This is a genomic window from Clostridium sp. Marseille-P7770 (assembly GCF_902143525.1).
In the GTDB taxonomy this organism is placed as follows: domain Bacteria; phylum Bacillota; class Clostridia; order Lachnospirales; family Lachnospiraceae; genus Pilosibacter.
On record NZ_CABFVC010000003.1, the window covers coordinates 570,078 to 627,239 of the forward strand.

General features: G+C 49.2%; 60 protein-coding genes and 4 tRNA genes (2 of these 64 running past the window's edge). 7 read left to right on the plus strand and 57 right to left on the minus strand.

The window, feature by feature from the left end:
• The 3 genes from FN001_RS09775 to FN001_RS09785 form a co-directional block, all read right to left on the minus strand.
• Positions 1-525, minus strand: partial view of a C69 family dipeptidase gene (locus FN001_RS09775; protein WP_142411681.1) — the 5' portion only. The gene continues 972 nt to the left of window position 1, outside the view; only the first 525 of its 1,497 coding nucleotides appear in the window; the start codon lies at positions 523-525; its stop codon lies beyond the left edge, outside the window.
• Positions 526-778: 253 nt separating this feature from the next.
• Complete coding sequence (locus tag FN001_RS09780; RefSeq protein ID WP_142411682.1) at positions 779-4,543, minus strand: phosphoribosylformylglycinamidine synthase; 3,765 nt, start codon at positions 4,541-4,543, stop codon at positions 779-781.
• 223 nt (positions 4,544-4,766) lie between these two features.
• Positions 4,767-5,381, minus strand: a complete 615-nt coding sequence (locus FN001_RS09785) for a sigma-70 domain-containing protein (RefSeq protein WP_118298438.1) — start codon at positions 5,379-5,381, stop codon at positions 4,767-4,769.
• Between the two features lie 562 nt (positions 5,382-5,943).
• Here FN001_RS09785 and FN001_RS09790 point away from each other — a divergent pair.
• Entirely contained in the window at positions 5,944-6,819 is an 876-nt protein-coding gene (locus FN001_RS09790; RefSeq protein ID WP_142411683.1) for a LysR family transcriptional regulator, read from the plus strand.
• 61 nt (positions 6,820-6,880) lie between these two features.
• On the opposite strand, the gene FN001_RS09795 is transcribed toward FN001_RS09790, so the two are convergent.
• The 13 genes from FN001_RS09795 to FN001_RS09855 all read right to left on the minus strand — a co-directional run bounded on the left by FN001_RS09795 (position 6,881) and on the right by FN001_RS09855 (position 22,898).
• Positions 6,881-9,244 (minus strand): ATP-dependent DNA helicase, encoded by a 2,364-nt coding sequence (locus tag FN001_RS09795; protein WP_142411684.1) that lies wholly within the window; start codon positions 9,242-9,244, stop codon positions 6,881-6,883.
• 308 nt (positions 9,245-9,552) lie between these two features.
• Positions 9,553-9,795, minus strand: coding sequence for an HPr family phosphocarrier protein (locus FN001_RS09800; protein WP_486463503.1), 243 nt, complete (start codon positions 9,793-9,795; stop codon positions 9,553-9,555).
• Between the two features lie 383 nt (positions 9,796-10,178).
• Positions 10,179-11,564, minus strand: coding sequence for an NCS2 family permease (locus FN001_RS09805; RefSeq protein ID WP_118322084.1), 1,386 nt, complete (start codon positions 11,562-11,564; stop codon positions 10,179-10,181).
• Between the two features lie 189 nt (positions 11,565-11,753).
• Entirely contained in the window at positions 11,754-12,779 is a 1,026-nt protein-coding gene (locus FN001_RS09810; RefSeq protein ID WP_142411685.1) for an alpha/beta hydrolase, read from the minus strand.
• Positions 12,780-12,817: 38 nt separating this feature from the next.
• A complete protein-coding gene (locus FN001_RS09815) occupies positions 12,818-14,695 on the minus strand; it encodes a DUF6320 domain-containing protein (protein WP_142411686.1) in 1,878 nt (625 codons plus the stop codon).
• Positions 14,696-14,762: 67 nt separating this feature from the next.
• Positions 14,763-14,833, minus strand: a tRNA-Trp gene (locus tag FN001_RS09820).
• 190 nt (positions 14,834-15,023) lie between these two features.
• Positions 15,024-16,397, minus strand: coding sequence for a DNA repair protein RadA (gene radA / locus FN001_RS09825; RefSeq protein WP_142411687.1), 1,374 nt, complete (start codon positions 16,395-16,397; stop codon positions 15,024-15,026).
• 102 nt (positions 16,398-16,499) lie between these two features.
• A complete protein-coding gene (locus FN001_RS09830) occupies positions 16,500-16,913 on the minus strand; it encodes an endosialidase (protein ID WP_142411688.1) in 414 nt (137 codons plus the stop codon).
• A 109-nt stretch (positions 16,914-17,022) separates the two neighbouring features.
• Positions 17,023-19,512, minus strand: coding sequence for an ATP-dependent Clp protease ATP-binding subunit (locus FN001_RS09835; RefSeq protein WP_142411689.1), 2,490 nt, complete (start codon positions 19,510-19,512; stop codon positions 17,023-17,025).
• 165 nt (positions 19,513-19,677) lie between these two features.
• A complete protein-coding gene (locus tag FN001_RS09840) occupies positions 19,678-20,724 on the minus strand; it encodes an ATP--guanido phosphotransferase (protein WP_142411690.1) in 1,047 nt (348 codons plus the stop codon).
• Complete coding sequence (locus FN001_RS09845; RefSeq protein WP_118529727.1) at positions 20,717-21,292, minus strand: UvrB/UvrC motif-containing protein; 576 nt, start codon at positions 21,290-21,292, stop codon at positions 20,717-20,719. Before FN001_RS09845 ends, FN001_RS09840 begins: the two co-directional genes overlap by 8 nt.
• 13 nt (positions 21,293-21,305) lie before the next feature.
• A complete protein-coding gene (locus FN001_RS09850) occupies positions 21,306-21,683 on the minus strand; it encodes a GntR family transcriptional regulator (protein ID WP_118298427.1) in 378 nt (125 codons plus the stop codon).
• Between the two features lie 156 nt (positions 21,684-21,839).
• Entirely contained in the window at positions 21,840-22,898 is a 1,059-nt protein-coding gene (locus FN001_RS09855) for an N-acetylmuramoyl-L-alanine amidase family protein (protein ID WP_142411691.1), read from the minus strand.
• A gap of 396 nt (positions 22,899-23,294) precedes the next feature.
• On the opposite strand from FN001_RS09855, the gene FN001_RS09860 reads away from it, so the two are divergent.
• Positions 23,295-23,504 carry a hypothetical protein gene (locus FN001_RS09860; RefSeq protein WP_142411692.1) on the plus strand — a complete coding sequence of 70 codons (210 nt, stop codon included), beginning with the start codon at positions 23,295-23,297 and terminating at the stop codon, positions 23,502-23,504.
• On the opposite strand, the gene FN001_RS09865 is transcribed toward FN001_RS09860, so the two are convergent.
• The 9 genes from FN001_RS09865 to FN001_RS09900 all read right to left on the minus strand — a co-directional run bounded on the left by FN001_RS09865 (position 23,489) and on the right by FN001_RS09900 (position 31,273).
• Positions 23,489-24,676 carry a pyridoxal phosphate-dependent aminotransferase gene (locus tag FN001_RS09865; RefSeq protein ID WP_142411745.1) on the minus strand — a complete coding sequence of 396 codons (1,188 nt, stop codon included), beginning with the start codon at positions 24,674-24,676 and terminating at the stop codon, positions 23,489-23,491. The two genes, FN001_RS09860 and FN001_RS09865, sit on opposite strands and share 16 nt — an antisense overlap.
• A gap of 279 nt (positions 24,677-24,955) precedes the next feature.
• Positions 24,956-25,039, minus strand: a tRNA-Leu gene (locus tag FN001_RS09870).
• A 172-nt stretch (positions 25,040-25,211) separates the two neighbouring features.
• Positions 25,212-26,474 carry a nickel-dependent putative hexonate epimerase gene (locus FN001_RS09875; protein WP_142411693.1) on the minus strand — a complete coding sequence of 421 codons (1,263 nt, stop codon included), beginning with the start codon at positions 26,472-26,474 and terminating at the stop codon, positions 25,212-25,214.
• Positions 26,475-26,667: 193 nt separating this feature from the next.
• Complete coding sequence (locus tag FN001_RS09880; protein ID WP_142411694.1) at positions 26,668-27,048, minus strand: DUF1667 domain-containing protein; 381 nt, start codon at positions 27,046-27,048, stop codon at positions 26,668-26,670.
• Positions 27,045-28,277, minus strand: a complete 1,233-nt coding sequence (locus FN001_RS09885) for an NAD(P)/FAD-dependent oxidoreductase (protein WP_142411695.1) — start codon at positions 28,275-28,277, stop codon at positions 27,045-27,047. The genes FN001_RS09880 and FN001_RS09885 overlap by 4 nt, the downstream gene beginning before the upstream one ends.
• Position 28,278: 1 nt before the next feature.
• Positions 28,279-29,751, minus strand: a complete 1,473-nt coding sequence (locus FN001_RS09890) for an NAD(P)/FAD-dependent oxidoreductase (protein ID WP_486463504.1) — start codon at positions 29,749-29,751, stop codon at positions 28,279-28,281.
• A 100-nt stretch (positions 29,752-29,851) separates the two neighbouring features.
• Entirely contained in the window at positions 29,852-30,001 is a 150-nt protein-coding gene (locus tag FN001_RS18095) for a hypothetical protein (RefSeq protein WP_185911889.1), read from the minus strand.
• A 24-nt stretch (positions 30,002-30,025) separates the two neighbouring features.
• A complete protein-coding gene (locus tag FN001_RS09895; RefSeq protein ID WP_486463505.1) occupies positions 30,026-30,712 on the minus strand; it encodes a FadR/GntR family transcriptional regulator in 687 nt (228 codons plus the stop codon).
• 477 nt (positions 30,713-31,189) lie between these two features.
• Positions 31,190-31,273: transfer RNA gene (locus FN001_RS09900), tRNA-Leu, on the minus strand.
• Between the two features lie 192 nt (positions 31,274-31,465).
• On the opposite strand from FN001_RS09900, the gene FN001_RS09905 reads away from it, so the two are divergent.
• A tRNA-Leu gene (locus FN001_RS09905) sits at positions 31,466-31,549 on the plus strand.
• A gap of 561 nt (positions 31,550-32,110) precedes the next feature.
• On the opposite strand, the gene rplT is transcribed toward FN001_RS09905, so the two are convergent.
• The 8 genes from rplT to FN001_RS09945 form a co-directional block, all read right to left on the minus strand.
• A complete protein-coding gene (rplT, locus tag FN001_RS09910; protein WP_118298422.1) occupies positions 32,111-32,467 on the minus strand; it encodes a 50S ribosomal protein L20 in 357 nt (118 codons plus the stop codon).
• Positions 32,468-32,505: 38 nt separating this feature from the next.
• Positions 32,506-32,703, minus strand: a complete 198-nt coding sequence (rpmI, locus tag FN001_RS09915; RefSeq protein WP_021906099.1) for a 50S ribosomal protein L35 — start codon at positions 32,701-32,703, stop codon at positions 32,506-32,508.
• 27 nt (positions 32,704-32,730) lie between these two features.
• Positions 32,731-33,225 (minus strand): translation initiation factor IF-3, encoded by a 495-nt coding sequence (gene infC, locus FN001_RS09920; RefSeq protein WP_118298421.1) that lies wholly within the window; start codon positions 33,223-33,225, stop codon positions 32,731-32,733.
• Between the two features lie 367 nt (positions 33,226-33,592).
• Positions 33,593-33,907 (minus strand): DUF1540 domain-containing protein, encoded by a 315-nt coding sequence (locus FN001_RS09925; protein WP_118322093.1) that lies wholly within the window; start codon positions 33,905-33,907, stop codon positions 33,593-33,595.
• Positions 33,908-34,022: 115 nt separating this feature from the next.
• Positions 34,023-34,481, minus strand: a complete 459-nt coding sequence (locus FN001_RS09930; protein ID WP_118529723.1) for a DUF6560 family protein — start codon at positions 34,479-34,481, stop codon at positions 34,023-34,025.
• Positions 34,482-34,564: 83 nt separating this feature from the next.
• Positions 34,565-35,179, minus strand: a complete 615-nt coding sequence (locus tag FN001_RS09935; RefSeq protein WP_142411697.1) for a YcxB family protein — start codon at positions 35,177-35,179, stop codon at positions 34,565-34,567.
• A 10-nt stretch (positions 35,180-35,189) separates the two neighbouring features.
• Positions 35,190-35,759 (minus strand): hypothetical protein, encoded by a 570-nt coding sequence (locus tag FN001_RS09940; RefSeq protein ID WP_142411698.1) that lies wholly within the window; start codon positions 35,757-35,759, stop codon positions 35,190-35,192.
• A 39-nt stretch (positions 35,760-35,798) separates the two neighbouring features.
• Entirely contained in the window at positions 35,799-36,719 is a 921-nt protein-coding gene (locus tag FN001_RS09945) for an AEC family transporter (protein WP_142411699.1), read from the minus strand.
• A gap of 225 nt (positions 36,720-36,944) precedes the next feature.
• Here FN001_RS09945 and FN001_RS09950 point away from each other — a divergent pair, with 225 nt between their 5' ends.
• From FN001_RS09950 to FN001_RS09960, 3 genes are all read left to right on the plus strand, one after another.
• Complete coding sequence (locus FN001_RS09950) at positions 36,945-37,154, plus strand: hypothetical protein (protein WP_118529719.1); 210 nt, start codon at positions 36,945-36,947, stop codon at positions 37,152-37,154.
• On the plus strand, positions 37,102-37,416 hold the full coding sequence (locus FN001_RS09955) for a DUF3837 family protein (protein WP_118529718.1): 315 nt from the start codon (positions 37,102-37,104) through the stop codon (positions 37,414-37,416). The genes FN001_RS09950 and FN001_RS09955 overlap by 53 nt, the downstream gene beginning before the upstream one ends.
• A gap of 73 nt (positions 37,417-37,489) precedes the next feature.
• Positions 37,490-37,705: a hypothetical protein gene (locus tag FN001_RS09960; protein ID WP_142411700.1), complete on the plus strand. Its 216-nt coding sequence runs from the start codon at positions 37,490-37,492 to the stop codon at positions 37,703-37,705.
• Positions 37,706-37,840: 135 nt separating this feature from the next.
• Here the strand turns inward: FN001_RS09960 and FN001_RS09965 are convergent, their stop codons facing one another.
• The 5 genes from FN001_RS09965 to FN001_RS09985 form a co-directional block, all read right to left on the minus strand.
• Complete coding sequence (locus FN001_RS09965) at positions 37,841-38,113, minus strand: hypothetical protein (protein ID WP_142411701.1); 273 nt, start codon at positions 38,111-38,113, stop codon at positions 37,841-37,843.
• Between the two features lie 416 nt (positions 38,114-38,529).
• Complete coding sequence (locus FN001_RS09970; RefSeq protein WP_142411702.1) at positions 38,530-39,270, minus strand: M15 family metallopeptidase; 741 nt, start codon at positions 39,268-39,270, stop codon at positions 38,530-38,532.
• Positions 39,271-39,741: 471 nt separating this feature from the next.
• The gene (locus FN001_RS09975; RefSeq protein ID WP_118322109.1) at positions 39,742-40,227 is read right to left on the minus strand and encodes a phage holin family protein; all 486 of its coding nucleotides are present in this window, start codon (positions 40,225-40,227) and stop codon (positions 39,742-39,744) included.
• 46 nt (positions 40,228-40,273) lie between these two features.
• Positions 40,274-40,702, minus strand: coding sequence for a putative ABC transporter permease (locus tag FN001_RS09980; protein ID WP_486463506.1), 429 nt, complete (start codon positions 40,700-40,702; stop codon positions 40,274-40,276).
• Positions 40,656-41,414: a DUF4376 domain-containing protein gene (locus FN001_RS09985; RefSeq protein ID WP_142411703.1), complete on the minus strand. Its 759-nt coding sequence runs from the start codon at positions 41,412-41,414 to the stop codon at positions 40,656-40,658. Before FN001_RS09985 ends, FN001_RS09980 begins: the two co-directional genes overlap by 47 nt.
• Positions 41,415-41,577: 163 nt before the next feature.
• Here FN001_RS09985 and FN001_RS09990 point away from each other — a divergent pair, with 163 nt between their 5' ends.
• Positions 41,578-42,099, plus strand: a complete 522-nt coding sequence (locus tag FN001_RS09990) for a hypothetical protein (protein WP_142411704.1) — start codon at positions 41,578-41,580, stop codon at positions 42,097-42,099.
• Here the strand turns inward: FN001_RS09990 and FN001_RS09995 are convergent.
• The 19 genes from FN001_RS09995 to FN001_RS10090 form a co-directional block, all read right to left on the minus strand.
• Positions 42,096-43,322 (minus strand): phage tail-collar fiber domain-containing protein, encoded by a 1,227-nt coding sequence (locus FN001_RS09995; protein ID WP_142411705.1) that lies wholly within the window; start codon positions 43,320-43,322, stop codon positions 42,096-42,098. The genes FN001_RS09990 and FN001_RS09995 overlap by 4 nt on opposite strands.
• 2 nt (positions 43,323-43,324) lie before the next feature.
• Entirely contained in the window at positions 43,325-44,017 is a 693-nt protein-coding gene (locus FN001_RS10000; protein WP_118514368.1) for a hypothetical protein, read from the minus strand.
• Positions 44,014-45,192 (minus strand): baseplate J/gp47 family protein, encoded by a 1,179-nt coding sequence (locus tag FN001_RS10005; protein WP_142411706.1) that lies wholly within the window; start codon positions 45,190-45,192, stop codon positions 44,014-44,016. The genes FN001_RS10000 and FN001_RS10005 overlap by 4 nt, the downstream gene beginning before the upstream one ends.
• Positions 45,185-45,547: a contractile injection system sheath initiator gene (locus FN001_RS10010; protein ID WP_142411707.1), complete on the minus strand. Its 363-nt coding sequence runs from the start codon at positions 45,545-45,547 to the stop codon at positions 45,185-45,187. The genes FN001_RS10005 and FN001_RS10010 overlap by 8 nt, the downstream gene beginning before the upstream one ends.
• A 4-nt stretch (positions 45,548-45,551) precedes the next feature.
• Positions 45,552-45,950 carry a Gp138 family membrane-puncturing spike protein gene (locus FN001_RS10015; protein ID WP_142411708.1) on the minus strand — a complete coding sequence of 133 codons (399 nt, stop codon included), beginning with the start codon at positions 45,948-45,950 and terminating at the stop codon, positions 45,552-45,554.
• 8 nt (positions 45,951-45,958) lie between these two features.
• On the minus strand, positions 45,959-46,810 hold the full coding sequence (locus FN001_RS10020; RefSeq protein ID WP_142411709.1) for a phage protein: 852 nt from the start codon (positions 46,808-46,810) through the stop codon (positions 45,959-45,961).
• Positions 46,810-47,169, minus strand: coding sequence for a phage baseplate plug family protein (locus tag FN001_RS10025; protein ID WP_118514376.1), 360 nt, complete (start codon positions 47,167-47,169; stop codon positions 46,810-46,812). The genes FN001_RS10020 and FN001_RS10025 overlap by 1 nt, the downstream gene beginning before the upstream one ends.
• 12 nt (positions 47,170-47,181) lie before the next feature.
• On the minus strand, positions 47,182-47,748 hold the full coding sequence (locus FN001_RS10030; protein WP_118529703.1) for a phage baseplate protein: 567 nt from the start codon (positions 47,746-47,748) through the stop codon (positions 47,182-47,184).
• 9 nt (positions 47,749-47,757) lie between these two features.
• Positions 47,758-50,151 carry a hypothetical protein gene (locus tag FN001_RS10035; protein WP_142411710.1) on the minus strand — a complete coding sequence of 798 codons (2,394 nt, stop codon included), beginning with the start codon at positions 50,149-50,151 and terminating at the stop codon, positions 47,758-47,760.
• 217 nt (positions 50,152-50,368) lie between these two features.
• Positions 50,369-50,641 (minus strand): hypothetical protein, encoded by a 273-nt coding sequence (locus tag FN001_RS10045; protein WP_142411711.1) that lies wholly within the window; start codon positions 50,639-50,641, stop codon positions 50,369-50,371.
• 60 nt (positions 50,642-50,701) lie between these two features.
• On the minus strand, positions 50,702-51,103 hold the full coding sequence (locus FN001_RS10050) for a phage structural protein (protein ID WP_142411712.1): 402 nt from the start codon (positions 51,101-51,103) through the stop codon (positions 50,702-50,704).
• A 16-nt stretch (positions 51,104-51,119) separates the two neighbouring features.
• Complete coding sequence (locus FN001_RS10055; protein ID WP_118514388.1) at positions 51,120-52,184, minus strand: DUF3383 family protein; 1,065 nt, start codon at positions 52,182-52,184, stop codon at positions 51,120-51,122.
• Positions 52,174-52,701, minus strand: coding sequence for a phage neck terminator protein (locus tag FN001_RS10060; protein WP_142411713.1), 528 nt, complete (start codon positions 52,699-52,701; stop codon positions 52,174-52,176). The genes FN001_RS10055 and FN001_RS10060 overlap by 11 nt, the downstream gene beginning before the upstream one ends.
• Positions 52,698-53,066 (minus strand): hypothetical protein, encoded by a 369-nt coding sequence (locus tag FN001_RS10065; RefSeq protein WP_118514392.1) that lies wholly within the window; start codon positions 53,064-53,066, stop codon positions 52,698-52,700. Before FN001_RS10065 ends, FN001_RS10060 begins: the two co-directional genes overlap by 4 nt.
• Before the next feature lie 8 nt (positions 53,067-53,074).
• Entirely contained in the window at positions 53,075-53,821 is a 747-nt protein-coding gene (locus tag FN001_RS10070; protein WP_142411714.1) for a hypothetical protein, read from the minus strand.
• On the minus strand, positions 53,821-54,465 hold the full coding sequence (locus FN001_RS10075; protein WP_243121983.1) for a head-tail connector protein: 645 nt from the start codon (positions 54,463-54,465) through the stop codon (positions 53,821-53,823). Before FN001_RS10075 ends, FN001_RS10070 begins: the two co-directional genes overlap by 1 nt.
• A gap of 103 nt (positions 54,466-54,568) precedes the next feature.
• A complete protein-coding gene (locus FN001_RS10080) occupies positions 54,569-54,976 on the minus strand; it encodes a hypothetical protein (protein WP_142411716.1) in 408 nt (135 codons plus the stop codon).
• An 11-nt stretch (positions 54,977-54,987) separates the two neighbouring features.
• The gene (locus FN001_RS10085; protein WP_243121984.1) at positions 54,988-56,631 is read right to left on the minus strand and encodes a phage major capsid protein; all 1,644 of its coding nucleotides are present in this window, start codon (positions 56,629-56,631) and stop codon (positions 54,988-54,990) included.
• 12 nt (positions 56,632-56,643) lie between these two features.
• Positions 56,644-57,162 carry the 3' portion of an HK97 family phage prohead protease gene (locus tag FN001_RS10090; RefSeq protein ID WP_142411717.1) on the minus strand. The gene runs 153 nt beyond the window's last position, so only the last 519 of its 672 coding nucleotides appear in the window; the start codon falls outside the window, past its right edge; its stop codon occupies positions 56,644-56,646.

Here is a 57,162-nt window from a genome sequence, read left to right on the forward strand (position 1 = left end):
GAGCCACCAGATTTCACCCGCATCCTGAAAAGCGATGCCGTTCATCTCATAAGTCCCGTACTTCTCCAGGAGACTTCCGAGGCGGATCACGCCCTCTCTCGCACTGCTGATGTACGGAAGTGTGATGTATACAAGGTCTTCCTCACCGATCCCGCCGGCAGTTTCCTCTTTTCCGTCCTCCGCCGGCTGATATTTTACAAGCGGATCTGCGCCGAGCACGCGGGCGTTCGATGTGATCGTCTCCGTCGCTGTCATTCCCACGTTCTTCTCATTGACGCCGCTCGCCGCCCAGATCCCCTTTCCTTTGATCGCATTCGGGACTGCCGTAAATTTCATCGGGTCGCCCGGAAGCTCGATCTCCACATGGGAAAGGACTGACTTGTATACCTTCGGCTGCTCCTCCGGATGGATCACCACGAATTTCTTCGCCGTGAAATGTCCGGAACCGGAGTCATCGTTTCGCGCGATCATCGTTGAACCGTCATATGATGCGTTTTTTCCTACCAGGATTGTTGTGCATGCCATATCAGATACCCCCAAAATTCAATTTTGTCATCATGGTTTCGCGGCTGCCTCCTGAACTTTCCGCAGGAAACTGTCCTGCGAAGCAGTCTTCATTCGGCCATTCTGTCCGCCAGCCACGGATATCTTCAGTTTAGTACGCACTCTGGTTTCTGTCAACTAACTAAGTCACCGCGGTGATGCGGCAGGAAACAGCAACACAGCAAATGCCCCGGAGTACGCATCCCCCGGGGCATTCAAAGTATCAGTATTTCAATTATTTAAAGTACTTCACACCGCTCTCAAACAGCTTCAGATCCTGTTCTCCGGTGATGTTCTTTGCAACAAAGTCGCCGCGTCTCTCTGCGTGACCCATCTTGCCGTATACACGTCCATCCGGACTTGTGATACCTTCGATCGCCATGAAGGAGCCGTTCGGGTTCCAGTACTCATCCATCGTCGGATTGCCGTTAAGATCCACATACTGGGTCGCAACCTGTCCGTTTGCAAAGAGCTTGTCGATCCACTCCTTCGGAGCTACGAAACGTCCCTCACCGTGGGATACCGGGTTCGTGTAGATACCGCCGAGCTTTGCCTCAGCAAGCCACGGGGACTTGTTGGAGACAACCTTTAAGTTCACCATCTTGGAAACATGACGTCCGATCGTGTTGTAGGTCAGGGTCGGAGAATCCGGCTTCTGCTCTACGATCTTTCCTTCCGGAACGAGTCCGAGCTTGATGAGTGCCTGGAAGCCGTTGCAGATACCGAGCATGAGTCCGTCACGCTCATTTAAGAGCTTCATGATCTCGTCCTTTAATACCTCGTTGCGGAACGCGGTAGCAAAGAACTTCGCGGAACCTTCCGGCTCATCGCCTGCGGAGAATCCGCCCGGGAACATGACGATCTGCGCCTGCCCGATGGATTTTCTGTAAGTCTCGACAGAATCACGGATATCCTCGGCGCTCATGTTCTTAAATACCTTCGTGATGACATTCGCTCCGGCGCGCTCAAATGCCTTTGCACTGTCATACTCACAGTTTGTACCCGGGAATACCGGAATGAATACGGTCGGAGTTCCGATCTTGTGGTCACAGATCACGATGTTGTCTGCCTTAAATACTTCGTTCTTAACTTCTTCCTTCTTCACGCCGCTCTCGGTCGGGAATACATCCTCAAGAGTCGCATCCCATGTCTTTAATGCCTCATCGAGCGTGATGGAGACATTGCCGTACTCGAAGGCTGCCTTGTCGGTAACCTCACCGATCACACGGTAGCTCATCTGAAGCTCGCCGACCTTATCAGCCGGAACCTCGCATACGATGTCGCCCCATGCCGGTGCGAAGAAATCTCTCGGATCCACGTCATGCTCGATCTTTACGCCTAAGTGGTTGCCGAATGCCATCTTGCTGACAGCCTCTGCGATACCGTTCGCCTCAGCGGCATAAGCGGAGATCACGCGGCCTGCCTTGATGTCCTCATGAAGTTTATCATAACCATCCATGATCTGCGCGTAATCCGGAAGATCATAGGAATCTTTCTTGATTTCAAATACAACGATCTTGTTTCCGGCTTTCTTGAATTCCGGAGAGATCATGTTCTTTGCGTTCGCCACGTCAACTGCGAAGGAGACGAGTGTCGGCGGAACGTCGATCTCCTTTCCGCTCTCCTCATCGAAGGTTCCGGACATGCTGTCCTTTCCGCCGATGGACGGAAGCCCGAAGCCGAGCTGTGCGTTGTAAGCACCGAGAAGTGCTGCGAACGGCTGGCTCCATCTTGTCGGCTCGCTGCTCATTCTGCGGAAGTACTCCTGGAATGTGAAGCGGATCTTCTTATAATCGCCGCCTGCTGCCGCGATCTTCGCAACGGATGTGAGGACCGCATAGATCGCGCCGTGGTACGGGCTCCAGCTGGAGAGATACGGATCGAAGCCGTAGCTCATCATGGTCACAGCGTCGCACTTTCCTTCGAGGACCGGAAGCTTTGCAACCATGGTCTGGATCTCGGTCTGCTGATATTTACCGCCATACGGCATCATAACGGTAGATGCGCCGATGGAGGAGTCGAACATCTCAACGAGACCTTTCTGGGAGCATACATTTAAGGAGCCGAGCATCTTCAGCCATTTTTCCTTAACATCTCCCACTTCTTTCTTTTCAAACGGGGTTCCCTCGTGGTTCGGAACTTCCAGGGTCACGTCTGTCTCCTGGTGAGCACCGTTCGTATCAAGGAACGCACGGCTTAAATCAACGATGGTCTTTCCGCGCCATGTGAGAACGAGTCTCGGGCTCTCGGTAACTGTCGCAACCGTTACCGCCTCAAGGTTCTCTTCCTCTGCGTAGCCTAAGAATGCGTCAACATCTTTCGGGTCAACGACAACTGCCATTCTCTCCTGGGACTCGGAAATCGCAAGTTCTGTTCCGTCAAGACCTGCATACTTCTTCGGAACCTTGTCAAGGTCGATCAGAAGTCCGTCTGCGAGCTCACCGATTGCTACGGAAACTCCGCCTGCGCCGAAGTCGTTGCACTTCTTGATCAGTCTGGAAACTTCCGGACGGCGGAACATTCTCTGGATCTTTCTCTCAGTCGGGGCATTACCTTTCTGGACCTCAGCGCCGCAGACCTCGATGGATGCCTCTGTGTGCACCTTGGAAGAACCTGTCGCACCACCGATACCGTCACGTCCGGTACGTCCGCCAAGTAAGATGATCACATCGCCCGGATCGGATGTCTCACGGATGACGTTCTTTCTCGGAGCTGCTGCCATAACGGCACCGATCTCCATTCTCTTTGCAACATATCCCGGATGGTAAAGCTCTTTTACATAACCGGTCGCAAGTCCGATCTGGTTTCCGTAGGAGCTGTATCCATGGGCAGCCTCTGTGACAATCTTTCTCTGCGGGAGTTTTCCCTTTAATGTCTCATTTAACGGTTTTGTCGGATCTGCCGCACCTGTGATGCGCATTGCCTGGTATACATAAGTACGTCCGGAAAGCGGATCACGGATCGCACCACCGAGGCATGTCGCAGCGCCGCCGAACGGCTCGATCTCGGTCGGATGGTTGTGAGTCTCATTCTTGAAGTTTACAAGCCACTCTTCTGTCTTTCCGTCGATCTCGACCGGAACAACGATGGAGCAGGCATTGATCTCATCAGAAACCTCGAGATCTTCAAGTTTGCCCTCTTTGCGGAGCTTTTTCATGCCCATGATCGCAAGGTCCATCAGGCAGACAAACTTGTCGTCGCGGCCTTTGTAGATCTCTTTATGATCCGCAAGATACTGGTTATAAGTGTCCTCGATCGGCTTTTTGTAGTCGCCGTCTGTGAATGTCACATTTTTCAGCTCTGTGGAGAATGTCGTATGACGGCAGTGATCGGACCAGTATGTATCGAGCACACGGATCTCTGTCACAGACGGATCTCTCTTCTCCTCGTTCTTATAGTAATTCTGGATGTGAAGGAAATCCTTGAAGGTCATTGCGAGATTTAAGGAGCTGTAGAGTTCCTTTAAAGCCGCCTCATCCATATCTTTAAAACCGTCAAAGATCGCAACATCCTCCGGCACATCAAACACGGTCACAAGTGTCTCCGGGATCTCCTCGGACGCCTCTCTGGAGTCCACCGGGTTGATACAGAAGGACTTGATCGCAGCGATCTCCTCAGCGGAAAGCTTTCCGGAGATCACATAAGTCATTGCGGAGCGGATCACCGGCTCCTCATTCTCATTTAATAACTTTACACACTGCTCCGCAGAATCAGCTCTCTGGTCGAACTGCCCCGGCAGATACTCGACGGAGAATACCACGTCGTCCGCGCCATGCGGGAATGTCTCCTCGAACACCTCATCGACCGGCGGCTCGGAAAAAATCGTTCCGAGTGCCTCTTTATATACATCCTCAGAAATATTTTCAATATCGTAGCGGACCAGTACACGAACGCCCGTTACCTCTGTAATGTCAAGGTAGCTCTCGATCTCCTCGCGAAGCTCTCTCGCCTTGATTGCATATTCCGGTTTCTTCTCAACAAACACGCGCTTTACGCTCATAGTCTCTCCTCCTGGAAAACGGCTTTGTCCGATGGTTGTTATTTTTCATGACTGCAGCGCCACCTCGTGCGGAGCAATCCATTTTCCATTATCATAGCACAGATTTGTGTGATTAGTAAAGTTAATATATCTAATTTATTTTATTACTTATGCTTATCAGTTGTCACATCCAGCATACTCCCACAGCGATGAACTCTTTTCCATCCTGTATCACCGCAAATTATTAACTCTGCAGATCCTGATTGATCTTGCTCATGCTGAGCGCATCCATTGTCACCTTCATGATCTCCCGGACCTCGTCCTCCGTCATCTTCATGCGCTCCGCAAGCTCCGAAAGCTTCGCCTCACGCCCAAGCTCCTCCGCCATGGACTTTGAAACCTCCTGGAGAACATTGACGCGCGCCAGCATCTCCTCCTCGATATCCGTCTCCTTCTTCTGGTCGTTGATGATCTCCTCCATGCGGACACGAATCCGGCTCTCTAAAAGCTTCTCAAAGCTCCCCTCAAAGCCTTCATCCGCCAGCATCATCAGCTCCATACTCGCCTCCTGGATCAGATCCGCCATCGGGACGCCCTTATTGATATAATCCTGAACAAAAAACAGCGCATTTTTCAGATTACCCTCGATCAGACGCTCCCTCGCCGCCTTATTCCCACTCCGGATCTCCCCGAGCAGCTTCTCATTCTCCTCCTCACTGCACGGCGGGATCGCCGCGATCTCTTCCATATATACACGGTAAATATCTTCCGGATTCAGCTCCTCATTCGCATTGTTGAACTCGTCATCAACATTCCCACTCTCATTCTCATTACTGCCATATCTCATTTTCTCTGCCATGATCTTCTCTCCGTTCTTCTATTGATAAAAATATAAACATATCAAAAATTCCATGTTCCCTGTAAGCATACCATATTTTTTCCCTGACTTCCATAGTAAAGAAAAAACCGTTCACGCCAGGCTGATATAATTTAATTCTCTCCTAGAATTTTCAATCTATATTGCCGTGCAAAAACATTCCACGCACATACACTGAAATACCATCATTTTCTCTTTACGCCTAAGTTCCCGCCGTCACCAATTTCCTACAGCCTCCCATCTAACACCAGCAATACCGCCGCCGGCGGTGAGCGTCCGGACAGGAGTGCATGATCCGGGGATCTGGCTTCCTCTTAGCTCGCGGGTGACTGCGTTGGAGAACAGCGGACACTTGTTTGAGCGAAGCGAGTTGTGTCCGCTGTTCTCCGCCCTTAGCAGTCTCCCGCAAGCTTAGAGGAACCGTCCCCGCATCCCCAGCACTCCTGGCCGGATGCTCACCGCCCGCCAACCAATTTTTGTTTTCCCCCTTTTCAAATCCCCCATTCTATGATAAAATAACCTTGTTTCATTAGGAGGACTAATAATGGATATCAACTACGAATTATATAAAGTATTTTACTACGTCGCAAAAACCCTGAGCTTCTCCGAGGCCTCCAAATGCCTCTACATCTCCCAGTCCGCGGTCAGCCAGTCCGTCAAGGTCCTGGAGAAAAAGCTCGGCCAGACCCTCTTCATCCGAAGCACAAAACGCGTCCAGCTCACCCCGGAAGGCGATATCTTATTTAAACATATCGAACCGGCGATGAACCTGATCCACAAAGGCGAGACCCAGCTCTTAGAGGCAAACACCTTAAACGGCGGCCAGCTCCGTATCGCCGCCAGCGACACGATCTGCCGCTATTTCCTGGTCCCGTACTTAAATAAATTCCACAAGCTCTACCCGAACGTCCACATCAAAGTGACAAACTCCACCTCGATCGAGTGCGCCCACATTTTAGAGAACGGCCAGGTAGATTTCATCATCACAAACTACCCGAACTCCGGTCTCTTAAACACCCACAGCGTCCGTGCCATCCGCGAATTCCGCGATGTCTTCGTCGCAAGCGCCGAGCACTTCCCGCTGCAGGATAAGACCTTCACACTCGCCGAGCTTCTCGATTATCCGATCATGATGCTCGACCGCAAGAGTACAACCAGCGAGTTTTTACACTCCATGTTCCAGAAATCCCATCTCGACCTGGTCCCGGAGATCGAGCTCAGCAGCAACGACCTTCTGATCGACCTCGCAAGGATCGGCCTCGGGATCGCCTTCGTCCCGGATTTCTGTATCCCGGAGGACGAAAAACAGCTCTTTATCCTAAAGCTCTCCGAGACTCTCCCGGTCCGCCAGCTCGTCGTTGTCCACAACGAGAACCTTCCGGTCTCCCAGGCTGCAAAGCAGTTTATGGATATGCTGTAGGATTAAGCCAAAAAGAGTCATGTCCCGCGCAACTACATGCCGGACATGGCTCTTTTTTCTTTTACTTTCTGCTCTCCCAGAAATCCTCCATGCACTGTCCCACGTTTCCCCGGTTCACCATCTGAAAATGTTCCCACTCTCTCGGAAACAGTTCCAGATATTCTCTCTTTAAGAACCGGTCATCGAGGAGCAGGATGATCCCCTCATCCTCCGTGGTCCGGATCACGCGCCCTGCCGCCTGCAGAACCTTATTCATCCCCGGATACTGGTAGGCAAAATCAAAGCCCGCCTCCTCTTTCTCCTCGAAATATCCGCGCAGGACTTCCTGCTCCACACAGACCATCGGAAGCCCCGTTCCGACGATCACAGCGCCGATGAGACGTTCCTCCTTCAGATCAATTCCTTCCGAGAACACGCCGCCCATCACGCAGAAGGCCGCCAGCGAATGATTCCGTTTCTTCTCAAATTCTTCCAGAAATTCCTGTCGTTCCTGCTCCTTCATTCCCTGTCCCTGCACCAGAAGATCTGCCGGAAAATCCAGCTCCTCCACAGCCTGTTCGACCTGCTCCATATACTGGTAGGAAGGAAAGAACACCATATAATTTCCGTTCTTCGACCGGACAACCTCCCGGATATACTCCGCAACCTTCCGGTATTCACTCGCACTCCGCCTCGAATACCGGCTGCTGACATCCGTCGCCACCATGAGAAGCCGCTTCTCTTCCGCAAACGGGGAGTTCGCATAGACCGCGTAATCATCCTCATTTCCGGAGAGCAATGTCTTGTAATACCGGATCGGCAGCATCGTCGCCGAGAACAGGATCGTGCTGTTCCCCTGTGCCATGCAGAGTGAAAGATTCGAGGACGGATCCACGCAGAACAGCCGCACTTTAAAGGAAGAAACGCCCATATTTTCCGCGTAGATCCGGTAATGATCGTCCAGAAGCTCATAGACATTCAGGAAATCCCGGAGTCCAAAATAAAAGTCAAGGACCTCGTCCCGCCCTTCAAAATCCGGGAAATCCTCCAGAAATGTCTCCATATCCGAAAAGACCGCCATCGCCGCTGCCGCCAGGGATGTCACATCCGATAAGAGCTGCCATGTCTCGCATTCCCGCTTCATCACAAGCATCACCTGATTGCATTTCTCGAGATCCTTCGTAAGCTTCGGAGCTTTGCCCTTTGTCAGGCGCTTTACCGTGAGAATATCTTCCTTTTTTAACTCAGCACTGTACATCTCCCGCGCCCGCGAGACGAGATTATGCGCCTCGTCCACAAGGAACAGATATTCCCCCGTCTGCCCGTCCGCAAAATACCTTTTCAGGCGCACATTCGGGTCAAACACGTAGTTGTAATCGCAGATGATCCCGTCCGTCCAGCTTGAAATATCAAGGCAGTATTCAAACGGGCATACCTTATATTTTTCGGCATATTCCAGGATTTTCTCCCTCGTCATCTCCTGTTCCAGATGCAGGATGTCAAAGACAGCCTCGTTCACCCGGTCAAAATGTCCCTTCGCATACGGGCATGCATCCGGATTGCACTCGCAGTTTTCCAGCGGGCAGAGCTTTTCCTTCGCTGTGATCGTCACAGAAGTAAAGATCAGTCCCTTTCCCCGGAGGATCCGGAGTGCTTCCTCAGCGACCGTCCTCGTTACCGTCTTTGCGGTCAGATAAAACAGCTTATCGCCTTTTCCCTCCCCGATCGCGCGGACCGCAGGGAACACCGTGGAGAGCGTCTTTCCGATCCCGGTCGGTGCCTGGATGAACAGCCGCTTTTTCCGGCTGATCGTGCGGTAGACAGACACCACAAGGTCTCTCTGTCCCTCCCGGTACGGGTATGGGAATTCCAGATTCCGGATCGATGCGTCGCGGGTCAGCTCATGGTGGTAGAGATATCTCGCCCATTTAAAATATTCATGGACCACGCCCGAAAACCACTGTTCCAACTCTTCCTTTGAGCGGTCGGTCTGAAACCGCCGGATCTCCTCCGTCTCCAGATTGCAGTAGGTGAGCTGCAGGCGGATCCCGTCCAGATCCTTGTCGCAGCAGTAGAAATAACCGTAGCACATTGCCTGGGCGAGGTGGACTTCGATCGGTGCTTCCAGTCTCGCAACATCCGTATACATGCCCTTGATCTCGTCGATCACCGTGATCCCGTTTTCCGTGAAGATCCCGTCCGCCCGGCCTTCCACCGAAAGAACGATCTCCTGCTCGTCATCCGTGACTTCATGTTTCAGCGGGACCTCCGCCCGGTATCCGGATCCCATCCGTTTCTGGATCTTCCTGTGGATCCGTCCCCCGGCCAGCATCGCATCCTTCTGGGCGTTCCCGGACCTTCGGTTGTCGATATCTCCGGAGCGCAGAACAAACTCCACCAGATTCCGGACCGAGATCCGGATCGATCTTTTATTTTCCTCGCTCATCACATGCGCTCCCTTTCATTTTCGTAAATCAAATATGCACATCTCCTACGCCGTCCGCAGAAAATACCAGAACTGCAGGCTCTGAATCGCTGCTGATGTTTCCATATTTCATGTCTTTTGCAAGTATAACATTCCAGAACAAAACTGTAAACACTGCGGATCGCAGCTGTTCTCCACAGGACGCTCGCCGGGTGCAGCTGCCTGCAGCATACTCCGTTCTGGCACAAATGAGCTTTCCAACGCACAAAAAAAGCAGCCAGCCATACATTTTTGTACAGCCGCTGCCTCTTCGTTTTTTCTTCGATCCGTTACGCTACCGCGTGCATCGGATTCTTTCTCTCGAGGAACTCCTCGAACGGTGTGTTCTCGCCGTCGAACTCAACGGTGAGGATCTTTGTAAGATCAAGACTCAGTACTCCGAGAAGAGACTTCGCATCAATGATCATACGGTTATAAAATACATTCACATCAAAATCACAGCCGCTGGCAATGCTCACAAACTCCTTTGCCTCGTCTGCAGACGCAAATTTTACTTTTTTCTGTTTCATCATATTTCTCAAACTCCTTTTTGTTAAACCCACAGATGTCAAATACCTGATTCCATAAACCCTTTTTGCGAAACGTGAACAGCAATGGCTTCGAACATTCCAATATATGAAATGGTTCGAAAATGTTTCCATACTGCCTACGATTATACATTTATACCATATCCGGAGTTGAGCGTCAATCGACAGATGTCACCATCTTTTTGTTAAGTTTATGACAATTTTTGTCATTTGTCACAGAAAAGGCAGGTAGTTGTCTGATGTCTTAATCTGCAGGAACTCCTTATCAGCAAGTTTCTGCAAATGCATAGTAACCGAAAGCCGAATACATAAATGGCGTTTTTTATCCATCTATATATCCGGCTTTTTGTGAGTTGTCTATGATGTTATTACATCAGAATGTACTTTAAGATAAAGAGCACGGCCAGGATGTACATGACCGGAGTGATCTTCTCCTTCTTTCCTGCGAAGAGGTTCATTACAACATAAGAGATAACTCCCATGGAGATTCCCTCGGAGATGCTGTAGAAGAACGGCATCGCGATGATGCAGAGGAATGCAGGGATTCCGTCTGCCGGATCCTTGAAATCGATCTCAGATACGGAGCCGATCATGTAGAAACCTACGGTGATCAGAGCCGGAGCTGTCGCGAAGGACGGGATCGCTAAAAAGATCGGGGACAGGAGCAGGGATAACAGGAATAGAACCGCTGTTGTCAGGGATGTAAGTCCTGTTCTTCCGCCCTCAGTTACGCCGGAAGCACTCTCCACGAACGTTGTGACTGTGGAAGTACCAAGACATGCGCCGCAGGTTGTTCCGACTGCATCCGCAAGGAGCGCGCCCTTGATCCTCGGGAGCTTTCCGTCAGCGTCCAGCATGTCTGCCTTCGCAGATACACCGATGAGCGTTCCGAGTGTATCAAAGAGGTCAACAAAGAGGAACGCGAACACGATCACGATGAACTCCAGGACCGGTACGCCCTTTAAGCTGAACTTGAACATGATCGGTGCCAGGCTCGGGATCGAAATTCCGTTTGAGAAATCCGGGAGCAGGTTGTAGAAACCGAGATCCGGATTCGGAACATACACGCCGGCAAACTGGCAGATGATACCGAGGATCCAGGTGATCAGGATTCCCCAGAGGATATTTCCCTTCACATTCTTCACGATCAGGATTCCTGTGATCAGGACTCCGAAGATTGCAAGAAGAACCGTGATCCCGGCATCGCTCATGGATGCTGTGAGTCCGTCCGCAAGTGTGCTGTTATATCCGCTGATGGAGAACAGGCTGACGAGCGTGGAGCTTCCGATCACGATCTTCGCGTTCTGGAGACCGAGGAATGTGATAAAAAGTCCGATTCCGACGCTGACCGCTTTCTTTAAGTTGAACGGAATCGCGTTGAAGATCGCTTCCCTGATGTTAAAGCAGGAAAGGATAATGAAGATGATACCTTCTGCGAGAACTGCCGCAAGGGCAACTTCCCAGGAATACCCCATTCCGAGAACGACCGTGTAGGCAAAGTACGCGTTCAGACCCATTCCAGGTGCCAGAGCGAATGGGTAGTTCGCAAAGAGTGCCATACAGAGTGTTCCGATGAAGGATGCCACCGCTGTCGCCGTGAAGACCGCGCCGTGATCCATTCCCGCCGCTGCGAGGATGTTCGGGTTTACCGCCAGGATATACGCCATCGTCATAAATGACGTCACACCGGCCATGATCTCGGTCTTAACAGTCGTGTTGTTTTCCTTGAGATGGAAAAATTTTTCGAGACTCATTTGTTTCCCTCCAATTTGTTTTATCAGTTTTTGTTATAAAACCGTTAATTTTTATTATACGAGGTGCAGAAAAAAAACGCAAGGAAAAGAGCCGGATTTTATAAGTCAGCATTTTCCGGCAGTTCGCATTTCATGTCATAAAAAGGCCGCTCTCCCCTTTCGGTTAAGCGACCTTCCCTGTAAATATCATTATTTCAATTCTCTCTTCAAAAAAGCCAGCAAATTCAGTTTCGCCCGCTCCTCCGTATCTTTCCGCCTCGTCTTTACCTTCTTTACGACCTTTCCTTCCTGATCCCTGTGGATCCGGTAAACGATCCGCAGGTACTCTCCGACCTCTTCCCAAGCCTCGCGGCTCTCCGGGATCAGGTCGAGTCCCATCTGGAAGACGTGGAACATGCCGTCGTAGACGGAACAGCGGACTTTTACGCCCTCTGCTCTCGCTTTCTTCGCAGCTTCCCGCGTGTCATCAAGAAGGACCTCATAGGAGCCCACCTGCATGAGCATCGGAGGAAAGCCCTCAAAATTTCCAAACAGTGGGGACAGATACGGGTCCTTCGGATCAGCATCCCCGATATAGCTGCACTGGTAGAGCATATTTTCTTTCGAATTTCCAAACAATGGGTCGATCGTATAATTCTCCTCATACGAAGCCCCGCTGAGCGTCACATCCGTCCAAGGGGACATCGTGATGATCCCAGCCGGGAGCGGAAGCGCATGATCCTTTGCGTAGAGACAGAGCGCGAGGGCAAGTCCGCCTCCCGCGGAATCTCCGGCAACCACGATCTGTTCCGGATCGTATTTTTTTTCATTTAAAAGCCATTTGTAGGCATAGACTGCATCCTCGAGTGCCGCCGGAAACGGATGCTCCGGTGCGACCCGGTAGTCAGGAGTCAGGACATCCGCCCCGAACCCCAGTTCCGAATATTTACCCGCAAACCGCCGGTAAATGTTCTTCATCGGACCGATATATCCGCCGCCGTGGAGCTGCAGGATCACCCGCCCAGTGACCGCCTGCTTCGGCTTTAAATATTCCATCACAAATTTCCCTGTCGGGATCAGTTCATAGATATAATCATTCGGGCACCGCCATGCCGGTTCCACCGGATTCTTTCGGAATTCTCCGGTCTGGATCGGCTTTTTTAAAGATGTCTCCATGACATCTCTCATCATATCCCTGGTCAGATTCCCGATCATGCTGACTTCTTTTCGGCTCATGTTTCATTCCTTTCCTGTCTGTTCCTTTTCCTCATCTATCACACATGAAATCTCCGCCGCAATTCCCGTTTCACACTCCTGTCCCCGAGCAGCACCGTGGCAAGAAGCGCTGCCACCGAGATCACCACAGAAAGCACTGTGAGCAGCGGATGCCTCGTCCAGCCGATCTTCCAGAAGATCAGCGGGATAAAGCTTAAAACCGTGATCGCGATCTGGTACATAAAATAGCTCTGCCAGTTCAGTCGGTTCACGAGCATCATGAGCAGGATCGCCGCCACTTCAAATAAGACAACGCACGGGATCGCATAGTCCACCGACCAGCCATGCAGTCCCGTCAGCGTGTCGATCAGAAGCAGGATCGCCTGGATCCCCAGACACTGCCTGACAAGGATCCCGGAAAGACTTGCATGGCGCATCACGGAAAATTTTAATGTCATCGCCACATAGGCAGCGGCGCCCGCGGTCAGGAGTGACCATTTAAACGGGATCTGCCGGTAGGTTGCAAGATTTACAATCCCCGCAAGGACCGAAACGAATACCAGCGAAAGATAAAACATCCGGACAGCCTTTTTGATCTTTCTGCGGTCCTGTGCGATCACCGGATACCGTCCTTTATCATGTTCCCGGTCTGTGATCCCGTTACTCTCCTGCTCCACCGGGATCCCCTGATCTTCCAGGAAACAGAAAAACACTTCCGGCAGACGATTCTCTGCCATTGCACTCGTAAACGCCAGGCAGAGCTTTCCATCGTAAGCTACCGCCCCGCATTTCATCCGCTGCTTCGGAGATGCACCGACGAGAAGTTCAAAATCCTCAACATCCTCTCTCAGATCTTCCCGGATCTTTGCAGGGCCGATGTTGGAAAAGGTCATCGTATGGGCGCGGCTTGTGCGAAGGAAGATCAGTTCCATCGCCAGATGCTTGATAAACAGAGGGATCGCCCTCACATACCACTTTTTCTCGTTGGATACATTGTAGGAGATCGTCTCCTCCAGTCGCTCCTTCACGATCTGTTCGTCCATCTGACGACTGACGTTTGTGAGGACCTCCCGGAAGTTCTCCGGCGCCCTGCCTTTCGGCCAGGAGATATTGACTACCGCAAAAAAATTTGCGAGCGTCTCCGAGTCAAAAAAGCTCCGCAGATTGACCGGAAGATTGAGCGCTGCCGGTTTTTTCAGGTTCTTCCCGTCCGTCTCTGTCCGGATGACAGACCATAGATGTGCTGCTGCCAGGTATTTTGTGATACTGACCCCGTATTTCCGGCACTGCGCTTTTAGATCCGCGACCTGCAGTGTTCCTTTTAAGACCCCCATCTGGTCAAACGGAAGAAATTCCCCACTTACCTGAAGTGCCGGTTCGCTCTCATAGTGGCGTTTCGGTAATTTTCTGTAATAGCGGAGATAATCATCCTCTTTTAATGGAGAAAATTCTTTTTCTTCCGTGATAACCGGAAGATTTTTCTTTAACTCCAGATAATGCTCCGTCAGCCGCGAGGCAAACCGGAGAGCTCCGAGTCCGTCTGTCAGCCCGTGGAAAACCTCAAAATTGATGCGGTTTCCGAAGTAGCTGACACGAAACGGAAATCTCGCCGCACGATGTGGATCGATAAACCGGCACGGTGCGCTCTGCTCTTTCTCGATCACAGGATCCCGGTCGTTCGTCTCAAAATAGTACCAGAAAAATCCCTTTCGAAGCTTCACCCGGAAATTTTCAAATTCCGGGAGTGTCAGGAGCAAGGCTCTGTGGAGAAGTTCCTGATCCACCGCCTCCTTCAGATTCGCCGAGATCCGGAATACACTGCTCAGATCTTCTCCGGACACCGCCGCAAAAAGTTTTGCCGTGTTGTCCAGTCTCCGCCATGCGGCGCCCTGGATGCGCCGGCGTTTCTTTGTGAATTGCTCCGATAAATTCTTCATTCAGATCCCGCACCTCTTTCAGGATAAAAAAATAACCGGAAAAATAATTTTTCCGGTACATCAGAAGCAGGGGAAGAGGGGCTCGAACCCCCATCTACGGTTTTGGAGACCGCTGCTCTACCATTGAACTATTCCCCTATATTTTGTTGCGCATCACTTAATGCTCCATTATAATAGCATGAAATGTTTTAATTGTCAACACTAATTTGAAAATTTCTTATATTTTTGTATCCGGCACTCCGAGCGAAAAAAGTCAGCTGCCTTATGCCAACCTGCAGACCGATCCTTTTCCGCTCAAAGCATTACCGCATCCTCCGTACTTTTCCGATCAGATCAGCTGGATCGCCTCTCTCACATTCTCCACCCCGATCAGTCTGATCCGTTTCTCATCCTTCAACTTCTCCAGATTTGATTTCGGGAGCAGACAGCTTGTAAAGCCCATCTTGATCGCCTCCGACACACGCTGGGCCGCCTGGGAGACTCCGCGGACTTCGCCGGAAAGACCGACTTCCCCGAAGATCAGCATCCCCGGATCCACCTCCCGGTTCTTAAAGCTCGACACAAGCGCCATCACAACGGCGAGATCCAGCGCCGGTTCGTTCATCTTCATTCCGCCCGCGATATTCACATAGGCGTCATACCGGCTCATCGCATACCCGCATCGCTTTTCCAGGATCGCGAGTAAAATGTTGATCCGGTTGTAATCGACGCCGTTCGCCGTCCGTCTTGCCATTCCGAAATTCGTCGCTGTCACGAGCGCCTGGACCTCCAGGAGGATCGGTCGCGTTCCCTCCAATGAACAGGCTACCACCGCCCCAGACGCTTCCTTCGGACGCCCGGAGATCAGCATCTCCGACGGATTTAGCACCTCAGAAAGTCCTTTTTCTTCCATCTCAAACACACCGATCTCGTTCGTGGACCCGAAACGGTTTTTTACCGCCCTGAGGACCCGGTATGCGTCATTCCGGTCTCCCTCAAAGTAGAGGACCGTATCCACCATATGTTCCAGCACACGCGGTCCCGCGACAACGCCCTCTTTCGTCACATGGCCGACGATAAAGATCGTGATCCCGTATCCCTTTGCGATCTGCATCAGGAGATTTGTCGATTCCCGGACCTGGCTCACGCTTCCAGGTGCCGACGAGATATCTTCCCGGAACATTGTCTGGATCGAGTCGATGATCACCACATCCGGCTTTGCGCGCTCGATCGCGCTGTGGATCGTGTCGAGATTTGTCTCGCATAAAAACAGAAGATCTCCCGAAATCTCCCCGATGCGGTTCGCACGCATCTTGATCTGCTTTAACGATTCCTCTCCGGAAATATAGAGGACCCGTTTTCCGGCCTCTGCAAGGTTTCTGCAGACCTGTAAAAGCAGCGTCGATTTCCCGATTCCCGGATCTCCTCCGACCAGCACAAGGCTTCCCTTTACGATCCCGCTTCCAAGAACTCTGTCAAGCTCTCCAAAGCCCGTAGGCGTCCTGTCCTGCTCCTCCAAAGAAATCTCCGAGATGTGGACCGGGACCGCCGTCTTTCCGGCTCCGACCGCATTGATCTGTCCGGCCGGCGCTTTTTTCGTCTGGGCAACCGGTTCCTCGACAAATGTATTCCATTCCTTGCACACCGGACATTGTCCGAGCCATTTTGCGGACTCATAGCCGCACTCTTTACAGAAAAAAGCTGTATTTCTTGCTTTTGCCACGATATTCTCCCTGTACAGGAAACGCTCCGAAGTGTATCCCCGGAGCGCTCTGTGATACTGCCGTCCATATCCTGTCCGGACAGTGATTTCTGATTTTCCTATTTACTTGCGAACGATCTTGACCTCTATTTCTCTGCCCTCATTAAGTTCAACAGAAAGGCTCAGTTTACCGCTCATATTTGTCTTCATACCGCCGACGCCAACGCCGTCCTCGAAAACCTCATACTCGCAGTCATCCTCTAACTGTACTGTGATCTGGGCATCCTCAAATCCTTCGACTTTGAATGTCACTGTTGTATCGGTCACTGCAAAATCCTTTACAGCAGTTCCCGGAACAGACTCATAAACGAACATTCCGTTTCTCTCTAACTTTGTGATTTCCTTAAACGTCTTAACTTTATAAAGATCACCTTCGTGCTCGAAGTCTTCTACTTTAGATTTTGCTGCGAGGCTGTAGTTTCCGAAACTTAATGTCCCGTTTGCCTCTGTACGGATCAGTTCGTTGATTACTGACATAATGCTTACTCTCCTTTTGTGTATTTCAACAGAGGGATTTCTCCCCTTCACTGTTGTAAATGCTGCAGGGATCTGATTACCGGACCAGGTCATCACTGCATCGTCGTGCCTATGATTTTACCACACTGGCGGAAGTTTTTCCAGCAGTTTGTGGATGTCTTGCAGAAAATTTCAGTTCTCCGTCCTTACAGGTGATCTTCACGGAATCTCCCTCCCGGACTTTTCCTTCCAGGACGAGCTCCGCGAGCTTATCTTCAATGAGATTCTGGATCGTGCGCTTCAACGGTCTCGCGCCATATTTCTCATCGTATCCTTTCTCGACAAGGTATTCCTTCACGTCATCACCGGCATTTAAGCGGATAGACATCTGGCTCTTTGTCCGCTTTTCGAGGATATTTAAGAGGATCGTCACGATCTCCTTCATGTGATCCTTCGTCAGCGGGTGGAACACGATCGTATCATCGATCCTGTTTAAGAATTCCGGCTTGAACATCCGTTTCACCTCGTCCATGACTCCGGTCTTCATGCGCTGATAGCGCACTTTCTCATCGTCCTGGGACATGAATCCAAGCTGCTTCGGCGCGATGATGTTCTCAGCACCGGCATTGGATGTCATGATGATGACCGTATTCTTGAAATCAATCTTATGGCCCTGGGAATCCGTGATATGACCGTCATCCAGCACCTGCAGAAGGATATTGAACACATCCGGATGGGCTTTCTCCACCTCATCAAAAAGGATCACGGAATACGGATTTCTGCGGACTTTTTCGCTTAACTGTCCGCCTCCCTCGTATCCGACATATCCTGGCGGGGATCCGATCATCTTGGAAACACTGTGTTTCTCCATATACTCCGACATATCAACGCGGATCAAGGCATTTTCCGTTCCGAACATTGCCTCCGCAAGTGCTTTGCAGAGCTCCGTCTTTCCGACTCCGGTCGGTCCGAGGAATAAGAAGGAGCCGATCGGGCGCTTCGGGTCTTTCAATCCGACTCTTCCGCGACGGATCGCCTTCGCGACGGCAACAACCGCCTCATCCTGTCCGACCACGCGCTCATGGAGAATGGATTCCAGTTTTAAGAGACGTTCTGTCTCTCCCTCTGCGAGCTTGCTCACCGGGATCTTTGTCCATCCGGAGATCACATCCGCAATGTCGTTCTCGTCCACAGTCAGCTGCCTGCTCTCCTTCTCACTCTCCCACTTTTCCTTCATCTTGCGGATCTTCTCCCGCTTCGAAGCCTGTTTCTTCTTGATCTCACCGGCGAGCTCGTATGCCTCGCTGCGAATCGCGTCCTCTTTCTCTTTCTCGAGCTTTCTGATGTCCTCCTCGAGTGTCTTGATGCCCTTCGGCTCCACATAGACCGTGAGTCTCGTCTTGGAGGCCGCCTCATCGACTACATCGATCGCCTTGTCCGGCAGGAACCGGTCATTGATGTAGCGGGCAGAAAGGCGGACTGCTGCCTTTAACGCCGCATCTGTGATCGTCACATGATGATGCTCCTCATATTTCGGGCGGAGTCCCTTTAAGATCTGGACCGCCTCGTCCTCCGTCGGCTCCTCCACAGTCACCGGCTGGAACCTGCGCTCCAGAGCCGCGTCTTTTTCGCTATATTTTCGGTATTCCTCGATCGTCGTCGCGCCGATCAGCTGGATCTCACCGCGGGCAAGGGACGGTTTTAAGATATTCGACGCATCCAGTGCGCCTTCCGCTCCGCCTGCACCGATGATCGTGTGGATCTCATCGATAAAGAGCAGGACATTCTCCGCCTCGGTCACCTCACTGATCACATTTTTGATCCGCTCCTCGAACTCGCCGCGGTATTTGGATCCCGCAACCATTCCGGAGAGATCCAGGATCACCACGCGTTTTCCGCGGATCGTGTCCGGAACATCACCGGAAGCGATGAGCTGCGCGAGACCTTCGATCACGGCTGTCTTTCCGACGCCCGGTTCTCCGATCAGACACGGGTTATTCTTCGTTCTTCTGCTCAGGATCTGGATCACGCGGCGGATCTCCTTCTCCCTGCCGATGACCGGATCCAGTTTTCCCTCTTTTGCGAGAACCGTGAGATCGCGGCTGTACGCGTCAAGCGTCGGAGTCGCACTCTGTCCGCCCCGCGGCTGGCGTCCCTGAGCCAGTTCCTCTTTTCCTGCGTTTCCATCCTCTCCCATCGCGGATAAAAGATCGATATAGACCTTCTGGATGTTGATATTCAGTGTATTTAACAGGCGGACCGCCACACAGTCCGATTCTTTCAGTAACGCCATCAGGATGTGTTCCGTCCCGATTAACGGCGCATGGAACCTCACCGCCTCTTTATAGCTGTTTTCCAGCACATGTCTCGCGCTCGGCGTGTAGCCATCGCGTTCTTTGGTGGCTGTGTTCTGATAGGAAGAGACAAGCTGCTCCACAAGAGCGAGCAGTCTGTCGAGCTTCACCTCATTGGCCTCGAGGACCATGGCAGCGGTTCCGCTTCCCTCCTCAATGAGCCCCACCAGGATGTGCTCCGTCCCGATCACATGGGACCCCATATCCTCCGCCGCTTCACCGGCAAGAACGAGCGCCTCCTGGGCTTTTTCCGTATATTGTGCCATCTGTTTTCTTTCCTCCTGATCGATCAGAAATATCCGCAGACCCCGCACCGACCGGTGTCCTGGTTTTTTCGGTCATTTCTGATTTTCTGCAGCCGTTCAGTGCCCTTACAGGCGCAGGCACAAACCTGCTGAACAGTTGCGATTTTCTATCTTTTCTTCCGGAGATCATGCCTCCGGCTCTATAATTTCCGGCAGCCGTTTTCTCAAAAATTCCGCTCTCGCAGCATCCAGCTCATCTTTATCGAGCGGACGGTCTGCCAGACTCAGAAGATTTGCAGGCTGGATCCCGATCATCAGTCCGTAAACGGAACATGGCTCCTTCACCGTCAGGATCCCGTCTGTGATCCCAGTCATGATCTGGGACAGAAATTCCATTCCGTCCTTTCTCGTCAGGCGTCTCGCATATTTTAAGACTCCGTACGATTTATAGCATTCATCCGCTGCCTGCACCGGCTTTCTCTGGCGGTATTCCCGGCGCATCCGGCGTTCCTGGGCATCCAGCTCCAGCGCCGCCTTTCGCACGATATCAATGATCTCCTGTTCTGTCTGACCCAGAGTCTTCTGGTTCGAGATCTGGTACAGGGAACCGAAGTTTTCCACGCCTTCGCCGTAAACGCCGCGGACCTGGGTCCCAAAACGGCCCATATCCGCTACCAGGCTGCTGAAATTTTTGTTTTTCGACAGCATCGGCAGATGAAGGACCACTGCTGCCCGGAGTCCCGTCCCCACATTTGTCGGGAACGAGGTCAGATATCCGTATTTTTCATCAAACGCATAGTCAAACCGTTCTCCGATGTAATCATCGATCCGGTCCGCCTTTTCGTAAAGCCGGTCCAGAGTCAGCCCCGTCTGCAGCATCTGGATCCGCACATGGTCATCCCCGTTTAAGAGGATCGCCGTGGACTCATCCTCCGACAGGATCATCCCCGTCGGATCTTTTTTCTTCATCACGCTGCGATTTAAAGCCCGCCGCTCTAAAAGTGCAGTCTTTTCCAGATCTCCCATTCGTTCCAGGTGTGTAAACCGGTACTGCATCCGGTCCATGGAGGCGATACCGGTGAGTCCGCCGAGAAGTTTCTCTGAAAGCTCCACACTCTGTTCCTTTGTGAGACGCCCGGGGAACGGGTACTCTTTCAGGTTTCGAACCAGACGGATCCGGCTGTAGATCACATTTGTGCCTGTCTTTCCAGGCATCTCATACCATTTATCCATTCTGTTTCTCCTCTTTTAACGCCCGGATCTCATCTCTGAGCTTCGCGGCCTCCTCGTACTCTTCCCGGCGCACCGCGTCTTTTAATCTCGCTTCCATCAGGCGGATCTTTTCCTCTTTTGAAAGTTCCGGGATATTCACCGGATCCTCTCCCGGTCCGGCAGCTTCTCCGATCACCGCCGGATCCGGCTGAAATCCTGCCGGATGTTTTCCGACATGTTTTTCGCTACCCTGAAGATGGCGGATGTGGTCGCTGATCAGCGGATCAAAAACACTGTAGCAGTCCGGGCATCCAAACCGGCTGTCCTTTACAAATTCCTCATACGTTGTTCCGCAGGTCGGGCATACGACGCCGGAATATTTTTCATCCTCTTCCTCCGTCTCCTGGGTTCCAAGGAGTCCTGAGAGAAGTTTTCCCAACGGGAACTCTCCCTCAAAGAGTGCGGAAAACTGTCCGAGGTCCGCATGGGCGGCACACTGGGTACAGAGGTTGTGCTCGGTCTTCACGCCGTTGATGACTTCCACGTATTTTACGGTCGCTTCCCGTTTTTTGCAATGTTCACAAAGCATGAATGTTCCTCCTTTATGCCTGTCCGCCGAACTCATCATAGATCTGGTCCACAAGGTTGTGGATCTCGTCTCTGCCGACGTTTTTGCAGATCCCGCGCGCCACGATCAGCGCAAGATCATTTTTCATCTCCTCCATCGTCCGCAATTTATCCATATCCAGGGCGATCACGGCCCCGCGTCTGCGGTCCAGACGCAGGAAGCCTTCCTGTTTCAATACAGCATATGCCTTATTGACTGTATGCATGTTAATTCCGATCTCATCTGCAAGCTGTCTGACCGACGGAAGGCTGTCCCCGTCGTGAAGCACATCCATCGCAATGCCGCAGATGATCTGGTTGCAGAGCTGGGTGTAGAGCGCCTCCTCACTGTCAAAATCAATCTTCAATACCATTCTATCACCGTCTTTGTTTTAGATTTTTGATACCGGGACCGCGCAAACAGCCCCGGTATCACTGTATTCCATTTGTTATATGTGTATAGTAACAGATTGTATGGAATCCGTCAAGCGGAATCATGATTTCGGCGTACATATGTTCTTTTCAGCTTTTTATTCCAGGTCCAGCCTTCCCTCCGCCGACCGGTTCACCGCGATCCGCTCGATCGTCCAGGCGATATCCGTGGACTTACCTTTCAGTTTTTCCCAGGCATCCGGATCCTGGTATACACGAAACAGTGCTCCGAAGATCACGTCATATTCTCTTCTCGCACCTTCCGGAAGTCCCGTCGCCTCCGAGATCTCGTCAAAGCGGTATCGCGCAGCTTTCGGGAACTGGTCTTTTTTCATCTCATCCCCGGAATTTTCATAGATATATGCCCCGAATCCGTCCTTCACCGCATCCGGCTTTGAAAAACGCAGTTCCTTTTTCTTCTCGTCGAGGGAATAAAAACAGGAATACAGCGGGTTTCCTCTCTTATCTTTAAAACCCCTGTATTCCCCGCCGGACGGGTCATACACAAACCTCCAGCCGTCATCGCGGAATTTCTTTCTCCACCCATCCGGGAACGCATTGATAAATCCGGCAATCATGTTTTCTTCCTCCGGGCTCACATCTTTTTTCGTCCCATCCGCGTTCACTGCCCGGATATCCCCGGCCGGATCCGGCTGTCCGTCATAGTCAATATAGGAAAATCCGGCATATTCATTTACGCGCATGCTCCCGTCCGGACGAAACGCATAAGTCTTTCCCCGGATCGTGCGAACAGCCTCCTGATTCATCGTTCCGTCCGCATCGAACCAGTACCACTTTCCCTTATCCTGAAACCACTGGATCATCGCATTTCCCGAAGGATCATAATAGTACCAGTTTCCGCCGCCCGGACCGTCGTACTGCCAGCCCTCCGAGAGGGAACCATCCGTATTAAAGTGGTAACGGATGTTTCCGACCGTTCTCCATCCCGTCTCCATGATCCCGTTTTGATCAAAATGATACCACTCACCGTCAAGATCCTCCCAGGTGCCGCGCGCCGCTCTTCCGTCCGAATATGTGAACGTATACCCGGCATCCGTGAGTGTCCACGTCCCGTCCGCAGCGAATGACATCATGGCATGTATGGCAGTCAGTGCGAGGGCTGCGGCCGTCAACGCATATTTTTTATTCTTCTTCACAGACAGTCCTCCTTTCCACGTTTTCCGCTGTTTTCTGTTCGTTATGATCCGCAGCCAGTCATTTACAGAGTCTGACTTGTCGGCACAGATCTGCCGGCCATCTACTTTCTGACAGCCGGGCTGCCAAGCGTCCTGTCCGCCGCTTCTGTTAAATCTCCGTTCTCATCCATATCAGGAGCAGACGGATCCTTACTATTATCGGTTGAATCTGTGTGTAAAATCATTTATACTGAATAAAGGATTGTTTCATCCAAAGTCAGCACTTTCACGGACTCGGCCCCGTCAGAACAATACTGACCGCGGTTGATTTCTGGTCTGCAATCCTTTCGCCGTCCATCGAGGACAGGCGAATCCTTACTATTATTGACAAAGGAACTCACACGAAAGGATTTTTATATGAAACGATTTTTTGCCTGGATGGGAATCCTCATCATCGCCGCGGTATTTCTCTCCCTCATCGTCCTGACATTCACCGGAGGTTCCGAAAATGTCATCATGGCACTTCTCTTCTGCGTCATCGTCATCCCGGTGATGCTCTACGGCTACGCGCTGATCTTAAAATATCTCCGCGGCAGGAACAAAAAAGACGATCAGCAGAATCCGTAATCCTTCGCCATCTTTTCCAGACGGTCAGCAGCCATTTTCAATGTCTCTTTCCCTCTGGAAAAATGCAGGCGGATATAGTTGTTCACCGGCTCCTTAAAGAAACTGGAGCCCGGCACTGCCGCCACACCATACTTCTTTATCATCCATTCACAGAACTCCAGATCTGTCCATCCGGAAAATTCCGGTCTCTCAAGGAATCCAGAAATATCCACAAGAACAAAATAGCTGCCCTGCGGAGTTGTGTGCGGGAGTCCCATCTGCTCCAGTCTTCCGCAGAGATAATCTCTCTTTTCTGTATAAAGGTCTTTCAGCCATTCATAATACTCCGGTCCAAATTTTAAGCCTGTGACTGCTGCTTCCTGAAGAGGTGCCGCAGCGCCCACCGTGAGGAAGTCATGAACCTTCTTTGCCGCCTCGATCACGCGCTCCGGTCCGATCAGATAGCCCAGTCTCCATCCGGTCATGGAATACGTCTTTGAAAGCGAGCTGCAGGTGATCGTCCGCTCGTACATCCCCGGGAGTGCCGCCATGGAAATATGACGGTTTCCATCATAAATAATATACTCGTACACCTCATCGGTGATCACAAATGCATCATACCGCTTCGCAAGCTCTGCAATCTCCTCCATCTCTCCCATAGTAAATACTTTTCCGCACGGATTCGACGGATTACAGAGGATCAGCGCCTTTGCTCCGTCCCGAAACGCCTGCTCCAGGACCGCTCTGTCGTAATGGAAATCCGGCGGCACAAGCGGAATATAGATCGGGTCTGCCCCGGAGAGGATCGCGTCTGCCCCATAGTTTTCATAGAACGGGCTGAAAACCGCAACCTTGTCTCCCGGATTGCACACCGTCATCATCGCTGCCATCATGGCCTCCGTTCCTCCACAGGTCACAACGATCTCCTTATCCGGATCGATCGGACGATTCCATTTCTTTGTATACATGTCTGCCAGAGCATCGCGGAAATTTTTCGCTCCGAATGTGATGGAATACTGGTGAGGGCCATGTTCCGCCGCCACCTTCAATGCCTCCAGGATCTCCTTCGGCGGATCAAAATCCGGGAATCCCTGGCTCAGATTGATGCTGCCCGGCGTCATATCGTTAATTCTCGTCATTCTCCGGATGACGGAGTCCGTAAATGTCTGTACTCTTCTGCTTAATTCCAGCATAGGAAAAACCTCTCTTCTGATGTATTTTGTCATTTATGATACCGCTGCCTCCTGAACAATTACGCACTTGCGGTCCCTGCGGTCTTTTATCCTAGTATCATCTTACCACAACTGATCCGCGTGGCATATTTCTTTTTATTTACAATTTTATAAAAAGAACGGAATCCTACCTTAGTCAGAGATTCCGTTCTTATATTGTTTTCATCTTTATCTATCAGCGAAACTTTATCTCCCCCCTGTAACGCAAAAAGACTCAAGTCTTTCGACTTGAGTCTTTCGTGCGGAAGATGGGACTTGAACCCACACGATGTAACCACCACAAGATCCTTAGTCTTGCTCGTCTGCCAGTTCCGACACTTCCGCGTATCGGGTGTTTCAAGATTTCGTATCTCTCACCGACGCATATTAATATACCACACCTTTTCATGTTTGGCAAGTACTTTTTTAAACTTTTTTTATTTTTTAAATAGCATGTTTTATTTGTACAATTTGTATAGCCTGATAGCTATCAATTAACTTTATCCATAGGTTTTTCTCACGCTTCTCCCTTTACTCTCCACAGGCCAACTGCTGGGGCTTTGATGAAATAATACTCTTCCCCATTGTCCTCATACCAGCCCGTTTCCTTTCCCTTCGGCTGGTATTTTTCCATCATCGGTCCGATATCAGTCCATTCATAGCCCACGGATCTCATGATCTCCTCCGGCATAAGTTTTGGGTCTGCCGCGTAGGTGATCTTAAATCTACCGTCCGATGAGCCGTGGATCAAGTGTGCCGCCGCCATCTCGATTCCGTTGAACTCCCCGTTTTCATAGGCATTCTGTATCTTTTTCGTGCCACTGTAACCGTATTTTCTGATGCAGGAATCTACCTCCTCATTCTCCCCAAAGGATCTTATCCCAGGTGCCAGGATCAGAAGTTCTCCTCCATCTGCGATTGCCATCCTTGTCCGGTAGACCGCTTTATTTCCAACCCAGGTACTGCCGAATTCCACCGGATCCAGCCACGCGACAATCTTTTTCGCTCGCTTCGAAAGCCAGGTGATGTTCTTCTTTTCTGCAAGTCTGCATGCCGCAGAAAATGTCTCCCGCTCCTCGCCGATATAGAGACCGTAGAGATCAGAATCCTGATGTTTCTCACAGGTCACCGTTAGCATAAAGGTAATCTTCAGCTTATCCAGGAAATTTTTCTGCACATAATCGAAAAGCCGCCGTACTGGCGTGTTCTCCCGTCCCATGATCGTCTCAATTCCGCAGATTGCACTGATCATATGGGACTGGTTGATCATATCTCTGCCGCCGACACCCACCAACAGGTTTTTCGTATAGTTAGCCATCCCCACAACTTCATGCGGAACCACCTGTCCCACCGATACAATCCGGTCAAACTCTCCCGAAAGAAGCTTTCTGTTTAACTCAGCCGTAATCGCTCTCCTGTATTTTCCTCCGGTCGCTTCAGAAACAACATCTTCCGGCACAATACAAATATCTTCCGTGTCATTTTTCCAGTTGTGGCTGAGAAAACATGCATCCGGGATTGCTCCAAAAAATGTACTTCTCTCTTCTCTCGTCATCTGCCGGTGTGTCCCCACTGCCGGCATGATCCGGACTTCGCATTGCCCGGACAATTTTTCATACAGATATGCGGTAATCTTTCCCGCATAAGAATAGCATCTCGTAATGTCCGGCGGCAGGATCAGGATTTTCTCTCCCGGTTTAACCCGGCTGATCCACGTTTCCAGTATTCTCTTCCACTTATCATCCGGTAATGCTGCTTCTGAATTTTCTGCATAGATCATTATCTTTCCTCCCATTCATATCGTGTCCCCATCTCATTCGTTTTTCCCTGCACGTACATTCTAGTCATTTCCACAGCCTTGCCTATTTTGCACGGAACACAAACAGCGCAGAGAATCTCTTTTATCAATTCCCTGCGCCCTTTTATTTCAATCTTCCTTTTTTCCTGCTGCGATTCGGGGCTTCAGTCCTTCCTTACATTTTGTTCCGATTCTCTGCTCTCTCCACATTCTTTGTCACAATCAAGTCACTCCCAAGTCCGAGAATATTCTCTGACGCGATGTCCCCCGCGTAAACCGGTGCATCCAGAACGATCCGGCGCACTTCTTCCATAACATTGAAAATCTTTTCTTTCGGCACTGCGCGGTTTAATCGAACACTGGCAAGCGGAAGTACGCCGTTTTTCACGGTGACAGAGCTTGCAATGGTCCGCTTCGGTTCTTCCACTTCCTGCGCCGCATACTGCGCCCCTTTCGGGCACAGATTTCCACTCACAGATTCACATTTTCCATCTGTGATCTGTGCCTCAAGGTCACAGCCATTCGGACATATGATACAGGTCATTTTTCTTATCATAAAATGCGCACCTCCACTTCCTGTTCTCCAGCAAACGCCTCTTCCTTTACCGGTATCTGGATCATCTCCGCCGGAAGCGCTTTCTTCATATATTTTTTTGCAAGGATTTTATCGCCCTGGCAAACTGCAACTGTACAATTCTCAGCTTTCTTCCCGACACGCATGGAAATTGTCACATCTCTTGTTCCACTTATTTTCATCGGAACCGTATGGTTGATTCCCGGTGCTGCTTTTACCGGGATTTTGCATTCCGGCAGTTTTCCATGCTTTACATATTCCACTGCTCCATCAGCCAGTTTTTCTGCCTCCATGGACACAAAATCGACAAGATCATGAACATGTAAAACATTTCCGGCTGCAAAGAATCCTTCCTGTTCTGTCTGGAAATATTCATCTACCACCGCACCTTTAGTTCGGGGATCCAGATGAATTCCCGCATCAATGGAAATCTCATTTTCCGGGATCAAGCCTACAGAAAGGATTACTGTGTCGCAAGTATAATCCTTCTCTGTTCCGGGAATTGGTTTCATATGTTCGTCTACCTTCGCCACTGTAACTCCCGTGACACGTTCATTCCCATGAATATTTGTAATCGTATGACTCAGATACAGTGGAATTTCATAGTCATTCAGACACTGCTCAATATTCCTGGGGAGCCCGCTTGGAATCGGCTGAATCTCAAAAACAGCCTGCACATGAGCCCCTTCGAGTGTCAATCTTCTTGCCATGATCATTCCGATATCGCCAGATCCTAAAATTACCACTTCTTTTCCGATCATACGATTATAAAGATTGATATACGCCTGAGCAACACCTGCTGTAAATACACCAGCAGGACGCTCTCCCGGAATCCCCAAAGCACCTCTTGTCCGTTCCCTGCAGCCCATGGTCAAAATTATAGCTTTGGCCTGGATTTTTTTTAAACCCTCAGGAGATGCCAAGGTCACAATCTTATCCGAAGACACAGAAAGAACGGTTGTATCTGTCATGTAAGGAATTTCAAGTTTTTTTACTTCATCTATAAATTTCTGCGCATATTCAGGTCCGCTCATGGTCTCTCCAAATCTTGTCAGACCAAATCCATCATGAATACACTGACGCAGAATACCGCCCATGGTCTTCTCCCGCTCTACGATCAGGATATTTTTGATTCCTTTTTTATATAGTTCTACTGCTGCTGCAAGTCCAGCCGGACCTCCGCCCACAATCACCACATCACACATCTCCATCTCACCGCTCCTCCTTTCTCACTTCACCGGTAAACATCCAGGAATTCTGTCTCGCATAACGAATATCCGTATCTTTTACGCCAAGCTCATCCTCGATCATCTTTTCAATCCGCATTTGACAGTAACCGCCCTGGCAGCGCCCCATCATAGATCTTGTCCGATATTTAATGCCTGCCATCGTGTGCACACCAAGTGGGTTATGAATTGCCTGCAAAATTTCTGCCTTCGTCACTTTTTCACAACGGCAGATCACTTCTCCGTAATTCGGATCCATTCCGATCAGTTTTGCCTTCGTTTCATCGTCCTGTTCATCAAATCGAAGGATCCCTTTTCGTTTCGGATCAAACTGTGGATTCTCCTCGAATGTTTCATATTCCTGCATCATTCGAACTACCATGCGGCCAATCGGAACTGCCGCTGTAAGTCCCGGAGACTCGATTCCAACAAGATTTACCGCATGCGGGGCCAGCTCCGGACGTATCTCAATTTTAAAATCCTGAATGATTCCGTTTTTGTCCACCCACTTCGGAAGAATCCCAGAATAATTCCGAATGTAATCTGCTTTCCTGATATATGGCCAGATCTCTGATGCGCTCTCTGCAAGATAATCCATATTTTTCTGAGGAACGCCGTAATATGTGAAATTGTCCGTCATCTCTGCATTCGGTCCTATGATCACATTACCGTCTGTAGTATTGGTAACATGGATTCCCATATATGTATTGCTCGGAACCGGATAAATCGGCATCGGAAGAAGTTCTCCCGTTCTGCGGTCAAGAATAATATAATCGCCTTTCGATCCGATCACACGATATCCTTTAATCCCAAGCATATCAGAAATTTTTCCGCACCCAAGGCCGGCGCTGTTGATCACCCAGTGTGCTTCAAAAGTCCCCTGTTTTGTATTCACCACGTAAGAAAGATCTCCCATTTCATCCGTTCTGCGGTCAATCCCCGTTACTTCACAATCAAAGAAATATTCTGCTCCATTCTGGACCGCATTCTCTGCAAGAGCAATCGTATAATTAAAAGGATCCACAATTCCCGAGTTTTTCGAATACATGGCAAACTCTCCCACTGCAGTCGGAACAAGTTGATGAAGTTCTTCTTTGTTTAAAAGATACAGCTCGGATGCACCGTTCCTTTTTCCCTGAACAATTGTTCGTTTTAGTGTTTCCAGATCTTCCGGTGTCTTTCCCACCAGCACTTTTCCGCATCGTTTGAAACTGAACGCCAGATCCTTTGAGAGTTTATCCATTCCCTGATTTCCTTCTACGCAAAGCTTCGCCTTCAATGTTCCCACATCATACGCAAAGCCACCGTGCACTACTCCCGAATTTCTTCCGCTGGTCTCATAACAGACATCCAGATTTTTTTCCAGAACGCCAATGCGCAAACGATACCTCGTCAGTTCTCTCGCAATTGCACTTCCCACAACACCTCCGCCGATAACAAGTACATCAAATCGTCCCATGATTTTTCCTCCTTTTTCGATATTTTATACATCTTTTCGTGTTTTTAGCATTTTTGTTTTAAATTCGTCCTACCTTTTATATTTGAATCTTATCATACTATCATTCTTTTTTCAAGTATCCGATTAATTTTTCTTTTGGCATTTCTGCAGCCTTTTGCAGACTACTTCCAATTTTCGCACTGTTATCATTTCCAACCGCCAACAAAAAAGCTACCTCAGAATTCATCCTATAAATTCCAGGCAGCTTCATCTCATCACTTCTATTTTTGTCGTTTTATACTCTTTCCAGCTCTTCCTCATAGCGGTTCGTATTATAAAGCAAATGGAATCGCATTTCCATCTCCGCTTCATAAGGCTTGTGTTCACGGATATATCGAAAAATCTTCCGATGGGACAGCCGTGTCTGATCATACTCCGTCTGTCCGACTTCTCTTGCAAAAACAGCAACACCTTTCCCGATTACCGGCAAAAGATTTTCCATTACAATATTATGGGTGCACTCGGCAATCTTTGTGTGAAATTTTGTATCCAGATTCGAATAGTCTCCTCGTTTTTCCATCACCAGCTCCATTTCCCTTAAGATTGCAGCAAGCTCCTCAATATCCGCTTCTTTGGCACACTGAGCTGCCAGTCCTGCAATCTGAGGCTCCAGCATAATTCTCACCTGCAAGAGATCCCTCGTCAGCTTCACATGGTCCTCGATCATCGAAAATCCCAGAGGATCATCAGAAATTCCCTGTTTTTCCGAGACAAAAGTCCCGGCTCCCTGTCGAATTTCCAATATATTTCTGGATGCCAGAATCTTCAGTGCCTCCCTCACGGTATTACGCCCGGCCCCTGTTTTCTCACAGAGTTCTTTTTCCGTAGGCAGCTTATCTCCCGCCCGGTATGGCGTCTTCTGAATCATATTCATAATCTCATCTGCGATTTGTTCCACCAGCGTTCGTGCCTGCACTCCCATATATCATCATCTCCTGTTCCTTCATTCACCTCTTCCATTATACATAATCCATTCATTCTTTCCAAGTCCAAATACTTGTCCGTAAATTATCTTTAAAGATATTTTGGTTCATCGATTTATCATTCTCAGCTATGTTCAGTCTGCTTTTCCCTTTTACCTTCTCCAGAAAAAAATTTTTCTACTATAGTAAAGCAAGAGCGAAATCCCACTCAAATCCGGGATTCCGCTCTTATATCACATTCATTTATCAGCATGATCGGACTCTAATTGACGATATATTATATCCACATCAAAATCAGGTGCCGAAGTTTTTCTTCGTTTTTCGAATACCACAGACGCCTGGAAAATCAGGCAATGAACTTTTTAGAAATAAAGTTTTTGTTGATGTGTATAATCTTACCACTCTCGGTTGAAAAAGGAAAGAAGATTTTCCGCCACAACGCAAAAAGACCCAAGTCTCACGACTTGAGTCTTTCGTGCGGAAGATGGGACTTGAACCCACACGATGTAACCACCACAAGATCCTTAGTCTTGCTCGTCTGCCAGTTCCGACACTTCCGCGTATCGGGTGTTTCAAGATTTTGTATCTCTCACCGACGCATATAAATATACCACAGGTTATCATATTTGGCAAGTACTTTTTTGAATTTTTTAAAAAAAATATTTTTTTAGCAATATTCAAAAAACTGTTGACAAATCCATTTCCTTATACTATAATATATCTTGTCAATGAGATACGTCATCTGGCGAGATGCAGAAGTGGCGGAATTGGCAGACGCGCACGGTTCAGGTCCGTGTGATAGCAATATCATGAGGGTTCAAGTCCCTTCTTCTGCACGAAGGCTTAAGTCGAAAGACTTAAGCCTTTTTTGTTTAGTAGAATGTTCCGATGGTACTTCCCATCACCAATTCGCCCGTTCAGTGCAATACGCATCTCGATCATCCCTCCCCTCTATTCCTTTCACTGCCATCCCATCACCGATAAAGCTCCAGACTTGGATCGTCGCCTCTGGGAAACCATTTGAAAGCTGCAAACATTCCCACCGCCAGCCCAGCGAAGCGCCGGTGAGGCTCCGGGCATGGACCGCCTGATCCCGGGAGCTGGTTTCCTCTTAGCCCGCAGGAGAATGCGTTGGAGAGCGGCGGACACTTGTCTGAGCGCAGCGAGTTGTGTCCGCAGCTCTCCGTCCTTAGCATTCTTCTGTGGGGTTAGAGGAACCCTACCGGAATCCCGAAGCGTCCAGGCTCGGAGCCTCACCGGCGCGTACCTTCCGACACTATGAACCAACCCACTTCTCTCTTTCAAACCAACACCCAGCAGCAGACACCCCACCAAGCACAAAAAACCTCCCCGACAGATCACTCCATCAGGAAGGTTTTCTCTTATCTCACCGACAATTAAGCCAGTTTTGTTTTTGCTAACTCAGCAAGCTTTGCAAAGCCCTCTGCGTCGTTGATAGCCATATCGGATAATACCTTACGGTTCATAACAACACCAGCCTGCTTTAAGCCGAACATGAACTTGCTGTAGGAAAGACCGTTGATTCTAGCTGCAGCGTTGATACGAGCGATCCAGAGCTGTCTGAACTGTCTCTTTCTCTCTTTTCTGCCAGCGTAGGAGCTTGTTAAAGCTCTCATTACGGACTGTTTTGCTACTCTATACTGTTTAGAACGAGCTCCTCTGTAACCTTTGGCTAACTTGAGCACTCTGTTATGTCTCTTCTTGGCATTTAAGCCACCTTTAATTCTTGCCATTGCTTAATTTCCTCCTTAATCTTAATTCCGAAAACAAATTATAAATACGGTAAAATCTTCTTCATTACCTTGCTGTTTGTGATATCGGTAACGATGTCTTTTCTAAGATTTCTCTTACGCTTTGTGGATTTCTTAGTTAAGATATGGGACTTATAAGCTTTATTTCTCACTAACTGACCAGTTCCGGTCTTTTTGAAACGTTTTGCAGCTGCTCTGCTTGTTTTCATTTTAGGCATTGTTGTTTCCTCCTTAAAATTGTTCCCTTATCGTTTTGCAGTTAAAAACATTACCAGGCTTCTTCCCTCTACTTTGGAAGGCTTATCGACAACAGCGATATCGGAAAGTTTCTCAGCGAAATCATCCAGAATATACTTCGTCTGGTTCATATGAGCCATCTCACGACCGCGGAAACGAAGCGTAATTTTTACCTTGTTGCCTTTTTCGATGAACTTTCTCGCAGATCCGATCTTTGTATTCAGATCGTTTGTATCGATATTCGGGGAAAGACGAACTTCCTTCACCTCAACCGTTTTCTGCTTCTTTTTCGCTTCCTTCTCCTTACGGATCATCTCATACTTGTATTTGCCGTAATCAATGATCTTACATACCGGCGGCTTCGCTGCCGGAGCAATCTTTACAAGATCCAGTTCTGCATCTCTCGCCATTTTGTAAGCGTCTTTTGCAGACATGATTCCAAGCTGCTCACCATTTTCTCCAATTAAACGAACTTCCTTATCACGGATCTGCTCGTTAATCATTAACTCGCTAATAGCCGTACACCTCCAACTCTCATACTCTACATATGTCGATAGAAAAGAAAAAGCAGATAGGTAACTATCCGCTCGTAACTGCATTGGTTTGGCATGCTGCTGCATGATAAAAACCGATGTCTATGAACCCGGGTCACTTACTCGTGCCAGGGTGAGGCGGATACCTGCTTTCCTGTCAGTTGTTCTCACAACTTATGTAAGTTTACTATAGGAATCCCGTTTTGTCAATCCCTTTCTTTAAAAAAATCATCAGACGTCGCGCTCTCCGTATCAGGTCGATAAGCCGCGTGAAAAAGCCGGAACGCACAGAACGCAGCCGGATTCCATGTCCGCTGCGTCCCGTCACTTCCTTTTTTTATTTTTCCCTGAAGCTCGCACACTCTGTCTGTCCGACCGCCATAGCCCCGTCACCGGCGATCGTGATCCGCTCTGCCCGGCATGTGCGGTCATCATTGTAAAGGCAGTTCATCACATCACAGTCGACCTGCAGCTTCGATTCCGGTGTCTTAAAGAGGTTCTTAAAAAGACCTCCGCGATTTTCCTCAAAACTCCCGCAGCAGGTATCACAGCAGTTTCTCGCCTGTGCGCCCTCCACGAGGATCGTATTTTTACAGCAGCATTTTTCCGCGTTGTGAACACATGTTGTCACTGTACAGTCCAGTTTTGTCATAACATGACCTCCTTTTCTTTTCAGAGATCATTATGAACAAAAAGGTCCCGGATTATTCACCACGGAACCTTTTTCTGGCATATCTGCACCACGCAGTCGTTATTTTTTGCCTGTTTTACGCCTCTTCCACCGGATATTTCAGTCTCTTCAGGCGTTCCATCAGCGTGCTGCTGTCCTTCATGAGCGGATAGATCGTAACGATCGGCTTGTCATTCTTATCGATCAGTTCATAACTCACGATCGAACCCGTCTTTTTCTTCTTATACACGACCGCTTTTTTCAGATCCGTAAATGGGACCACTTTTTTCCTTCCGATCACAGGATTCACCCGGATCGTCTTTCCATCGATCGTAGTCTTCCATAAAAGCCCCCAAAGAGCAAACAGGAGACCAGCGATCCCGCAGATAACATAGAATGCCTTGATAAACGGTTTTCCATCCGCTGCCGGATTCATAAAAAAGCTCCCCATTGTCAATACATCCACGATCCCCATGAACGGCACCACCAACGTATACTTCAGTTTGAGTGTCGGCAGTTTCTCGATCTGCATCTTCTCTTCTTTCTTGATCTTCATCCCCACAATCCTCTCCGTTTTATTTTTCGCGCAGATCACTCATCCCGCACAGTCCCTGTCCCAGGCAGGAAGTTTTGATCCATTTACGCATTTTTTACTTTCTCGATCACCTTATTGCAGCGTTTCTCAAGGAAGCCTCCAAAAGTCTCCTTCTTCCCGCGGTAAAAACCGGCTTTCTCCACCGGTATCGCAATAGAACGGTTCCAGAAGATCATATAATATTTGCTGGTCTCCTTGATCCATGCGATCCCTTCGTACTGGTACTCCGTGATGATCCCCGGACGCTCCACGGTAAAGGTATCCTCATAGAAATTCAGGGTGCAGCGCTCTCCTTTTAAGCCGGAACTCTCCAGAAGCTGCAGAGCCTGATTTTTATCTGCCGATATCGAATTTGTCTTTTTCCCGGAAGTCTCCCCGTTCTGTCTCTCATTCATTCGTCTCAAGACCACCGCTGCCACAAGGCCGCAGAGCACCGCCTGCAGGATCCTCGTAGACGTTTCAAGCTGTCCGAACGCCATGTAAACAGCTGCTCCCACAAGAAGCGCCATCAATGTATCCTTCAGTCCGAAATCCGGGAGCTGAAACCGGATCTTCTTTCCGTTTTCTTCCTTCGGCATCATCCTCGGTTTGGATGCCACGACCTGATGATAAAACATATCTTCATCATATGTTGATCTTACTGCGTATATTGGTTCCATCCTGCACCTCCTATCGTACCGTGAGCTGTTCCATCGGAAGATGACATTTTTCCGTGAGGAAACCTGCAAGTTCCGTGGAATTTCCCTGCACCGCGTCATCCTTCATGAAATACCGGACCACATTTCCGCGTTCCACGATCACATACATGCCGGACATATCTATGAGACGTCCCACATTATCGTACTTCACATGGGATTTCTCATTCTTTCCGACAACCTCATATCCGTCATCATAGAAGCGGTATTCCCACTGGTAATTGTCATCCATCTTTCCTACCTCAAACTGCAGATGGATCTGTTTCTTCGCATCCATCCAGCCTTTGAGGAGCGCATATCCGCCGAACAGGAATCCCATGGCACAAAGGATCCCGATCATCATCAGCGCATCCCCGATCGTGCCTCCGACGATCGCCTTCGCTGCCATGCAGAGCAGGAACACCCCCAGAAAGATCGACATGATGCGTTTTCCGCCGGACTGGAAACCAAGTTTCCGGACTCCTTTTTCCAGATGAAGCAGCTTTTCTTCCGTCACATGGTGCCGGATGATAAACCTCGCATCCTTTTCATTCCGTAATTCCATCTTATTCCTCCTTGTGTCGCAACTATTTTTTCAGAACTATTACTGGAAGACAATGATCGCCGCTGTCAAGCTCACGATCCCCAGAATGATCGATGCCGAGTTCACTGCACTGGCCAGATTGATATCTCCATCAAGCATGGACGTATACGCGACTCCGAGCGCCGATACCGGACCAAACATCAAGATCGCAAGTGTTCTGCGGATCTCCTGGGAAAATGGAAGGAACTGATAAAACAGGACCGCCAGGACCGCCGAGATCAAGAAGCGGGTTCCCAGGATCTTCGCCACACTGCCTGTCTGTTCTCTCGTCATATGTAATTCCAGTCCCAGACCGATCATTATCATGGAAAGGAATGTATTGGCATTTCCCACCGTCTCAGCAACCTGGTCCGCAAAGACCGGAAGCCGGAGTCCCGCCATGGTCAGCGCCGTCATGATCACATAGCAGTCAAAAGGAACCGATTTTAAAAGCTGCACCACGATCCTGCGGATTTGGTGTTTATCCCCGTTTCCTCCTTTTCCGGCAACTGACATCGCCACTGCATAGGAACCGCCGGTACAGACCACCGCGTTTCCCGTATCAAAGAGACTCGTGCACGCCACGCCGGGCGCACCTAAAAATCCCTGGACGAACGGCATGGTAAAACATCCAATATTATATCCCGAAGCATTCACAAGACCAAAGGCCTTCTGCTCTCTCGTTCCCCTTGCGAACAGTCCGTAGCCGATCACCGCGTACGCGCCGCTGCACAGGAAGCCGATCAATACGATCACCAGCATGGAGACATCCATGGTCGCCTGGCCGAAATTATGGATGATCGCCGCCGGCAGCGTGATCTTTGTGACAAGTTTTGAGAAGACCGGAAGATCCGTCTGATGCAAAAGACCAATCTTTTTTAAACCGTATCCCATCAGGATGATCAGAAAAAAACATCCCGCTTTCAATAATACTGCACTCATTTTTCATGTCCCTCTTTTTATGTCTTTTTGGCAGAAATATAAACAAAGGTTATTATATCTCAAAGTCGCGATCGAATCAATCACTCTTTTCCATCCGGAAAAGTATTGATCCCATATCCCAGAGTGATTTCACATAGCGATTTCGTTTTTCCCGCACTGGACAGTTTTCTGTTCTGATGTTATACTTGTTCTGTTCTCATACAGTTTTCAGGGAGGTTTTTTACCATGTCCGAAGAAAAAGATGCAAAAATTCAGGAACTGGAAGCCGAGATTGCCCGTTTGAAAGAAGAAAATTCAAAGCTTCAGGAGACTGTCCAGTGGATGCATGACCTGATCTGGAAGATGGTCCGTGACCGCGAGGGGCAGAAAGGAGATCCTGCCGATGGTACATACGCTTGTTCCGATGTCCGTGAAGATCAAGATCAAAAACTTTGAGACACCGGCACGGCTGATCAATCACATGGAATTATCCTGTGCAGTTGGTATGGCATGCCGCGAGGCTTCGCTCCCATGCCCGGTGGGAACTGCAGGAATGGGGCTCAAAGAGTTCGTAAAGTCGGTTCCGGATACTATTTTTTCAAGTCCGGCCGTCAATGAGAAATTGAAGGTTCTGATCCGCGATTATATCTATAAGAAGGGCGAGGTTCTGGATGACGACTCACTGATCACCCTGAAACTCGGATATGAAGAATCTTAGGTGTGGCTGCCGCGAGCAGGTCAGCCGCATAATCTGATCCGGATCCGGATCATAATGGAAGGAGTTTACAGCGATGGGAATTACTGAAAAAGAGTTTCTCGATAAAATGATCGCGCTGGCAAAAGCAGGCGAGGATGAAATGGAGCATTTAAAATGCATGTTTTACGCATGGGCAGAATTTTTCGAAGCTGACGAGGAGACCGTAAACGGGATTACCGAACTTCTCGCTGACGCCGCGGAGATTTCCGATAAAGATGCGTTTATCAAAAATTTAAGCTGTATTTTATAATTGCAAAAAGACCGGATCCTGCGTAAAGAACGGATCCGGTCTTTTTTGTTTACGCGAACAACGAGCCAAAGTCCGCGCTTGCGCGAGACCTTGGCGACTGTCGTGATAACTTCCCGTTACGCAAAAGGTTCATTTTTATTTCTCTGTGCTGTCATCTTCCGGGCAGAGATACTCGATCAGAGCGTCCTGCTCTTTTCCGGACAGGCGGAAGAAACCTTCGCCTACGCAGAGGTAACCATCTTCAACATAAACTTCGCTGGAATCAAAATACTCGCCTTTCGCGAACTTGCGGTTTAATTCCGCATTGATCTCGCCGTAGTTTTCCACTCCGAGGATCTTGTTCTTCTTCTGTTCGATCTTCATTAAGTGATAATATGCTTTCTTTAAGTAATCGCCCCGTTTTTTCATAAGAGTTCTCCTTTGCTTTTTATATTCTCTGCAATAAAAGTGTACGGGATAATGCTGAGTTTGTCAATCAGGTATCCTGTTTCTTCAAAAAAATAAGAACCCCGCACCCCCGCATAAACGCTGGATTTCTCGAGATTCTTATAAGTGGACCTGAGGGGAATCGAACCCATAACCATAGATTCCATGATAGCTCCATAAATAGCGTTTTTCCTTATTTTATGCAGGTTTCACAGGAATTTTATAAACCTATTTCTTACTGTTTTTTCTCCCAAAAACGCTCTTTTTCGCAACTATGCAACACGAAATGCAACACGAATATGCTCTCTTAGATGTCCTGCATTCTTTCCTTATATGAATATATTCTACATTTTTTGTTAAGGAATCGGCTCTTACTTATGCGGGATGCCGTCTCTTCCCTACTTTTCTACATACCACACTTCCATCGCCCCATTTGGTCTGCTGTGCCAGCACGCCCCCTGAAGATCTCCATCTTCCTGAAGATAGTACCAGTCTCCCGAGCCGTCAGCCGGATCCACCTGCTTCGTATCAGGATTCCACCGGTGCCAGCCGGTCCGGATGTACCCGTTCGTCCCGAAGAGGTAATGGTGGTGGTTGATCAGGCGCCAGTCATTCACTACCCAGGATCCGTCCTCATTCTGCCACCACCAGCCGTGCGCGTCGTGCTGCCAGCCTTCTACGATCTGTTTTTCTTCCGCCGATGGCCATGTCTTCATGAACTGTTCCGGACTCTTAAATTTCTTTTTTATCCCGCTCGTCGATGATCCCCAGTCTGGCAACTGGAAGTGTGGTTTATCTGTGATGGATTTCCAGTTTCCACCCCATTCGAGACCAAGTGTCACTCCGATCTTCCCGACTTTCGTGAAAAATCCATCTTTATCATAATACGCACCATGCCCATCCACTCGGTAAATATCAAAGGCTGTGCCCCACTGATGATAGCTGCTATAGCTGCTGCCCTTTGCATTCGTGACGATCTTACCCGGCTTCGATCTCCCCTGTGCGTACAAGGCATCCTGCTCCGCAGTCGTCCGGAGTGTTTCTCCAATTTTAATCTGTAATTCCTGATCAGCACATTTACGGATCAGCTCCGCGGCCAGTGCCTGGAGTCGTGGATGGCATAAGGTAATGTCTCTCATAGTCTTGTCCTCTTTTCTTTATGATATGAAAAAAGATCAGGATATGTTTTCCTGATCAAAGTTTAATTTTCTGGTATCTTGCAATCTTATTCTGCATATGCTATAATGCCGTTAGGCAAGAAAAGATGTTATATGCCAGTGATGGCAAAGCGAAAACCCCGGAGTGGTCGAGACTCCGGGGTTTTCTTCTCATTTTATGTAGTTGAGCATCTACAGGCTAGTTACCGGCTATTTGTCGCCATCTAACCATTTGATGATGTAGTGGCAAACCACACCAGCCATGACGGCGACAAGAAAAGATGTTATTGTTTCCAATGACGGCACCTCCTTCCTGTCACCAGTTTGGGAGGCGGTAACATTGGCATTATAGCATACAAATCTGTTTCATTCTACATGTTTTGACATTCTTTGTTGCGACGTCGCAACGGTCATATCCCGGACCGTGACGGGAGATAGATGGATCACCTCCTCCTAATCTTTCAGATTTGTTTCATTGCTGCTATCGATTTTATCTTTCAGAACTGCAATGTACTTCATCAGCCATTCAGGTACCGGTGCACCCATGCGACCGGCGTTTTCTGTAATTGATAAGGCTTCATTCAATAAGTACCACACCGTTGTAAGAAGGGACAGCATCGCAGATGGCAAATGATATCCGAGATTTCCAGATGTCTTTGCTAAGATGTAATCAATTACAATTGCCACAGTGATCACAAATAAGTATGCGATCTTCTTTGCGATTCCCTTTGCTCCTTTTTTACTGGACCAACCATATGATGTGTCTCCCGGATGATCAATCGCTTCCACCATACTCGCAATCATCCCACTGATATAGTCAACGACCATTAAAAAGACAAGCAGCCCCAGCAAATAAAATGTGATTCCCAACTTTTCAGACAAAAAAGCGATTACTCCAGTTGCAAGCAGCTGGATTGTTGTACATGTACCTTTGCTCATTTTCATTTCTCCTTTTGATTTCCTTACTATATTGTATGTTTGTCCGTCAGATCAGTCTGTAGTGTGGCCGTTCCTCCCCGAACTTTCGGTACCGGATCCAATCATCCAGAACAATCCCGGCCAGCGCCACCGGCAGCCACAGCACAAAGTACTGCGGACAGATCTGCCCCAAGAGGTTGCCCGGAAGCCCGCTGTAGTCCCAGACTCCCCAGCCGAGCCACAGATTGACGATGCAGCCGGTCAAGAACTCTAATGTCGTGATTCCGACCGCACCGATGAGGATCTGCTGCCATAACGGCATCTGCCAGGGAATAACCTCGTTGATCAATCCCAGAAATACGAAACAGATCCCACCGAGTAAAAACATGGTCCAGTGACTCCGGCCGCGCCAGATCAGTTCGATCAATATGTAAAGCAGTCCGCCAACATTAAACAGGAACAGATATTTGTTCAGTAGCCTGTGACTCATCCACATCACTCACACCTTCTTTCATTGATGCAATATATGCCTTGAGGACATCTGACTGGTACTGTTCCGGCACATCTGCACCATAATAGATCTGCTGGATCTCATCTGCTGTCTCACATCCTGCAATCCACATGTTTACGGCATTGCAATAGGTCGTATGGTAAGATACGTAAGCCATTGCCGTGGATGTGATGATCTGCATATCCTCTGCACTGTAGTATCGGCATGGCTGTCCGTCCGCGTGGTACTCAAGCTCAGTGGTGCCTGCTGCAAGTTGTACCTGCTTACCGAAGAGATTGAGCTGATCATGCTCCGTCAAACTAAAATGCTCCGTGGATCCATCCGTAAGAGTCACATCGACTCCGGAATAGATGGCAGTCTCACATGCCTGACTGATCTCTCGTTTTTTCGCCACCTGCAGCTCTTCCAGAGTCGGAACATACGGCTCCGGAGGAAGGATCTCGCCACCAGTATCCGGATCTGGTGTCTGGTACACGCTGCCATCATCTGACAGATAGACCGTCTGGCCCTCGTCGCGATAAACTGTAGTCCATCCGGACAATGTCGCACATTCAACGTCTCCGGCCGTGTAAAGTACAATGTCACCGTTCCACTTTGTAGGCGGCGTACCGGCAAAAACGATCTGCAGCACATGCGGTTCGATCGTCTGGATGCTCCTGATCTCGTAGAGCTTACCCTTGACTTTGATTTTTTCCATGATTTTTACCTCCATGATTTATTTTTTTGTATATAAAAAGGACCCTCGCGGATCCTGAATTTTCAAATTTATGTGATTTTTCAATTGACTTTTATCTCTATGAGTTGATTTTTCTTCTTTCCCTCAATTGTATAGTGACATGAGCAACTATAGAGCAATTATCGTGAATGATACACCAGCAAATGATATCCCCTCACTCTTAAAAGCAAAGGCAAAACTCATCTCGAACCAAAATAAGGGACAAGGATTTTATGTGATCATAGGAGGATGGCAAGGCAAGACTTATGGGTTCTCTATCGGAAATGTTATAGGCGGAAAAATCACTATTGCATGTTTTCTGAACAATAACTGTTATCTGGACACATGTGATTATTCGAATCCTGAAAGCAATTTTTCGTATGCAACTATGAAGCCGGATTTATCACCCTATATTACAAAATCTCAGCTGTTTGCTGCTCAAAGTCAATCTTTTCTTGTGAACAAAAGCACAACAATAGATGGAACCTTATTTTCCACAGCAAATTTTAAAGCACAACGGCCAAATACTGGGACTGGAGCTGCATCATACGGATTTGAAAATATCGGCATAAATTCAGGTGCTTTATACCTCGATCCAACGGATTACAAACTGCATTTTATAAATTATGAAGGAAATGATTTTACGATAAATTGGACGAAAAACTAAGTAAGTTTAACCCATGAAGTATCGCCACTTCCGGCGTTATATCGATATCGATCACCATTTACGCTGAATAATAACGCACATGATCCACCGCATAATACATATCCGGTTTGTCTGTTTGGAGTAAATGGTCCACTATATCCGACAAAACCAATTCTAGGAAGTGCACCAGTATAGACCTTTTTCAAATCGTCAAACGTATAATTGGTCATGTTAATAAAAAATTTGTTTTGAAAATCGGTAAGATCACTGGACAATAAGTATGGGGCTTTTTCCCACTTTGCTTCTTGTGTAAGACAGAAAATCTCTTTGGATCCACTGAGTGCCCATATCCACCAATTAGATGCAAAGCAAATAGTGGTGCCGCTTTTTGATCCTGATGGCAAAATATCTGTTTGCCTCCAATCGATATATCCGATATAAACAGTTTTATTTTGTTTGCTAAGAGATACAAGCGTTGATAAATCAGTGATACTCCCGCACCACGTAATTTTCTCACTATACAATTGAGTGTACAGGTCCTTCAGCACCTTCCCCTGCGCCGCCGATAATGGCAACCCTGCATTGTCCGTCACGCAGTTATTGACGATCTGACCGGCGTGGAGGACGAACTGCATCCCGGCTTTGAAGTTCCGGAAGAACTGGAAGAAATTCATCTTGCTTTTTACCAGATTCAAAAAATCCGGGAAGCTGCTAATACCGGAAACTGTTCCAGAATCATCAAACTCTGGAGTCTCAACGGACTCCTTAAACGCATTGAAGTCTACCTTCTTTGTCAGTGCTCCTGGTGACACATAAGCAGTTACCTTTGCGACAGACCCAATCAGCACGTTAAACGTGATCTCCGCAAATTTGCTGATTGCATCCGTTTCCGCATAGATATACTGCGGATCCTCTGTAAGATCCAGATACGCATACAAGATCTCTCCGACATCCGGATCCGTTGCAAAGACTCCAGCCTCCGTAACTGCGAAGCCGGCACTGACGCCAATAGAGCTTACCTGTGCCGCGATATATGCAACGTCAGACTGGTCCGGGCTCACGCCATAGGATTCAATCTGCGCGTCCATCTTATACTCATTCAGATCCACCATTGTCTGCGGGTCAACTCCACTGGGAACCCGTCCGGTTCCCACGGCTACTCTCGATATCTGCAGTTCTGTGCTGGCAGCTACCAGTTTTGTGATCAGCGCCAATCCTTTATTTGTCAATACTGTTCCTGACATTCCTATACCTCCCGTGGTATTGCCGGATAAGATACCCTTGTGCAGACAAGAGTTCCTATTCCTGCTTTTAATTCAATCGTCTTCACACTCTTCTTGTTTAACGGCATCGGAGCTACATTAATAAAAGCCGCAATGCATGTAGGAGTTCCCACATACACAGCAGCTCGCTTACTACTGTACGTCTTATAGAAAATTCTGATTCCGACACCTGTGGTCTTTATCCGTTTCATTAGTCCGGCAATCGTATCTGCAACATTTTTGTGTTCCTGATCCAACTTATCCTCATCGATATACAGATAAATTTTTGCAGGATAGACTTCCTGAAAAGATATATCCTCCGCACTTACACCAAAAAGGGATGCCGCCGAGAGGATGATCGTATCGAGATCTCCGGCAGCAAGCATGGCGATGATCTTTACCTTGATCATGATCCGGTAAATCTCATCTCCTGCTTCTCCTCTGGCTACTCCGAAACCATTCCCGTATCTCGTGAGTGTTTCACCTTCCATAACATCGATGTCATCCCACAGCCGGACTTTCTCTGTTTGATCATGGATGATATCAAAGCCCCATCCTGATAAAGTGAACAGCTTTCCGATGTTCGTTTTCGGTGTCCTCTTTTCTTTCAGTTCCAAGATGTCCGTTCGGTTATACGCGCTGGTCAGCATTTCCAGCATCTTTATCGCAAAGCTCATTCGATGATCACCGCACTTTCTTCTGTAATGGCTTTTTCCCGATACCCAATCGACACATTGGATTTTCCGTAAGTGGTTCCGTCTGTACTGATATCAATATTAAAATCCTCCACTCCTGAGACTGCAGCTACAATTCCAGGTAGCTTAATGTAGATGACATCAATACCAATCTCCAAACCTCCGGCCGTCGAGCTGCCGATGTATTCCACTAATGCTTCCCGTATTGTGTCATCTCCAGCATAAGAACTGTTCTTTTTTAATTTTGAGATCTTAATCCAGATTTTCTTCGGTGTCGGACGGGAAAATCTGATCGCCAACTGCTGTTTTGATGCCGTTACGACATTAACTGATACGCTGCCTATCGTCTGGACACCTCCGGATCGGCGCGAGTATATTGCTTTCGCAATCTCCTCATCCAAACCTCCATACACAACCGCTTCCAGGCTGTGCGGCGGAAGATTGTAGGTGTCGTCGTGTGCATCTGTATCATTTTCATAAACATATGCAGATGATACTCCCTCAACATCATTTAGCAGCACCGCCCTGATAGCATCTGCATTGACTCCGCCTGGATAATCCACCGACTTGTAGTATCTTGCCCGAAACTCCGCATCCGTCTCTTTCAAACGTCCGCCTGTGATTTCTGCACCATTCGTAATGGCTGTCACTCCGGCCACAGAGGATGGATTAACGATCACCTGGATGGTTCCTGCCGCCGTATTGTATTCCGGTCCTGTTTCGACCGCCTGAATCAAAGCAAGGCATGTCCCGGATTCTCCGATTGTAACAGCAGACATGACCGTATACTGCAATCCTCCGTTTGTTGCCACCAGGAATCCCGCTGGAACCACGGTTCCCACTGTGCCTGTTACAGAAATATATCCGGTTGCTTTTCCTTCCGGAAGAAGCTGCATACCGATTGCATTTCCCAGATGATAAAGGCTTGTCCCCACGGCTGTGTCCACAAAGCGGCTATTGTACACATCTTCCAAGCAGGCAAAGAGGATATTCCAAATCCATGCCAGGATACGCAAAAACACGCCAAGCGGAGATCTCACAGTTAAGTTGATTCCATCACCATACAGCTCCCTTGCCTTGTATTCCAAAGCATTCAAGAGCACCGTATAGGTCGGGCGGTAAAAGCCCTTATCTGTTAATCCCCAGTTATCATTCACCCACATTCACCTCCATACTGACCTTTTCTCCATCGTTTAAAGTCCCGGAAAATCTGATCTCCGCTGACCGGTGCTGCATGTTGATCGTCAACTCATCGATCATGGCCACACGGCTCTCTTGAAAGATTGCTTCCCGGATTACTTCGTCCATAGTATCCTCATCCGTCGGAAGCCCCAGAATCAATTCATAGTCAGTACCATGATCCGGAACCGGATCAAAGTCTCCTTGGAATGCCGTCAGCGTCATTCTTACGCTCTGGACCGCCGTCTCATCTTCACTCACAGTTTCCAGAAGTCCATTATCATCAAAACACAGATCTTTTGTCTCCGGATCAATCTTCCATGCATCGTTCATGCCATCACCCTTTCTGTACAACACCAACAAAGACCGCATCATCTCCAGAATGCACCCTGGAAGAGTTCGGCGTGCTCTCTGCTCCGGTCTTGATAGAGTTATCGCTGTCCAGATCCAGATAGACCACCACACCGATATCTCCCGGATTGATTTTTACGGTTACTGTTCCTTTCTTTCCCTCGATCTCCACTTCAAGTGGAATATTTGCAACCTTCACGCCCAGAATCGGAGGCGGGGAAACAACCGTGTCACCGATCTCCCTTTTTACCAAAGGTTTCACATTGACGGTCATCTTTCCGGCATCGAAAGCTGTCACCTGCACAAGGTCCGCACAACGGATCTTCAGAAGATTTTTTCTTTCATTCGCTTCTGCATTGTTAAGTTCTGCTGATTTGTATCCCATTCTCTCTCCTATCCTGCAACCTTAAATTCGATCTCAGTCGTCCAGGTTCCCGTTGGAGATCCTTTATGTACTCCGGATATGATCTGGTATTTTCCGTTCAGGTCTCTTGATTGGATCTGCACGATATCTCCAGGGCCTAAGCAGTAATTGAGAAGGCAGGTCCTTTTCCAGGTCTTCTTCGCTGCCGCTTTCGTCTCTGCACTTGCTCCTTTATTCTGCGGAGCCTCTACCGTGGTCACGTCAGAATCATCTGACTGGAAGAGGAGTCCACTCGCTGGCGTCAGGAGATATCCTTTGTTTACCCCATCGGCAGGATTATTGATAATGACCTGGTTTGCCCGTATCAGCAGCCTCGACTTACATTCCCTGGTAACAATTTCCTGCAAAACATCCTTCAGCTTTCCGGAGCATACCCGGCCGCGCGGGTATACCACATTCTCCGCAAGCTGAAATACGCCGATCTCCAGGGCGAACATATTCAGAAGATCCCTAACGATAGCTTCCGCCGTCGTGCCTTCCGCGTAGGTCTTGTTGACTTTCTTATTCAGCCACTGATCGAGTGCCGCCGTTGCTGTGATCTTTGTCTGCCACTCCACGCCATTCTGTTTATGGCTGCAGCTTGCAACCTGTCCCACGAAAAGAACGCCCTCGTCATCTTCATACCCGGCATTAAGGATGACCACCTGGTTCTTTACAATGCCCTGACGAGAGGTCGGATTCAAGTTATATACGGTAAAAGAAGCGGTGATCAGCTGGTCAGAATCATAAAACGGTACTTCAAAATCGAAGTAAAAACCATCGTTCATGTTGTATTTCAGAGGTCCGATCTGCAAGGTAGCGGACCGAAGGAAAAAAGCCATCAGTCTGTCCTCCTTTCATGCAGATAGAGCTGAACTTCTTTTCCGAAATTTTCAAATGTTACCGTATCCACATCTCCTGATAAGCAGTACGGGACGATCACCGGGATCGGATATCTTGCGTCCTCAATCACCCGGAACATTGGTCTCCCGTACCGCACCGGATCCCCGTAGCACAGCACTTCTCCCGTGGCCATAATTGCCAGGTCAGCTGTGAAAAACTTTCCCTGCTCGTTATACCGGACCGTCAGAGTGTACGTACGGTCATCCAGCTTGATTGAAAATGTATACGGGACCTTTGACGTATCGATTGGGATATACTCCACCTCCGCCGTCAGTCCCATTGACTGCAATTCATCCATCTGTCGCACCTCCTACACGCCGTTGTAGCTTGCAGTTTTCCTTTGCGTTGGTCCACTGCTGCTCTTTCCGTTATAACTGCTCACATATGCCGCATAGGCGCTCTGACTGATCTGTTTTGATACGGTTGTCTTCAGACCTGCTGAAGACACTGTTTTGGCGGAATCCTGCTTGCTCATAAGCGGTTCCTGCCCGATCTCCACATATGCTCCAGAAACGATGTTGGCTTTCTGCAGCGTGGCTGTAAACGAAAATCCATCACGATTTCCCGAGTCATTTTTCATCTGAAGACTTATAATCACATAATTCTCTACCCGGAACTTTCCCACATACGTCACCAGATCACGGTTCTTCCACATTGTCTCCAATCTGGACCGGAAGGCGCTGTGGTTCTTTACCACAACGCCCACGATCTGGAACTGTTCCGGATTCAAGTAAACATGGTCCTCGATGCTACTCCCGCCTTCGATCGCATTGGATGTCATCTTACTGGATTTTGTCATCGTCTCCTGTGTTATCGTTCCGGTTGCCGGAAGAAACGATATTGCTCCGGATTTCTTTCCGGTCAAACTATATGCCATGTCAACCTCCTATGCATTTCCCTGCTGGATCGCCATCTGATCATAATGTTCTTCCTGCATCTCCTGATACAGCTCCTTGATCATCTGCTTCAGGTCATCCGTCAGCTTCGTACCTCCGCCCTCACTGTCTCCGTGGATTTCCACCTTGATAGTAGGGTTGAAGTTAATGTCTGTTTTAACACTGCTCTGCCGGCTGTTATTGATGATCTGCTCACTCTTATCCGCCGGAATGATAGCGGATCCGGACGGCAGATATGCGATCTCACCGCCGCGCTCGTTGATGTGGGTCCAGCCACCTTTAAAGTCCGGATCTCCATCTGCGTTATGTGGAATCTTCGCACCTGCAGATTTTGCCGCCGAAGAACCGCCGCCAAATACGCCAGCGACCTTGTCAAGAAGTCCTGCAAGCCCGCCAGCCGCCCATTGAACGATTTTCGATAAGAAGCTCACAACACGGGACAAAATGTCCGCAATGCCTCCGAGAACCGGAGAGATGGTCTGCAAGATCGGCGGGATCATCTTCAATCCAGCCGACAACGCCGGAAGAATGGAGTTTGCAATGCTCTCCACATATGGCATCAGCGGAACAACTACATCATCTCCCAGCACCCTCAGAATGTTCACAAACGGCGGGACGATCGTCGTCGCCATGGTCCCGATGATCCGGGAGAGCGGCGGCAGTGCCGTCGTTGCAATATTAAGCAGAGTGCCTCCGACTGGACCGGCAATGGATCCTAACTGTCCGATCACATCAATAAGCGGCGGAATCGCATCTTTTGCCAGGCTCATGATCGCCGGAGCACCGGAGGAAATTCCGATACTCATCGTATCGACGATTCCCATCAGCACCGGCTCAATCTGCGGCCAGGATGTCAGCAACGTGTTCGTGAGATCTGTGAACACCGGCGCAAACCGCTCCGCTGCGTCCGCGAGGAAGTTCTGCCAGATACCGTTCAGGCTCTTGATCCCGTTTGCGTATCCTTCCTGTTCCTTCGCCGCCATCTGCTGAATCTGCGTCGAGTTCTTCAGCAACGCGTTCATCCGGACCTGAGCCATCGCATAATCATCCAAATTATCGATGTTCTTTCCAAGCCCCATCTCCATTGCGGACTGCTTCAGGACTGCATCATCAATCTGGATTCCATATTCTGACAACGCTTTCGTGTTACCATTAATGTAATCCTGCATGACACTGAGGGCTTCCGAGTCATCCATCTTAAACGCAGTCCCAAGATCATATGCCAACGAAGTCGTAATCTTCGAGAGCTCTGTGGCCGCCTCTCCGGTGATCCCCAGCTCGTTGTACATTGCTTTATTGGATACCAAAAAACTCTGTACTTCGGTATTACTCCGGTGGATCGCAGACGAGAAGTTCTCTGACCATTCCTTCACCCCGGAATCCGGCGAAAAAGCAGCTTCGAATTTCGCCCCCGTCTGTTCTGCAGACTTACCGACTTCCAAGACCGCTGATCCGAACTGTTTTGCCAGTTCAACACCCTTCTTAAAGATCTCGATCGCTGCGGACACCGCAAAAAACGACTTTACAGCAGAGTCCATAGCGTCTTTGATCGCCGTTCCTGCTCCGGAGCCATCGCTCCCCATTTTGTCCAGGTCTGCGCCGGTTTTATCCGCCTCATCCCCTATGTCATCGATGTGTTCTCTTGCCCGCTCAAGCGCGTCAGAGAGCTTTGACCGAATCGTCTGGATTGGATGGATAAATGCCTCCTTGACATCCCGTGCACCGTCCACAGCATCTCTGGTAAACTTGGCCGCCTTCTTTCCTGCGTATCCATAAGCGCCCTGGAGTCCGGCTTTGATCGTCTTTGCGATAGAATTTGTCTCTTTGTTCGCTGTGGCGCTTGTAACGATAACAGCCTTTTTAAAGCTGTCAGCCTCGGCACCCATCTGAATGTAAGATCGTTCCACCTGAACACCGGCATCCTCAAATGCATCTCCCGTATCTCGCGCAGCGTCGGACACTCCATCCATATCCTTTGCCGCAGTTCCAGAATTTTTCGCAATCTCACTGCCGAAAGCATCTGCTGCTTTCACTGCGTCCCGCAGCTCATCCTTCGCCTGCCCGACATTTTCTTCTGCCTTATCGCCGAACCGGTCAAACGCAACCCCGGCATCCCGGATTGCGGATCCCGCCCCGTCTCCGGAATCTTCCAGCCGGTCCAGTGTCGTAATGACCTTCCGGCTTTCGCGGTCTGCATCGTGGAGTCCGTCCGCCATCGTTCCGGCACTTCTTGCCACGCTGCTTCCCATCTGGACGCCGCTGTCTTCAGCTCCCTGGAATCCAGCTTTGATTCCCTGGATGCTGCCATAGATACTTTCCAGCTGATTGATGGAATTCTTCAGCCCAAAGTCTACGCCAATTGTTAGATTTCTCTGGTCGTTCAATTTGTCACCTCTCTTTCAATGAAGAACCGGCAGAATTTCCTACGAAGCACTCTGCCGGTCACTTATGGATTGTCTGAAATTGAGGTATGCCTCTCGAGCTTCGTAGAACTCCCCGAGATCCATCTGGGCCCACTCGGAATAAGAAATCTTTCCTGTTGAAAAAACAAGAGTCCAGAATTCCTGATGCCTTAATGCTCTGGACTGAGCCAGTTCTTCATCAGCTTCTGCCTCTAAGAAAGGATTCGATCTCTCCCAGAAGCTTTTCAGGGGTTAAAATATCTTCTGCCTCCTCGAAATAATCAAATCCCTTTGTGCTTACCTCTTTCGGGTCAGTGACCACGTTTTTAAACAGCTCATCGATGTATTCAGCGGTCTTCCGCTTTCCGCCAGTCATTCCACAGCGGTCATTGAGATCAAAATACCATCTCGGAGACACGCTCTGAAGCATAAATTTGTTGCCATTTACTACGACTTCTTTCTGCTTTGCCATATACTTTCTATATCCCCTTTCAGTTAATCCTTTTGGACGGTCTGGCCACTTCTTCATGGTTTACCGTACCTGAAGATTCGGTACGAAAATTGAAATTGTTACATTTCCGGATGTCTTTCCTCTGGACACATCCGGCATCTTCACAACGCGGCATTTCTGCGCCGTGATGCTGATATCATCGCTGTCATTTGCATCAGATACAGTCACAGAAATCGGTTTCCGGCTTGACGCCAGGCTTCTGAGACGCGGCAGAGAGGAAGAAGTTCCCTGCAGCGTGATTGTAATCGTACCGCTCTCATTCGCATTCTCGGAATATACCACATCGCCCTTGCAGCCCACTTCTGTAGTCACTGCATCCTCGTTTTTTGTTGCCGTGATCATGGAGTCTGATGCGTATCCGGTGATAATAGCTCCGTCCACCGCCACGTTGACTTTTTTCGGATCATAACTTGTTACATCCATTGATAATCCTCCTTACTTAATTCAGCGTTACTTTTAAGGTTCCGGAGATCTTCACACCATGGACGGCACCAGCCAGCTGTGCTTCCCACGGGATATCCGGCATCTGGCGTAATGCTGCCTGCTGGTCTGTGGCCGCGGACCTCTTCGGAACGGATACGTTATACACTCCGGCGCCAGATTCCGGATCTGTTGCAATGATCCCGTAATCGGCTGCCTGATCCAGCGTTTCAAAAACGCCGGCTGCCACGATCGTAAAACCGGCATCCGTGTACGGAATCGTTTCATTGCTTGTGAAGATGTTGTACAGCTTCTCACGCATGGTTTTTGCAATCCAGTCGCCGCCAAGGATCGTATCGATCCATTCTCCGTCAGCACAGCAGCCGTTTTTGATGTAGTTTTTCTTGTACTCATTGGTAACCCAGTTCACATGGTTCTCTTCCAGAATCGTGAGTTCGGATTCTTTTAAGTTCGGCACGGACACTCCCACCGGCATCTTAAATTTCCATGTTACAGACTGCGGGTACCAAGGACCAACAGAACCAATCCACGCAGCTTCCGCCTGCTCGTCCAGATTCCCTGTGTAAATCACGACGGTTCTTCGGTCAGTGAGCTTCAGTTCCTTGTTGTCGGTCTCTGCAAAGTAAAACTTTCGGTGATCCTCGACTCCGGCCGTCAGCTCTGCTTCACTCGGTTCACTGTCTGCGGCAAATGCCGCCAATGCTTTGATGTAGGCGTCCTCATGCTGATCAGTAAGGAACATGTACCAATCATTATCCTTATCCTGAAATGTTTTGATCGCATTTACGAGTGCTTCCGGAGATTCCGGTTCCGCAAATCCTACAACTTTGACTTTCTTGATCAGGGATGCCGGTGTCGGTTTCGCCTTACCCTGTCCCATCATCACCTTTGCTTTTTTATACACAGCACTTTCTGCCGTATAGTCCTTTGCGATATCTTCCGGATCCGTATAAGTCTTCACGTCTTTCGCTCCTGCCGTGGAGATCAGAAGAATATCGAGTGAAGCAACGGAAGTGTCAACCTCTTCCAGCTTCACAACCACTACTACGTCTTTAGAGCTCATTGCTGTCTCCTTTCTTTGTCACTACATGTTCAATAGTTCCTATCTTCCGGGTATCTGTGCGGACATACCGGATCCGGACGTCAAAGCCGTACCGCCTCGCCTCTTCATCGACCATCAGCGTAGATCGGTCCTGAACAGCTGACACATCATCAATGGTTATTCCCATGCCTGCGATCGTATCGTAACCGGCATGGAGGAACCACCCGGCCGCCTTGTCCGCAAAACGAAAAGCTTCATCCTCTCCCAGAACATACTCGTTACCGACCTCCCGATCGGTGCTGCAGCATGTAAAGGAAAAGGTGCAGCTGGCTTCCCCGGTCCGCTTCTCCAGATATCCATCGTCCAGCTTCTCCAACTGATAATCTCCCTGCCCGCCTTCCGGCGTATATGGAGCCGCGCTGTAAAAGAGATACGGGTATTCCGCTTCCGGATTCTGCTGGTTATTCAGCATGATCGAACACTGGAGGTATTCACTTAAGCACTGGATAATCCGGTTTCGAATTTCTAAAAAGTTCATCGTTTTGCCGCATCTCCCTTCCTCTCGATCAGATAACGCTTCATTGGGTGGATGGAATTATGCCCCAACTCCTGGGTGATCGTGTATACGGTCCCATCCTGATCCATCACGCGTGCACCAATCTGAAGCGCATGTCCGTTTGTATAGATTTTTTCTGTACAGTGCATATAAGTCCCCGCCGCGTCGCGAATCAGGTCCTTATCATTCACTGGCAGGATCACCCCACGGAATGAGATTCTGGTTTCTTTTCCCGGTATGTACTGTCCGCCATTATCCTGCTGAAACGCCGCCCCTGATTTGATTTCAAACATCTCATGGAGCAGTCCATTCGGGATCATTGGTTTGGCATACGCAAAACTGCTCATGCTATACATCATCCTTTCTCTATCCGGTATGTGACGGAATTCCTTAGTCTTCCGGTCTCGATCAGCGGGTTATCCGGCCAGTTTGATGTGGCTTTTGTAATATTTCCCTTGTTTTTAAAATTGAACGGCTGGTTCATGTATTCCTGGATCAGCCCTACAATTTTCATCCCGATATGGTCCATGACACTCTCCGCGTCCCATCCATCAAATACAACATGGCTGATCATCGTGGAAACAATATCTTCGATTGCCTGCTCATTGCTGTCATATCCCGCGCGGATGAAGCTTCTCTCCGGAATATTCACGGATTCCATCAGGATAAACAGAAACTCAATGTCATCCTTTTTTGTCGGGATCTTTTTATTTCCCGGCTTCCTGTCCTTCGGCGTCGTATCGGAAGGGGAACTCTTCATTTTCGGCTCCTTCCCCTCCCTGTTTGGACTGATACACCCGAACAGATACCCGTTTTCGGAACGTAGGAAAAAGAGTCCTGGGAAATCCAGAGGACTCTTTCCTACTGCCTTCTTCGCAATTGGAATCGCGAGATTTTTGACGTTCTTCGCATGGATCGTCGCGCCAAACTCGTGGACATTAGCGATCGTCAGAATGTCTGCAGGTGCTCCTTCGCGGCCCTCGCCGCCAGCCCCGAACCCATTGCCTCCCTGGATTCCGATATGCAGTTTCATTTCTTTTAGCTTTTCAAATTCTGCCTTGATCCGTTCCAGTTCCGGCGTTATAGTATCGTTTACTGTCATCAGGTCCACCTCATATACTGATTGATTACTGCCTGCACCTGCTCACCGAGCGCATGGTCAAAGGTCCAGCTGACATCAGAAATACTGAAGGCAGCCAGCCCGTTCGCCCCGTTGTTGGCAAGATTCCACTGCTGCTGTACCATCTGCCACACAATATACTGCAGATCATACGGAAGATCCGCCGGATGTTCTTCTGTGGCGTCTTTCGGCAAAACATATCCTGCCTGATACTTCACCTTCAGACATCGGTTAATCCTTGTAAGATCATTTGCCAAGCCACTTCTGTACCCCCGCAGCTCCCATCCGGCATCGCTAAAAAGGACTCCGATGTCTCCTGTATCTGCAAAGGAATAGGACTCCGGATCCAGTTTCTGGTGATAGCCTGTATCTTCTACCGACATCACCTCCCGGATCGGGTACTGTTTCAGGCACAGCTCCTGATATCCAGTTGGGAAATGCGTTTCTGTGTACTCCCTGAGCGCAAATTTGCGATTCGTCATGGTCTCGATATAACTCGATGCTGCATTGATCAGCCGCTCGATATTATTCTTGGTGGAATCGTCTGTCTTGGTTATTCCCAGGAAGTCCAGCATGGTCTCCAGCGTTGTCATCGCATTATCTGCAAGCAGGCTTTTTCTCTCCATTCGCATCACCTTTCTTTAAGGCAGAGACCGGAGCCCCCGCCTTATTGCTCCGGGGAGCAGTCATCTTGTTTTCGCGCTTTTTCCGATCCATGCCTGCGCCCTCCTAAACCGGAGCCTGCGCCGGATCACCCAGGACAAGCGCATACGCTGCTCCGGATGCCGCCGGGCTTGTTCCGCCGTTAAAGCTGATTGTTGGTGTGATCTTGATATAACGCTTGCAGCCTAAAAGGTCCAGATTCATCTTGATCTCTTCTCCGGATGTCACGGAGATCTCCTTCAGGATGCCATCGCTGGTTGTAGTGTCTGGATCCAGCTTGGAATCCGGGACCACTTCAAAAGTTCCGTCTTTTGTATCGCAGTGCTCTACCTTAACGGTCAGCTTTGCGGCCGTCGGGGAGCCAGTGATGGATCCGATGGATGCAGCATAAACCGCGGAGAGGAATCCCTCGCGGTCTACAACTTTTCCGGATCCAATCACAACAGACACAGTATCAAATAATGCTCTTCTCATGCTTGTCCTCCTTAAAATACTTTAATGTTCTTGCAGTACAGGAAGCTCTCTGCGTGACGTATAGCAATGTCATCAAACATAATTGCACGGGTCGCAGAAAGGTTCTCCTCAAAGGCATTGTGCTGGATGCCCTGCTCATCAGTCCATGTACCGTCAAGGGTTGTGTAAGTTTCAAGTCCCATCTGATCGCCAATCAGAAGATCAGACCAGTTTCCAAAGAACAGATCTGTCTTTCCGTTCTTATCGATCGGGATCTGGTTGCTCACCTTATACGGCATACCCGCTAATTTTCCTTCCATCATCTCATCGCGGTAGATGTATGCTCCAGTCTGGGTCTTCATGTTCTTGAACACGCCCTCCAGCTGGCTGTTCATCGCCCATCCGGCATGAAGGTCATCGATGTTCTTTCCTAATGCCTTGGAAGATACGTAAACCGGGAAGTCTGCGGTGATCTTTCCGTTCGTATCTGCAAGCTCAGCAGTGTCTAACTTTGTCGCATCAATGTTCTCAACCTCTTTGTTATTTGCAATGCCAGTCGGCTGGAACTCGCTGCCTGTGCCGTATAATCCACCATAGTCAAGACCTAACTGCATGCGGCGGAACAGGTCGTTTGCGAACATCGCATCAGAAGAGAAGTTAGACATTAACAGAAGCTCTCTGGACTGCGGCACGATAGCTTCCAATCTCTTTGCAGACATACGGATGTTGCCGTACTTCGGGGAAGCTGCCGTGATCTTACGACCTTCACCGCCCCATGTTGCACGGGTTCCCGCTGTCATACGCGGAAGGTTTAAGTTGCCGTTTGTTAACGGGATCTGCTGTGCCCCTAACTCCACGATAACGGTCTTCGGGTAAAGGAGCTCGATGATCTGATCGGAGTAAACCTCCGGGATCAGGAAACCTCCGCCTACAGAGCTGGTCGCTGTCATCGCTTTGAACTCGCGCTCCATCTCCTTATCTCCATACATCTTTCTTGCCATGTATGCGGCACGCTCCGGATCTCCCTTACCGTGGATATCTAAGCACTTGATGGCACGTGCCACCTGGATATGTGCCGGAATCTTTTTCTGCTGCACGCCTCCCGGTTCTCCTTTCCTGCTCATATAAATGTTGCTGTATTTTCTTGCCGGTTCACGGCGTTTCTGGAGAGTTCCCGCGGACTTCTTCTGGCGAGTGGGAGTAGTCCCCTTCATCCCCTTTTCCTCGTCATCCTCCGGCTCGTCGTCGCTCATGACCTCAGCCACAGCGTCCAGTAACTCATCGGCAAAGCCGTCACCCAGCTCATCCTCTTTACGGGACTTACGCTTTTCGTTTACGTTGTCAAGGGCATCCTGGATCACAGTCTCAAGGTCCACCTCATCACCCTTCGTACCGTCAGCGGCATCAACGATTGCCTCGACGATCTCTGCGGCCGCGTCCTCTCCGATCTCATCTTCTTTTGCGGACTTGCGTTTCTCATTGATGGAATCGATGGCATCACTTACGATATCCGCGATGTCATCATCGTCCTTATCCTCTTCCGGATCATCGCCCTCTTTCTCTTCCGCCAGGGCAGCCTTTACTGCATCCTTGATCATTTCCTGGAGATCTCCTGCGCCCATCTTCATGGACTTCTTTCTTCTTGCTGCTTTCCGATTTAATCTGTATCTGCTCAATTTGTTTCCTCCTTAAAAAATAATTTCAATGTTACCTGCTTTTCTGCTTCTGGGAGGTTTTCTCCGAGAAATCGGCATTTCCTTTTTCCCGGACGCCTTGCTGATCACAGAATCGATCATGCGGGCTGACTCCTTCATGGAGCGGCTGACCTCATTCAGGGACTTAAGCCTTGAATCGCTGATCTTGCGTCCTTCCTTCAGCTCTTTCCGGATCTCTTCTGTTGCTGACTTGTAGTCAGTAATGACTGCCTCCGGGTTCATGGCCCAGGTCACAACAGACACTTCCCACAGGGTCACTTCCTTCAGATGCCGGATCCCAGTCTCGTCATATTCAAAGACTACCGGCTCATAGCCGATGGACAACTCGTTCAGAACGCCGTCTTTCAGGAGAGTCTTGATATCTTTTCCCATTGATGTGTCGGAGATCTTCGCCTTCAGGAATAATCCCTTTTCATCCTCCCGGAGCTCGATCGGCTTTCCGATCGGCAGCCAGCAGTCGTTATGCAATGCCAGGATCTTAACTCTCCCCCA

Coding starts and splice junctions, on each gene's coding strand:
- FN001_RS09780 (WP_142411682.1), bottom strand. CDS start 4,543: ATGAGCGTAAAGCGCGTGTTTGTTGAGAAGAAACCGGAATATGCAATC.
- FN001_RS09785 (WP_118298438.1), bottom strand. CDS start 5,381: ATGGCAGAGAAAATGAGATATGGCAGTAATGAGAATGAGAGTGGGAAT.
- FN001_RS09790 (WP_142411683.1), top strand. CDS start 5,944: ATGGATATCAACTACGAATTATATAAAGTATTTTACTACGTCGCAAAA.
- FN001_RS09795 (WP_142411684.1), bottom strand. CDS start 9,244: ATGAGCGAGGAAAATAAAAGATCGATCCGGATCTCGGTCCGGAATCTG.
- FN001_RS09800 (WP_486463503.1), bottom strand. CDS start 9,795: ATGATGAAACAGAAAAAAGTAAAATTTGCGTCTGCAGACGAGGCAAAG.
- FN001_RS09805 (WP_118322084.1), bottom strand. CDS start 11,564: ATGAGTCTCGAAAAATTTTTCCATCTCAAGGAAAACAACACGACTGTT.
- FN001_RS09810 (WP_142411685.1), bottom strand. CDS start 12,779: ATGAGCCGAAAAGAAGTCAGCATGATCGGGAATCTGACCAGGGATATG.
- FN001_RS09815 (WP_142411686.1), bottom strand. CDS start 14,695: ATGAAGAATTTATCGGAGCAATTCACAAAGAAACGCCGGCGCATCCAG.
- FN001_RS09830 (WP_142411688.1), bottom strand. CDS start 16,913: ATGTCAGTAATCAACGAACTGATCCGTACAGAGGCAAACGGGACATTA.
- FN001_RS09835 (WP_142411689.1), bottom strand. CDS start 19,512: ATGGCACAATATACGGAAAAAGCCCAGGAGGCGCTCGTTCTTGCCGGT.
- FN001_RS09840 (WP_142411690.1), bottom strand. CDS start 20,724: ATGGATAAATGGTATGAGATGCCTGGAAAGACAGGCACAAATGTGATC.
- FN001_RS09845 (WP_118529727.1), bottom strand. CDS start 21,292: ATGCTTTGTGAACATTGCAAAAAACGGGAAGCGACCGTAAAATACGTG.
- FN001_RS09850 (WP_118298427.1), bottom strand. CDS start 21,683: ATGGTATTGAAGATTGATTTTGACAGTGAGGAGGCGCTCTACACCCAG.
- FN001_RS09860 (WP_142411692.1), top strand. CDS start 23,295: ATGAAACGATTTTTTGCCTGGATGGGAATCCTCATCATCGCCGCGGTA.
- FN001_RS09865 (WP_142411745.1), bottom strand. CDS start 24,676: ATGCTGGAATTAAGCAGAAGAGTACAGACATTTACGGACTCCGTCATC.
- FN001_RS09875 (WP_142411693.1), bottom strand. CDS start 26,474: ATGATCTATGCAGAAAATTCAGAAGCAGCATTACCGGATGATAAGTGG.
- FN001_RS09880 (WP_142411694.1), bottom strand. CDS start 27,048: ATGATAAGAAAAATGACCTGTATCATATGTCCGAATGGCTGTGACCTT.
- FN001_RS09885 (WP_142411695.1), bottom strand. CDS start 28,277: ATGGAGATGTGTGATGTGGTGATTGTGGGCGGAGGTCCGGCTGGACTT.
- FN001_RS09890 (WP_486463504.1), bottom strand. CDS start 29,751: ATGGGACGATTTGATGTACTTGTTATCGGCGGAGGTGTTGTGGGAAGT.
- FN001_RS18095 (WP_185911889.1), bottom strand. CDS start 30,001: ATGAAGCTGCCTGGAATTTATAGGATGAATTCTGAGGTAGCTTTTTTG.
- FN001_RS09895 (WP_486463505.1), bottom strand. CDS start 30,712: ATGGGAGTGCAGGCACGAACGCTGGTGGAACAAATCGCAGATGAGATT.
- rplT (WP_118298422.1), bottom strand. CDS start 32,467: ATGGCAAGAATTAAAGGTGGCTTAAATGCCAAGAAGAGACATAACAGA.
- rpmI (WP_021906099.1), bottom strand. CDS start 32,703: ATGCCTAAAATGAAAACAAGCAGAGCAGCTGCAAAACGTTTCAAAAAG.
- infC (WP_118298421.1), bottom strand. CDS start 33,225: ATGATTAACGAGCAGATCCGTGATAAGGAAGTTCGTTTAATTGGAGAA.
- FN001_RS09925 (WP_118322093.1), bottom strand. CDS start 33,907: ATGACAAAACTGGACTGTACAGTGACAACATGTGTTCACAACGCGGAA.
- FN001_RS09930 (WP_118529723.1), bottom strand. CDS start 34,481: ATGAAGATCAAGAAAGAAGAGAAGATGCAGATCGAGAAACTGCCGACA.
- FN001_RS09935 (WP_142411697.1), bottom strand. CDS start 35,179: ATGGAACCAATATACGCAGTAAGATCAACATATGATGAAGATATGTTT.
- FN001_RS09940 (WP_142411698.1), bottom strand. CDS start 35,759: ATGGAATTACGGAATGAAAAGGATGCGAGGTTTATCATCCGGCACCAT.
- FN001_RS09945 (WP_142411699.1), bottom strand. CDS start 36,719: ATGAGTGCAGTATTATTGAAAGCGGGATGTTTTTTTCTGATCATCCTG.
- FN001_RS09950 (WP_118529719.1), top strand. CDS start 36,945: ATGTCCGAAGAAAAAGATGCAAAAATTCAGGAACTGGAAGCCGAGATT.
- FN001_RS09955 (WP_118529718.1), top strand. CDS start 37,102: ATGGTACATACGCTTGTTCCGATGTCCGTGAAGATCAAGATCAAAAAC.
- FN001_RS09960 (WP_142411700.1), top strand. CDS start 37,490: ATGGGAATTACTGAAAAAGAGTTTCTCGATAAAATGATCGCGCTGGCA.
- FN001_RS09965 (WP_142411701.1), bottom strand. CDS start 38,113: ATGAAAAAACGGGGCGATTACTTAAAGAAAGCATATTATCACTTAATG.
- FN001_RS09970 (WP_142411702.1), bottom strand. CDS start 39,270: ATGAGAGACATTACCTTATGCCATCCACGACTCCAGGCACTGGCCGCG.
- FN001_RS09975 (WP_118322109.1), bottom strand. CDS start 40,227: ATGAGCAAAGGTACATGTACAACAATCCAGCTGCTTGCAACTGGAGTA.
- FN001_RS09980 (WP_486463506.1), bottom strand. CDS start 40,702: ATGTGGATGAGTCACAGGCTACTGAACAAATATCTGTTCCTGTTTAAT.
- FN001_RS09985 (WP_142411703.1), bottom strand. CDS start 41,414: ATGGAAAAAATCAAAGTCAAGGGTAAGCTCTACGAGATCAGGAGCATC.
- FN001_RS09995 (WP_142411705.1), bottom strand. CDS start 43,322: ATGTCAGGAACAGTATTGACAAATAAAGGATTGGCGCTGATCACAAAA.
- FN001_RS10000 (WP_118514368.1), bottom strand. CDS start 44,017: ATGAGCTTTGCGATAAAGATGCTGGAAATGCTGACCAGCGCGTATAAC.
- FN001_RS10010 (WP_142411707.1), bottom strand. CDS start 45,547: ATGAACGATGCATGGAAGATTGATCCGGAGACAAAAGATCTGTGTTTT.
- FN001_RS10015 (WP_142411708.1), bottom strand. CDS start 45,950: ATGGGATACAAATCAGCAGAACTTAACAATGCAGAAGCGAATGAAAGA.
- FN001_RS10020 (WP_142411709.1), bottom strand. CDS start 46,810: ATGGCTTTTTTCCTTCGGTCCGCTACCTTGCAGATCGGACCTCTGAAA.
- FN001_RS10025 (WP_118514376.1), bottom strand. CDS start 47,169: ATGGATGAATTGCAGTCAATGGGACTGACGGCGGAGGTGGAGTATATC.
- FN001_RS10030 (WP_118529703.1), bottom strand. CDS start 47,748: ATGGCATATAGTTTGACCGGAAAGAAATCCGGAGCAATATCGTTTCTT.
- FN001_RS10045 (WP_142411711.1), bottom strand. CDS start 50,641: ATGGCAAAGCAGAAAGAAGTCGTAGTAAATGGCAACAAATTTATGCTT.
- FN001_RS10050 (WP_142411712.1), bottom strand. CDS start 51,103: ATGGATGTAACAAGTTATGATCCGAAAAAAGTCAACGTGGCGGTGGAC.
- FN001_RS10055 (WP_118514388.1), bottom strand. CDS start 52,184: ATGAGCTCTAAAGACGTAGTAGTGGTTGTGAAGCTGGAAGAGGTTGAC.
- FN001_RS10060 (WP_142411713.1), bottom strand. CDS start 52,701: ATGAACTTTTTAGAAATTCGAAACCGGATTATCCAGTGCTTAAGTGAA.
- FN001_RS10065 (WP_118514392.1), bottom strand. CDS start 53,066: ATGAGCAGTTTTGCGTATGCCAAACCAATGATCCCGAATGGACTGCTC.
- FN001_RS10070 (WP_142411714.1), bottom strand. CDS start 53,821: ATGACAGTAAACGATACTATAACGCCGGAACTGGAACGGATCAAGGCA.
- FN001_RS10075 (WP_243121983.1), bottom strand. CDS start 54,465: ATGGAGAGAAAAAGCCTGCTTGCAGATAATGCGATGACAACGCTGGAG.
- FN001_RS10080 (WP_142411716.1), bottom strand. CDS start 54,976: ATGAGAAGAGCATTATTTGATACTGTGTCTGTTGTGATTGGATCCGGA.